A 52,235-nucleotide genomic window follows, 5' to 3' on the forward strand; every position below is an offset into this window, starting at 1 on the left:
TGTTCGAGGGCCGGCCGATTGCCTTATGCCGGATCGAAGCCGCACCGCCGGTGTTGATCCGCTCCAGCAACCGACGCACCTGGCGGGTGCTCAGCTCAAGCACGCGCGCCGCCGACGCCAACGTCATGCGTCCGGCGGTCACTTTCGACAAAATCTCGATCCGCTGCAGGTCACGCTCGCTCATCGCAATCAATCCCATCCGCAATCTCCCAGGTCAGCAAAACCCGGGGAGAGTGACATTCTTACTTTGCAGAAACAGGACACTTTAACTTTGCGGCTACACACAAAGATCGCATAAGATAGATTATGGAACTATCGGATATGCCGGAAAACATGGATTGCGGCTGGTCCTTGCCTTGCCGCGCTTGACCCGGCCTTTCCGGCCTGCTTAGCGTTCCAGCACCGAAGCACCACTTTCAAGGCCAGATGTGATGAGCGAATTGCGCGTTCTTTCAGATGCTTTCATTCCAGAACTGCCAAACCGCTACAAAGGCAAGGTTCGCGAAAACTACGATCTGCCCGATGGCAACCGTATCATCATCGCCACGGATCGGCTGAGCGCCTTCGACGTCATCCTGACCTCGATCCCGAACAAGGGTCACGTGCTGACCCAGACCGCGCGCTACTGGTTCGAGGAAACCGCCGACATTTGCCCGAACCATGTGGTCAGCTATCCGGACCCCAATGTCGTCATCGGCAAGCGGCTCGACATTCTGCCGGTTGAGGTCGTCGTGCGCGGTTATCTTGCCGGCACCACCAGCACCTCGATCCTGACCAAGTACCGCAACGGCGAACGTGAGATGTACGGCATCACCTTGCCGGACGGCATGCGCGACAACGAGAAGCTGCCGCAGCCGATCATCACGCCCACCAGTAAGGCTTTCGACGGCGGTCACGACGAGCCGCTCTCGGCCGAAGCGATCCTCGAGCAAGGCCTGCTGACGAAAGAGCAGCTAGATACGGTCTGGCAATATGCGCTGGCCCTGTTTGCCCGTGGCCAGCAGCGCGCCGCCGAACGTGGCCTGATCCTCGTCGATACCAAATACGAGTTCGGTACCGACGAAAACGGCACGATCATTCTTGCCGACGAGATCCACACGCCCGATAGCAGCCGCTATTGGATCGCCGACAGCTACCAGCAAAGCTTCGAACGCGGCGAACGCCCGAAGAGCTTCGACAAGGATTTCGTGCGCGCCTGGGTCACCGCGCGCTGCGACCCTTACAAGGATCCGATCCCGGAAATTCCAGTCGATCTCATCGAACAGACCTCGGCGGTCTATATCGAAGCTTTCGAGACGATCACCGGTCAGCGCTTTGTCCCGGACCTTTCGGGCGCATCGGTTCTGGAGCGTATCCGCACCAATCTGGCGCCTTATTTCTCCAAGTGAATCCGTATATTAGATAAGAATGCTAATCTGATTTACGCGTCACCAGACGTCGGATCGCCGACGTCGAATTCGAGCCGCATCATGTCGTAGGCCGGCTCGATATGATCGGGCGTTTCGCCCTGAACCGTGTCGTAATCCAGCGGCACATGCATGTGCGTCAGTACCGCCCGCTTCGGCTGCAGTCTGGCGATCCAGCCGAGCGACTGCACCAGCGACAGATGGCTCGGGTGGAACTTATACTGCAGGGTGTCGAGAACCAGCAGATCGAGACCGTCGAGCTTGGCGACGGTCTCGGCGGGAAAGTCGCTGACATCGCTGCAATAGGCAAAGTCGCCGACCCGGAACCCGAGCGAATGGATGTTGCCGTGAAACTGCATCAGCGGCCGGAACGGGATCGGCCCGCCGGCACCGTTGATCACCACAGGCGATAGATCGTCGGGAATGATCCGCGGCTCGACGATCGGTGGGTAACCGCTGCCGGGCGGTGATTCCAGGCAATAGCCGAATCCCTCGCGGATTCGCCCCATCGTATAGGCATCGGCCCAGATCGGCACCCGCCTCCGGTTTTCAATGACATAACCGCGCAGATCGTCGATGCCATGCAGATGATCGGCATGGGAATGGGTGTAGAGCACCGCATCGATGTGGTGCACCCCTGCTGCAACCATCTGCGCGCGAAAATCCGGACCAGTGTCGATGACGACGGTCGTCTTGCCACCATCGGGCGCGGTCTGCTCGACCAGCAAAGCGGCGCGCATGCGCCGGTTCTTCGGATTGTCCGGATTGCAGGCGCCCCAGTCACCGGTGATGCGCGGCACGCCCGGCGACGAGCCGCAGCCGAGAATGGTGAAGGCGCGCCGGAACGCCACGTCAGACCCTCGGCATCTTGGAGAAGATGCGGAAGGCGTTTTCCGTGGTGATCCTAGCGATCTCCTCGTTGCTCACACCGATCGTTTCGGCGAGCACGGCAGCCGTATGGGCGACATAGGCCGGCTCGTTGCGCTTGCCGCGGAACGGCTTCGGCGCGAGATAAGGCGCGTCGGTCTCGACGATCATCCGGTCGTGCGGCACGGTCTTGGCGATCTCGCGCAACTCTTCGGATTTCGGAAAGGTCAGGATGCCCGAGAAGGAGACGTAGCCGCCGAGCTCGACGCCGATACGCGCGAGGTCAGGGCCGGACGAGAAGCAGTGCAGAAGGAAAGGGAAGGCCCCCTTCCCTGTTTCCTCGGTCAGGATCGCCGCCATGTCTTCGTCGGCCGAGCGGCTATGAATGACGAGCGGCAAACCGGTTTCGCGCGCTGCGGCAATGTGCCGGCGCAGGCCTTCGACCTGGGCGTCACGCGGAGCGTTGTCATAGAAATAGTCGAGACCCGCCTCGCCAATCGCGACCACCTTCGGATGCACCGACAGCTGGACAAGATCTTCAGTCGTGATGTCCAGTTCCTCATCCGCATTATGCGGATGCGTGCCGACGGAACAGAAGACATTCGGATAGGCCTCAGCGATCGCAAGGATCGTCTCGAACCGCTTCACGCGGGTCGAGATCGTGATCATCTGCTCGACACCCGCCTCATGCGCCCGCGCGACGATGGCGTCACGCTCCGCTTCGAAATCGGGAAAATCCAGATGGCAATGGGTATCGATCAGCATGCTCAAAGTGCCTTATTGCGCTTCCGGTGCAATGTAGCGCGGGAACACCGGCTTCGGCGCTTCAAGCGGCGTGCCCGACACGAGACGTCCCGCCTCGCCGAGGGCTGCGAAGTCGCGCTTGTCGGCGGGCGCCGCCACCAGGTCGAGCAGCTTTGCCGACGAGTCCGGCATGAAGGGCTGCAAGAGGATGGCGATCTGGCGCACCACTTCCGCCGTTACATAGAGCACGGTTCCCATGCGGGCCGGATCGGTCTTCTTCAGGGCCCAGGGCTCCTGGCCGGCGAAGTAGCGGTCCGTCTCGGAGACGACGGCGATGATCGCGGCCAGCGCCCGGTGGATCATCTGCTTGCCCATCTCGTCGCGCGTGATCTCGTGCAGCGCATCTGCGGCCGCCAGCATCGCCTTGTCCTCGTCGGTCAGGGTACCGCAGACCGGGACCTGGCCGTCGCAATTCTTGACGATCATCGACAGCGAGCGGCTCGCCAGGTTGCCGATGCCGTTGGCGAGATCGGAGTTGATGCGGGTCGCGATCCCCTCCTCGCTGTAGCTGCCGTCCTGACCGAAGGAGACTTCGCGCAGGAAGAAGTAGCGGATCTGATCCAGACCGAAATGCTCGACCAGATTGAACGGATCGACGACGTTGCCAAGCGACTTCGACATCTTCTCGCCCTTGTTGAGCAGGAAGCCATGGGCAAAGACGCGCTTGGGCAGCGGCAGGCCGGCCGATATCAGGAAAGCCGGCCAATAGACTGCGTGGAAGCGGATGATGTCCTTGCCGATCACATGGATGTTGGCTGGCCAGAACTTGGCGCGTGGACCCTTGGGATCGTCGAGATAGCCGGTCGCGGTGATGTAGTTCGTCAGCGCGTCGACCCAGACATACATCACGTGCGCCGGGTCGTTCGGAACCTTGATGCCCCAGTCGAAGGTGGTGCGCGAAACCGAGAGATCCTTGAGGCCCGATTTCACGAACGAAATCACCTCGTTGCGGCGTTCGGCCGGACCGATGAAATCAGGATTTTCCTCATAGTGCTTCAGGAGCTTGTCCTGATAGGCGGAGAGGCGGAAGAAGTAGCTCTGCTCCTCGACCCATTCGACGGGCGTTCCCTGCGGGCCGTAGCGGACGCCATCGTCGCGCAGTTCGGTCTCGTTCTCCTGGTAGTAGGCTTCGTCCCGCACAGAGTACCAGCCGGCGTAGGAATCCTTGTAGAGGTCGCCCGCCTCGCCCATGCGAATCCAGATGTCCTGCGACGCATCGTGATGGCGCTTCTCGGTCGTGCGGATGAAGTCGTCGTTGGACGCATTCAATAGCACGGCCATCTTCTGGAATTCCGCGGAGTTGCGGTCGGCCAGTTCCTGCGGAGTCACGCCTTCCTTGCGTGCCGTCTGCTGCATCTTCTGGCCGTGCTCGTCGGTGCCGGTCAGGAAGAACACGTCACGTCCATCTAGGCGCTGGTAGCGCGCCATGGCATCCGTCGCGATCAACTCATAGGCGTGGCCGATATGCGGCCGGCCGTTCGGGTAGGAAATCGCGGTGGTGATGTAGAAAGGGGACTTGTCTCTCATAGGCGGATTCGATCTATCTCGGATTAAGCTACGCACGCTCTTAGCGCATACGCCGCAAGGAAGAAACATGCGATCCGTGAAAAGCCCGGTCGGAGAGGTCGCCGCTGGCGCTGCCAGCCTTGCATAATCCGCATGCGCGACCTAGAACAAAACAGAAACAAACGAAAGAGGGTGAATCATGCTGGAGCGACTTGGCAGCCAATTTGAAACCGCCTCCGCCGGCTATGCCGGCGCGCACGGAATCGAGCGCGACCCCGACTGGTTCATCCTGAAGATGCAGGAGGAATTGGGGGAGTTGACGCAGGTCTGGAACAAGCTCAGCGGCCGCGGCCGACGCAACGGGAAATCAACGGACGAACTCAGGTCCCTGATGGCCGACGAGACCGCCGACCTGCTCGGGCATGTGCTGCTTTTCGCCCACCACCACAAGCTCGACCTGCAGGCGGCAATCGAGCGCAAGTGGCGCTTCCAGGCGGCGCTATAGCGCCGCTTTCAAATCGTCGAGCAGCGACAGGATGGTCTGCTTGCGGTCGAGATTGTAGGCGTCGCTGACGGTCAGCCGCTCGGTCACGGAAGCCGAAAGCCGCGCGAAGCGCTCGGCGCGCACGATGTCTCCCGCAATCGCGGCCTCCCGCGCGTCGCGCATGATGCGGTCACTTGCGAGAGCCTGGAAGAATTCGAAGATCGTTTCACTGTCCTTGCCCGAGAGCACGTCGGCCAGCTTGTGCATGTCCTTGCGGACCGCCGGGCCCTGCCCTGCGAGGATTCCTTCGAATGTCGCGGCAATTTCCAGTCCGCCATAATTGATGAGCTTCAGCGCTTCGGCGACGCTGCCATTGGCGGCCGCGACGATGCGCTCGGCGTTCTCGCCTTCGAGATCGAAACCGAGATGCGCCAGAGCCTGACTGAGCGGCGCGACGTCGAGCGGCTTCAGCCGCAGCGGCAGGCAGCGCGAGCGGATCGTCGGCAACAGTTTTCCGGGCGCATGCGTCAGCACCAGGAAGAGCGAGCGGCGCGGCGGCTCCTCGAGGATCTTCAGGATGGCATTGGCCGCATTCCGGTTGAGGTCGTCCGCCGGGTCGATAATGACGATGCGCCAGTTGCCCGTACCTGACGTCTGGCTGAAGAACTTGCCGGCGCGTCGGACCTCGTCAACGGTGATCGCGCCCTTCGCCCTGCCCGTCTTCTCATCGATCGGGCGGCTCAGGTGCAAGAGATTGTGCGAGGCGCCCGAGGCGAGCTGCCGCCCGATGGCGGAAGCCGGATCGGGATCGGAAATCGCTTCAGGCGCTTCCGCGGGTTCCGGATGTTTCAGGATGTGATGCGCAAAGCGAAAGGCAAGCGTCGCCTTACCAATCCCCTCCGGCCCTTCGATCAGGATCGCGTGGTGTCCCTTGCCGGAGCGATAGCTCTGCGCCAGGAAGCTTTCCGCCTGTTCGTGGCCGAACAGTCGATTGTTCTCGGCGGGCGCGATGGCGCCATCCAGGACGCCGCCTCTTTCCGCGCTCATGACACGACTTCCTCGGTCGACGTGTCGGTGCCGTCGCCATGCGGCAGGAGGGCCTCGACGAGGGAAAGCACCTCGGTGGCGATGGCCTCGACAGGCTGCGTCGCATCGACGACCCGGCATCGCTCGGAATCGCGCCTGGCGATATCGAGAAAGGCGTCCCGCCGTTTCTCATGCGTCTCCAGCTGCTCCTTCTCGAAACGATCAGGATTGTCGTCCCCGGCGCGGCGTTGCGCCCGCTCGAGGCCGATGCTCGCCGGCAGATCGAAAATCACGGTCCGATCCGGCACGACACCGTTGATCGCCACACGCTCCAGACTTTCGACGAAGCTTTGCTCCAGGTTGCCGGTGATGCCCTGATAGACGCGCGAAGAATCCATGAAACGGTCGCACAGCACGATCGTACCCTTGTCGAGCGCCGGCCGGATGACCTCTTCGACATGATCGCTCCGGGCCGCTGCAAAGAGGATCGCCTCCATCCTGACCCCGAAGGCCTCCGCGGCTCCCGAAAGAAGCACGTGGCGCACCGCTTCGGCGCCGGCTGAACCGCCAGGCTCGCGTGTCGTCAGCACCTCGTAGCCGCGCCCGCGCAGGGATTCGGCAAGAAGACGAAGCTGCGTCGACTTGCCGGCACCTTCCCCACCTTCGAATGTTACGAACAGACCTTTTTTCAGCGACACCATGCGTTCCCATATCGGCATGCGACCCAGGTCACGATGATTTCAGGTCGAATCGACCTGAAATCATCGTGACCTGTTCTAATAAGCTAGAGCGGAACGCGGGCAGAAAACCGCGCACACTTTCCTCATTCCGCTCTGGCCCTGTTTAACCGATTGGTCCGCCGTGTGAAACCGTCAGGTGGCGATGAATTGGCAGGAACCGCCCTCGCCGCAACCAGCTGCGGCTAAATCCAGAAAAACAGCAGTTCCTGCAGCGCATCGAGAGCACGGCTGGTCAGCGTGCCCTGCCCGACGGCGTTGGCGGTCTTGACCGGCACTTCGCGCAGCAGCTTCTCGCCGTTCCACAATTTGACGACGCCGACTTCCGTCCCCGCAGTCACCGGCGCCCGCAAGGGCCACTTATAGACGATCCGCGCCGTCAGCCGTTCCGGATTGTCGACCGGCAAAAGCACGTCGACCGGACCGCCGGCAACCAAGGCGACGTGGGCGGCATCGCCGCCATAGACGGCCGCTTCGCCAATCGCCTCCCCGTCGGCAAAAATCCGCTTCTTCTCGAAGGCGGTCATTGCCCAATCGAGCACCTTGCGGCTCTCCTCGATGCGCTCCTTGTCGGTTTCGAGACCGCCCATGGCGAGATAGACCCGGCGGTCGCCGCGCTGCAGCGAAGCGGCCAGGGAGAAACCGAAGCCTTCGGCAAAGCCGGTCGCCAGGCCGTCCACACCGATATTGGCCGCGATCAGCGGGTTCTTATTGCGTTGCAGGATCTTGTTCCATTCGAACTCCGGCTGCGAATAGAGCCTGTAGAGATCGGGATGTGCCTCGTGGAGGTGCCGAATGAGCGTTACCAGTTCGCTCATCGTGATCTGGTTGCCGGGATCCGGGAGCCCAGTGGCATTGCGGAACGTCGCAACCGGCATGCCAAGCTCGCGCGCGCGCGCCGTCATCCGCTCGGCAAAAGCGCCCTCATTCCCGGTCATGCCTTCAGCAAGGATAATGCAGGCATCGTTGGCAAGCTGGACCGCCACACCCTGCAGGAGGTCGGCGACGCGGATGCGGGATTTCAATGCGGCAAACATCGTCGAGGTGCCGGCGGGCGCACCGCCGGTGCGCCAGGCGTGCTCGGACACCTCGAAGGTGGTTTCGGCGGAAAGCTCGCCCTTGCCGAGAGCCTCGGCCACGACCTCCATCGTCATCAATTTGGCGAGCGATGCAGGCGGTATCGGTTGATTTTCGGCGCGTGAGAAAAGCACGGTGCCGGTTTCGGCATCGACAAGCAGGATCTGCTTTGCCTTGGTATCGAAAGCGGGCGCCGGTGTCTGCGCGAATACGGCGCCTGTAAACAGCGCAACGCCGAAAAACACCGCCGAAAACATCTTCATGCGCATGGGAAACTCCGGTTTCCCCTTGGGCATAGCAGCGTGGTCATTTTGGCACAACGCCGCCTGCGGTTAACGGACAGAGCCGCTTGCTTTCTGGCGCTCGGCGTAATCGACAATCACTTGGGGGGTAAGCTGCTTCCGGTCGACCATAATTGCTTCAAACGGCGACTCGGCATCGCTGACGCGGACTTCGACGTAAGCTGCAGCATAGGCCATGTTGCCGTCGGGCATCGGGATGAACTCGGGCCGCTCACGCGGGATCGGGCCGATTTCCGGCAGCATCACGAACTCGTTCAGCGATTGCGGCTGGGCGAACTGCGGCACGGGAGCTGCGAGCGCCGTCACCGGTTCGCCAACATCGAGCGAGGCCTTTGCGGGGACGGTGATCGTGCCATGGCTCTGTTTGCGGAACGGCTCGTTCGAGGCGACCATTACGCCGGTCTCGATCTGGCCTTCCGGCATCACGCTCGGGCCACGTTCGCCCTTCTGAACGTAGGACGCCATCAGATAGGGCATGTCGTTGCCTTCAAGCGGCGCGCGGCCGACATATTGCACGCGCACCTGCGCGCTGCCCTTGCGCTTGATATCGAGCATGTCGGCCGTCTTCGAGGAAACGTCGATGATCCGGCCGAATTCATAGGGGCCGCGATCGTTGACGCGCACAATGACGGACGTACCGTTTTCCATGTTGGTGACGCGCGCGTAGCTCGGCAGCGGGAACGTCGGATGGGCGGCCGACAGATGGGCCTTGTCATAGACCTCGCCGTTGGCGGTCAGGCGACCATGAAAGGCCGAGCCGTACCAGGAAGCCGTACCGGTCTTGTTGTAGCCGAAGTCTTCCCTCGGCTGATACCACTTGCCCTTGACCTGATAGGCCTTGCCGACCTGATAGCGTCCGCCGCCCTTGGGGATGTTGTTACCGGTGGCAACGCGCGGGCTCGCCTTCACGCCGTAAACGGATTCGGCGAAGTATTCCTTGCTCCGCGGCTTCTTTTTGATGCTCGACGTGGATCCGCAGGCCGCGAGCGTTACGCACAGCGCAGGAATTGCCGCAAGGCGCAGTCCCTTGACCAGATATGCCGCATTTTTACTGGATGTCATCTGTCCCACAACATCGATCGAATAAGCCGTACTCGAAACCTTCCGCTCGTGCCCCCAGCGGAAATCTCGGCGTCCCGAAACGGAACAGTCGATTAAACATGACAGCAACAAGGCGAAAATGCGAACTCATCCACAGATCAGCGCCGGATTTCATGCGTTATGGTTTACAGATGGTTACCGGCAAAGCGTGCCCGCACGCTCCAGTCCGGCCATCGAGAAAATCTTTCAGCGACGCATGTTAAATCTTGCAAAGCGACGGGGCTTCGCGCAATAACGCCGTGCCCGGTAAGCAGTTGACTGCGAGCTCAGGCAAGGACAGGTGGCCGAGTGGTTTAAGGCTCTGGTCTTGAAAACCAGCGTACGGGAAACCGTACCGTGGGTTCGAATCCCACCCTGTCCGCCATTTTCCCAAGAAATATAGTCCGACGATGGACCGCCATCCCTGGCGGTGCTTCATTTTAACGAGCGCTTGTCGGCAGGCGTCAGCGCCGTGTGGTTCGCCTCGGGCAGACGACGACTGGGCCCTCCGCCTTTCACTCAAGCCGCGGGTTAGAGGCTGAACGGATCACGCGCTGAGCGCTCCCGCTCGGCGCGTTGAACGGATCGGCCTTCTTCTCCTTGGATTTGCGGCCCTCGCCGGCGATGATCTCATCCACGGCCCGCTGGCATTTGAGGAGTTCTTCCGCCAACGTCCTTTTGCGCACGAACCCCGTCAGGAATTCCGCATCGGTGACGTTCACGAAGAGGAACTCGCCGGTCTCGTCGCCGGCGGCGGTGGCCGCCGCACTCCAGGGATCGCCCTTGCAACCTGTCGAGACGGAGACATCTTCACAACACGGATTTGTGCACGCCGGCAGCGAGGCCGCGACCTGGCGCAACCGAAGCGATTGCGACGCGGCCGGCGCGCCGGGCTGAGGCGGCTTTGCCGCTGCGTGCCCCTGGCGCAAAACGGCCACAGCCTGCACTCAAAGAGCTGTTGAACATATGGCAGTGATCGCCAAGCTTGCTGGACTTCGGAACGAAAGCGCGGTTCACATCGTTAACCGCCCCGTAGTCCCACCCTTGCATCAAAGTGGACGATCACCGTGCTTGCCGCCCTGCTTCTCGCTTCGATAGTCGCATCGCCTAATATGCCTGACGTCAAGCTCAGCGCTGCCACGGTGGACGAACTTCAGACCGATTTCGAGAGCGCCGTGCCGTGCCATCAGATCGATGGACGCAAGGTGTGGAAGGGTGCGATCGCGTTCTACATCCAGTCGTTCGTCTATGATGGCGACAGGCCGGTCGCGACCGATGCGGCGGATGCCGTACTTCCAGAAGACAACAGCGCCGAGACGGTGAAGGAATTCGAAGACGCCTGCGCCGCCACGCAGCCCGCCTAGCCTCTTTGCACAAAAACGCTCGCGATTCGTTCGAATCGCCGTGCCGTCGCGCAATGCGCTCCGCCGCCGCCCTCCGTTTGGGCACGATCATCGCCCAAATCCGCTCTGCTCCCGTAAAAGTGACCAATCGACACGCACAGACGCGCCAATTGTCTGAATTCACGGAATTTTAGGCACTTGCGGAACACATATGGAACAGATAGTGTCTGTTCTTGATTTGTTTCACGCCTCTGGGAGCGACGTGCCATGCTGACCCGCAAGCAACAGGAATTGCTTCTCTTCATTCACGAACGCATGAAGGAGTCGGGCGTCCCACCATCATTCGATGAAATGAAGGATGCGCTCGACCTGGCGTCGAAGTCCGGCATTCACCGTCTGATCACGGCACTCGAAGAACGCGGGTTCATTCGCCGTCTGCCGAACCGGGCTCGCGCGCTCGAGGTCATCAAGCTTCCGGAAGCCTACGCGTCCAGCCAGCAGCAGCCCCGCCGCGGCTTCTCGCCCAGCGTGATCGAGGGCAGCCTCGGCAAGGCGCCAGCGGCCGCACCGCCGAAGCCCACGCCCGTGGCCGACAACACATCGGTTTCCGTGCCGGTCATGGGCCGCATCGCTGCCGGTGTGCCGATCTCGGCCATCCAGAACAACACGCACGACATTACCGTTCCGCTCGACATGATCGGCAACGGCGAACACTACGCTCTCGAAGTCAAGGGCGACTCGATGATCGAAGCCGGCATCTTCGACGGCGACACCGTGATTATCCGCAATGGCAATACGGCCAATCCCGGCGATATCATCGTGGCGCTCGTGGATGATGAGGAAGCGACGCTGAAGCGCTTCCGGCGCAAGGGCGCATCGATCGCGCTCGAAGCCGCGAACCCTGCCTACGAAACAAGGATTTTTGGGCCCGATCGGGTGAAGATCCAGGGCAAGCTCGTCGGGCTGATCCGCCGCTACCACTGATTCCGAGGGAAACTTGGCATCCGACAGAGCCTCGCCACCGCTTGCGGCGGCGAGGCTCTGTTTATTGAAGGCGACCTGATGCGCGTCCAGGGCGGCTATTAGCGCCTTGATCTCGTCTCGGCTAGGTATGTCGACGCCAATCTCCAAGCGGCCCTTCTGGCGCCTCTCTGCACGTCTCTCGCGGCCTTTCCGGCCGCCGCGCATGTCCCGCACCGGATTGCGTGTCGCCAGCCCTCGCTCGTTCGCATCGGCAAGGATGGAGCCGAGCGAGGTGATGATTTTCTTTGTCATGGCCGGCGAGCGGCCTTCCTTGCGTAGCCGGTCCTCGAAGTCGCGCACGGCCGGCAACGTCAGCTTCGACAAGAGCGTGCTGCCGATCAGCGGCTTGATATGGTTCTCGAGGTGGTTCTTGCGCTGGTTTGTCGTCGAGCGCTCCAAGCCTGAACTCTCGCCAGATGAGATCCAGAGCGAGCCGGATTTCTCCACCGTCACGGTGTCCCGATCGGCGACGTGCGTTCCCTCTCGGACCTCGACAGAGGCCGTAGCGGCGAACGCGTCGGCCTGCTTCTTAAGCTTGAAGGTCTTCTGGCGCCGTATTCCCTTGGCGTCGACATAATCAACGATCCAGGCGGTCTTCTCTTCGCCCTTAGCGGTCGTCCATGTGCGCTTGCGGACGGACATCGCGGCTCACTTTTCCGGCTTCTTCAAAGGACCATCAGCGTCGTCGGCTCGGCTGTCAGGGTCATTCGCCTCTTGGCTGCCTTTGGCAATTTCTTCAGCTAACAGGCCTGCACGGATGCGCTCCAGCTTTTTTGCCAGCTCATCAATCTCATCCATGAAGCGGAGTTCGCGTGCGAAAGGGTCAGGATAGGCTTCTTCCAAGGTCGCCACGATCTCAGCGTTCGCGCTTCGGCCGCGGCGGTCCGCGGCGGCCTTTACCCGCTTGCTCTCCGGTTCCACGGCTAGCGCAAACGATCTCTCAGCCGCCATCACCGGCATAGCAACCGCTGCCCAGGCGGCAAATACCGGCGTGGTGGACGTCACCCAAAGCTTGGCGATGGCTCAGATGCAGCAGCTTTCGGCGTTGCAGCAGTCGAGCACCAATCTCCGCACCATGGAAAAGGAGTTGAAGGATATCAACGTCGCGCTCAGGGCCGCCTCTGATATTCCGTCGTCGGAAATCTTCGGTGGTCTGCTGAGTGATGCAGCAGGGGCTAAAGCGATCGACAACGCCGCCACGAGCATCGAGAAGGTTATGACTGCTATCGGAAAGGGCGGCACGACTGCGGCGATGGCGCACGAGTCCATCGAGCTTGCGCGTCAGAGCCTCATGGCCTTGGGCGGCGATACCGTGGCCGTCGATCGGCTCATCAACTCCATGGTTGCCGGCTACATGGAAGTGAGACGCCTGGAAGGTGGCATCAAATCCCTTTCTCAGTCGATCATGAACATCCCGAACAAGATCGTCTCTATCGGCATCCAGCAATACGAAGTACCGGCCTCTGGCGGCGGCACTACGGGTGTCAGGGTCCACGGCGGCGAGGCTGATATGAGCTATCAGTCCTACAGCCTTGGCGGCAAGACCATCGGCGTATCGTCTGGCAATGGCCCTGCCGTCCGTACGCAAGGCTATCTTGTCGACCAGTCCGACATTCAGACCATGCTCGAACTACAGGGCAAACGCGCAGCGGGTGGTCCGGTCTCGGGCGGCGATCTGTACCTCGTCGGCGAACAGGGCCCGGAACTCCTGAAAATGTCCGGCGCAGGCAACGTCACCAACGCGAACAGCACGGCGTCGATCCTCTCCGGTGGCCGAGACATGCTCTCCCTGATCGAAGACAACACGTACAACATCATGGCCGAGCTGCGCATTCACACCCGTTTCTGGGAGACAAATGACGACGACAACAATCAGATCCTTGCCATGCTGAAGAAGCTCGAATCCTACGGCGTCAGTTCCTCCTCCTCTGGTGGTGGTTCGCGTTCTTCGTACTCCTCTGGCAGCTCCTACAGCGGCTCTTCGGGTTCGGAAGGCCAGAGCCATTTGGACCCGTTCGCGCCCTATTACTTCAACGCTGCGCGGAACAACGCCGGCCGCGGCGGTGACCGATATGATCCCGTCGCCGATGCGCTGATGAACGGCAACACGGAAGCCTTGCGCGGTCTCAGCGGTGGCCCGACAGAGGCTCTGAGCCGGGCACTCGGTGCCATCAGCGGCTCGGGCGGCCCTTCGCTCCTTGACCGTCTGAAGAAGCATGCGGGCTTTGCCACGGCGGTCAGATCATGGCCGGCGAAGATCAACGAATCGAGTTTTTCAAGCGCCGTCGGGAAAGAGTGATCATCGTCGACGATACCAACGTCTCCGATCAGCGCGGGGCAGCGGCGTCGGCTGCGCGGTCTGAACATCCGATCCAGATCGTCAACCACTTCAACGGCGGTAATGTCGGCAACGACCTGTCTCGGCGAGCTATGGCCGATCAGTTCCGTAACGCCGTCAGACAAGCCATGCTGGAACGGTGACGCCCATGAGCGCCCCACTGACAGAAATCGAAATCGAAGACGTCGGGATCATGCGACTGCCGAATATGTGGCAGTACGATCGGATCAGGGCGATGCCTCCTGGCCACAACAAGGCCATTGCGCCGGCAGCATTCGGCCTCGGCATGACGATCCGGCAGTTCAAGAGGTTGCCAGTTGAGAAAGCAACGAGAGGCAATCGCGGCTTCATATCGCCTAACAGAGCCGCCCATTCCCGCTGTCCAGCCAGAGCAAGCCCGTCGGCGCATCCCCAGGCGCAATGAGCGTGTATCGAAGGAAAGGATGATCGAACTTGGCCGGGAACTCCTCGCCATCAAAAAGAGGCTCCCCACAGGCCATTTTCAGCCGTGGATCAACGAGAAGAGCGGGATCTCCTACCATGCAGCACTGCGGTTCATGCGCGCAGCGAAAGAGGCAGACCGGCAATAGCGATCGATGGCGGGCAACCCGAACCTATGAGCGGTTGATCAGATTGTTATACTCAACCTCAGCGGCGGCCTTTGCCTCATCGACGCCCCGAAAGCGCTTCGAGAGTTCCCTTGCTAGGACTGTAACCGAGTAAACATCATTATTGATTTTCGTGTGCTTGTGAGTGCCAAGAGTATGGACTTCAGCCACAATCTCATTGCCCACTCGTCCGCGTCTCACCTTTGCGTGTCTGCCCTTTTCCCACTCGATTGCCATTATCTTTCCCCCATACTTATCCGCATCAGGACTGTTTGAACCCAATCCAACGGTGCGCCAGCCCCTCGTCGACGAGTTGAGAGCCGAGCGATTGACCGCCGCGGTAGACTTCGCGCAGTTTCCGGCCGTATTTGTCCTCGTCACGCAAGCCGGCCTTGAGACCGAAGGCGCCGGCATTCAGAAGCGACTGTAGACGGAACTTGGCTTGCTCACCCAGCGCCTTCTCCTCGGCGCAACGCGGCTCGCTGATCTCGGGCGTGTCTATGTCCGCGATGCGGTACTTGGTGCCTTCGAGCCAGAACGTATCACCGTCCACGACGCACGTTGTTCGCACGCTCGATGTGCATATGGGGAAGGATGCGGAAATGGTATCTTCCGGCGGCACGGTTGCCCAGCCGTAGGCTCCACCTATCACGACGCCAGCTAGAGGCAACACAAACACCCAGGGCGATAAACCGCTTCTCGGCGCCGCCGTGCGTTTGGTCGAATTGAATTTGGTGGACCTCCCCACAGCCTCAGGCGACGCTTGAAGCTTGCCTGTCCCTTTTGAAGGCAGGCTTTTATCAAACACGGAATTGGCGACAAGTATCGCGCAAACTACCACGCCACCTATGAGCAGCGCGAAGGGCGAACGACCTCCGCCACCGCCTCCCCATCGCCCGCTACGACGGCGCGCCTCAGCGTCTTTTGGAAGTAAAAGCAGAAGTGGGCCGAGCACTAAAGCACGGCGCCTTAACTGGGATGGTTCGCGTAAATCTGGTCCCCTCAAACCAACTGCAGATTTCCCTGCTTTTGAGCGATCGGCGGCTTGGGCCCCTAGCGCTTGTTTTGGTAACAAGACAGTTCCGCCTGGTTACGGAATTCGGCAACCGCCTCTTGCTGGTTTTCCTCGACTGAAAAATCGGGCTTCTGATAGGCCATGATGATTAGCAGGCGGGCGAGAGGTCTCGTTGCTTCATCGACACCGTCAATGCTTTGCATCAACGTGGACATCGGAAAATCGGCTTGACGTTTTGTCATGATGACTCGGGCGAGTTCACCAACATTGGTGCAGAACTCATTAGTGTCGGCCTTGGCTGATGTCGCCAGTGCAAAGACACAGGTCGCGGCAATGCATGCAGTTAAAGGCCTCATGGTGTCCCCCCACGCCCTACAACCGAGGGTCTTAGGTTCGCACAGCGCACGTATTAGTCAATGGTAAAATATAGGCAACAAAAAAGGCCGGGCTAAACCCGACCTTCCGAGAACCGGTAGCGGGTGGTTCTGGTTCCTCCGATGAGCCTCTTGAAACCCATTGGAGATACCGCAAATCAAGCTTTGTCGTCACTTGACGCGAGCCAGACGCTACCGGCAAGAGGGATTATACTCCTCCCCTAGCTCATTGCCAAATCCTTTGAACGCATTTGCGCCAGGGCGCGGTCGGGCGCTTTGGGCTCTCCTACAGCAGGAAAATGCTCGGGCAACGGACAGCCTATGTCAGACACCGGGCGCCATGCTGGACGGCGAAAATCCGCCTCCTGCACGGGGATTTTGAGGGCGGCGCTCAAACTCCCACATGATATCCTGCGAGGGAAAAATGGGAGGGTGAACGCGATGCCATACACTTACCGGTGCAAGGACTTCCCCGGTATGGAAGCCTGTCCAGGATCATTCACGGCCGAGACTGAAGCCGAGCTTTGGAAGCACATCGAGCTTCACGGCGCGACCGCTCACGGTGAAAAGCCGGAGCAGTGGTCCAAGGAGGATCGCGAACAGGTCGCAAAGATCGTCTGCCAGTCGTAAGGCAGACGCCGCAAGCAAAGCAGGGGGATCTACTCACTGCAACAAAAAAGGCCGGATAACCCGACCTTTCGTGATCGCCTCCCGCCGCTGCCAGTACATCCGTGGTCAGCAGGCGAGAGGGACCGTATGCCTTCAATATAGGTTTGGTTGAAATTTAATCAAATCCCAAAAGTCGGTTATTGGACCGGCTCCGAGATGAGCGCATTGGCGATGTGGCCGGTCACGGTGCTGTGATAGAAGCCAAAGTGTTGAAGTTGGAACTCACCATCATATCGACCGTTCGAAAGCCCTGCCCTTTGCAAATACACCAGCAAGTCGTCTGGCGACTTGTGGCAAGATAGGGTCTTCGTCCACAGATACATCTCGGTCAGACGATCGCCCGCGATGCTCTTTGTCAAGCTCTCGAAGAGAGAGACGCAATTCTCGGAAATGTCGGCAAGATGCATCACTGCATATTCAGGCGAACCCGTTACCTTCGAGATGCGTGTCCCATCCGTCGTATTCATTTCGCCCCTCAGCCACTCCAGTGTCTGGGGTGAGTTTCGCGGAATGCGGCTATCGAAACTTTTCCAATAGGCTAGTGCAGCCTCCGCCAGTGCTTGCCGATCCGCTGCAGGCATGGGTTTTAGGCCGAAGCGGGTCGCCTGCATTGCAGCAATGTCGAGTTCTTTAGTGCTGGCCTGCGCAATAATCGGCAGGCTGACCACAGCGAGCAGTGCAAGAAGTCTTTTCATCTTCCCAGTCTCACTCCAGGGCCGCCGGCAGCGGATGCCTCGCCATCGGCGATGAAAACGACGCCGGCCTCTTCCATCGCGTTCCTCATCTTGTCGACGCTGCTCACGCGAGCATCCTGACCGGACTCGAAGCGGTTGACCGTGTTTGCTCCCACGCCCGCCTTTTGTGCGAGTTCCTGGGTGCTCCAATTGAGGGCTGCACGCCCCATTCGACATTGATTTGGCTTCATGTGGTGTTTTTATCACCATTTCCTGTTGACAGCAAATCGGCGATGATATTATCGTTAATGGTGTAAATATCACCATTTGGAGTGACTACGATGCTTGCTCGATCGATTCAGGCAGTCGCCGAAGGCTTGCCTAGAGACAGACTTGTCGAAGCCGTTGATCGCCTCTGTGGCACCCGAAACCTTGCCCAGGCGCTGATCATGGCGGCAGAGGGCACCACCGGATGCGACGAAACCGAAATCAACGCGATCTCGCATCTGGCCTACACGCTCTCCCAGGAAGTCCGTAAGGCCAACGATCTGATCTCCCTCGCGCTGAAGGAGTCCCACCAATGACCGCGATCAGCAGAAGAACCCTTTTGGGCGGCCTTGCAGGTACGGCCGGCGGCGTGATCGGTACGGCGATTCCCTTGCCGGCGCCAGCCGCTGACACTGCGAGCGTTCTCACGCCGCCGACCCGCAAAGAGCTTGAGCACTATTACGCCTTCCTCTGGGCAGAGCACTGCGCAGTCGCGGAAGAGCTTGGCGTCGACGTGATGGACAGCTTTGTCGCCCACCGGAGCGGTGGACGGGACGTATACAACCAGACATGCAGGCAGCAGCCCCCAAGCGAGCGCGCTAAGGCGGTCCTAGCCAGCGCTGGCTTTCCTGCGGGGGGCTAAGCGATGTCCGACGTCCAAACAGTCCAAAGCCTCATAGACGCCCACAGGGCCGCTATGGCGCGCTACTACGGCCTGCCAGGCGGCGACGTGCCCGATGACGTCGTCGCCGAGATGATGCGATCCGGTGAGGCGCTGTGTGCCTACCGGTCGGTCACGATCGAGGGAATCCACCTCAAGGCCGAATACATGATGGCTTGCTTCGTCTTCGTCGGCGGCGAGGATGGAGATCCAGATTTTACGCACGCGCAGTTGGTCAGCGGGTTTCTGCCGGCGGCTACCTGATTCGTCAGATGCTTAACGGCGCCGAAGCGGCCTTATTTGGGCTGGAGGGCCTTTTCGTCTTCGATCGCCCGGAGCAAGGCATCTATTGCTTGCTGAGTCTGCACAAACTGGTCGCGCCAACTCTCAGTTTGGCCCCGGTTATAATCGCCAGCCAATTTAGCAGCTAGAGCCCTTCGATGCTCTCGCGCTTTCTCCAGTGCCGAGTCCAAGGTCTTCAGATGCTCGCCTGCCATTTCCCAAGCCCTCTATGTCGCGTTTCATGTCGCGTGGAGTAGCCGAGTGTCGCAGAAAACCATTTGAAATCAATCGTACTGGCTTGCAACATGACGCGACATGGAAGCGGGGATTTCCCCGCCTCGACATCGCTACAACGTGTTGATTTCGTTGGTGAAAATGTTTGGAGGCCTCGCCCGGAATTGAACCGGGGTACAAGGATTTGCAGTCCTCTGCGTCACCACTCCGCCACGAGGCCTCACAGCTCGGATAACCGAGCGTTGGCGCGGATTTAGAATGATTGCAGAAAAACCGCAAGAGGCATTTTCCGAAAAACGCGTCGTCGATTTGTAAGACGGATACTTTCCACAGAGCGATCGCGAACCTCCGCCGATCGCATCTGGGGTGGCCTCAACACCAGGGCGTCGCGTGTCCTGTCCACGGCCGCACCAGCCCCTCGGATACGAGCACGCGCCCGATGGACTGGTCGCCGCGGGTAACCAGCCGCAGCTTTTCACCGGCCTTGGCATCCTGACGACCGCTCGCCGTTTCCAGCTTGAAGTCACCCGCGTTCAGCAGCTCGCGCAGGCGCTGCTTGGCATAGAAGCCGCGCGAACGTTCCTTGTCGCAGCTTGCCTGGCGAATACGCGGCGCATCGACGTCTGCCACGCGGATCGTTTCGCCATGGTACAGGAAGGTGGCGCCGTCGATCACGCAGTTGTCGTTGCGAATCCCGCAGAAATAAAACTGATCCGTGCGAACGGATGCCGTCTTCACTTCCTCATTGGGCCGCACCACGGGTGTCGGCGCCTTGGCGCCGACGTCGACGGACGGCACCGGAGCGGCGAGGGCAACTCTTGTCATCGGATTCGGCTTCTGCTTCTCCGCCTGCTGCGCGGGACGCGCGTCCGATTTCTGCGCGACACGAACGGGCTTCGGCCTCGACTCGTGTCGGGACGTGAACGCGACCACGTCCGATACCACCGGCCAATGCTGCAGTTCGGCGCGATGATCGTAAGCGACCACGCCGCCGACAGTGAGTGCGGCGGCCAGATACCACGGCGCCATACCGCCTTGTTTGCCCCTGCTCCGACCGGAATTCCGGCTTCGACGTTTCGTAGTGGCTTTGGCCATGCGTCCCCATCCTGATTCGCGACTGCATTATGCGTTTGATGGGTTGCCGAAAAGTTTTCGGCGGCCTCCCTCAACAAAGGGTTCAGCCGCTTCGGGGCGGGTGCTTTGACCGCAATAGCTCCGGTTCACGAGCCGTTCGAAGAATCGGCTCGTCCGCGCCAGCGCGCCCACCAAACAGCCAGGCGACGCCGGCGACGGCGGACGGATGGGATATCGTGCGAAAGCACGATGAGGCCCAGCGGTATCATCCAGAAGCCGAGCACCGGCAGAAAGCCAAGAAAACCAAAGAACACCAGAAGCGAGCCCAACAGGATACGCAGCAGTGGCGATTCCGGCAGCGTGATGCGCCACTTCCCGAGCACGATCTGACGCGTCTGCGGATCAATCCCGAAATGCGGCTGCTTCCTGTTTTTATTCATCATTCCCTATCCGGCATCTTTTCCCACAATTGGGGACTTCTCCACAGCCTCGCAACCGAACTTGTCATTTTTTTTGAAAAAACCGCTTGGCAAATCGGAAAAGCATGCGTATTAGCAGCCTCACTTCTGAAGCGCACAGCGAAACAGCGGCGCGGATGATCCCTGGTAGCTCAGCGGTAGAGCATTCGACTGTTAATCGACAGGTCGCCGGTTCGAATCCGGCCCGGGGAGCCAGTTTCAAAAAGAGCCATTTGCAGAAAATGCGAATGGCTCTTTTTCATTTTGCACCTAAGTTCCCCCGGTGATCAATCCCAGTCCTAGACGGCACCTATGACAAACGCGGCGCCCATCATCGTCTGGTTCCGCAAGGACCTGCGCCTTGGCGACAACAGGGCCCTTGCGGCTGCGGCCAATGAGGCTGCCGTCATTCCGCTCTATATCCGGGAGCCGAACGAAAGCGGCAACGGTCCGCTGGGCACGGCGCAGCAATGGTGGCTGCACCATTCGCTGGAAGCGTTAGGGGCTCGACTGGGCCGGATCGGCTCGCGACTCATTCTCCGCTCCGGCGACCCACTGGACGTCCTCAGCGAAGTGTCGCGCCTATCGGGAGCGAAGCGTGTCCATTGGAATCGCCGCTACGACCCGTGTGGCATTGCCACCGATACGGCCCTGAAGAAAGCACTCGCAGCTCAGGGCATCGCGGCCGAGAGCTTTGCCGGGCAATTGCTGCACGAGCCCATGCGCTTGTTGACGACGACCGGTGGGCCCTATCGCGTGTTCACGCCTTTCTGGCGCGCGCTCGAAGCGAAGGTTGAGCCGGCTCCACCGATCGACGAGCCGCAAAAGATCGCGACGCCGGAAAGCTGGCCCCCTTCAGAACAGCTTGACGCGTGGTCGCTTCTGCCAACGAAACCGAACTGGGCAGCGACGTTCAGCGAAATATGGGCGCCGGGGGAAAAAGGCGCGACCACTCGCCTCGACGAATTTATCGACGAAAAGCTTGCAGACTACAAAGTGCGCCGGGACCGTCCAGAGGCTGACGGCACATCCCTGCTCTCTCCTCACCTCGCCTTCGGAGAAATCTCGCCGGCGCAGGTCTGGCACGCGACGCAGGGAATCGAGACCGATGGCGGTGAAGGTGTTGCCACCTTTCGCAAGGAGATCGCCTGGCGCGAATTCTCCTACCATCTGTTGTTTCACTATCCCGAACTCCCGCGTCGCAATCTCGATCGCCGGTTCGATCGTTTCCGCTGGCTGGACCATGACGGCGATTTTTCCCGCTGGACCAAGGGCTTGACCGGTTTCCCGATCGTCGACGCCGGCATGCGACAGCTCTGGCGGCATGGCTACATGCACAATCGCGTGCGCATGATCACCGCCTCGTTCCTCATCAAGGACCTGCTGATCGACTGGCGGAAAGGCGAGCAATGGTTTCGCGACACCCTCGTGGATGCGGATCCGGCCAACAACGCCGCAAGCTGGCAATGGGTCGCGGGGTCGGGCGCGGATGCGGCGCCGTTCTTCCGGATCTTCAATCCTGTTCTCCAGGGCGAAAAGTTCGACCCGGATGGAGCCTATGTGAAGCGATTCGTCCCGGAACTTGGTCGGCTGGAGCCACGCTACATCCATCGCCCCTTTGCGGCTCCGGCTGCCGTGCTTTCGGGCGCCGGCATCGAGCTTGGCGCAACCTATCCAAAGCCGATCGTCGACCACGCCATTGCGCGGGATCGGGCGCTTGCAGCGTTCCGCGAGATCACAAGCCCGCCGAGAGAACCGTAACGGATACAGGCCCCCGGTAGAAATCCATGGTTGGCGTCTCGGGCGATTGCCGCTAGGCTCACCTTACGGATGCAACAGCTGAGGGGGTGGTGTATGCGTGAGCTGGAAGCAAGTCTCGCCGCGTTCAACGGCGCACAGGAGCTTTCCGCCGAGAATCTCTCGATGGTCCTGCGGGATTTCCCATTGAAGGCACGCATGGTGCTCAGCGCGCTCGTGCATCTTCAGGCCGGGACATTGATGCTCACGGTGCCGGATGGCCGCAAACTGGTGATGAGGGGCAAGAGAGCGGGCCCAAGCGCGATCCTCACCTTGAACAACTGGAACCTGCCGCAACGCGCCGTGACAGGCGGCACGATCGGGGCGGCCGAAAGCTATATCGACGGCGACTGGGACAGTCCCGATGTCGGCGCTTTTCTCGAGCTCTTCCTCGTCAATGCCGAGATCGGCAAGCACTTCCCGAACCGGGCGCGTGGCCTGCTTCATCTTGTCGAAAAGTTCCTGCACTGGCGCAACGCGAATACGAAAACCGGCGCACGCCGCAACATCTCAGCTCACTACGACCTCGGCAACGCCTTCTACAGCGAATGGCTGGATCCGAGCATGACCTATTCGTCCGCACTCTACGCCACCGGCGCCAACGACCTCCGCTCCGCGCAGGCGGCCAAATATCGCGCACTGGCGGAAGCCACCAACCTGCGCGCTGGCGACCACGTGCTGGAGATCGGCTGCGGCTGGGGCGGCTTTGCGGAATTTGCAGCGAGCGAGATAGGCTGCAAGGTGACCGGGTTGACGATCAGCCGCGAGCAACTGGCCTTCGCCCGCGAACGCATCCACCGGGCCGGCCTTGCCGACCGCGTCGAACTGAAATTCCAGGACTACCGCGAGGAAAGAGGCACCTATGACCGCATCGTCTCGATCGAAATGTTCGAGGCGGTCGGCGAAAAGTTCTGGGCGACCTATTTCTCGCAGCTCAAGCAATGCCTGAAGCCCGGCGGCAAGGCCGGCCTGCAGATCATCACCATCAAGCCCGAAGCCTATGAGGAGTACCGCTCCAATCCGGACTTCATCCAGAAATACGTTTTCCCGGGCGGAATGCTGCCTACGCGCGAACATCTCATCGACCTTGGCGGCCATGTCGGCCTGCGCATGATCAACGATTTCGGCTTCGGCATCGATTACGCCCGGACACTCGGCGAATGGCGCGAGCGCTTCTGGTCGGTCTGGAACAGGATCGAGCCGTTGGGCTTCGACTTGCGCTTCAAGCGGCTGTGGGAGTTCTATTTCTATTACTGCGAAGCCGGCTTTCGCGCCCGCAACATCGACGTCCGCCAGATCGTCTTCGAATAGGAACGCGCATGGCGCGTCTTTACCGCGTCACGCGTAGCGCTTAAGAGGCGGTCGTTCCAATTCTCTTTTGAAGGTTCCGCATGCGCCTTGCATGGTTTTTCCTCGCGCTCGCCATCGCGACCGAAGTGGTGGGCCTGACGGTGATGAAAGCCGCCTCTTCGAGCGGCTCTTATCTCGGCCACATCGTCATGTATGTCTCGATCGCGCTTTCCTACGTCTTCCTGGCCAAGGCCGTGAAGACGATCTCCGTTGGTGTCGCCTATGCGATATGGGAAGGTTCTGGCGTCGCAATCATCACGCTGGTTTCCGTCTTCGTCTTCGGCCATGTGTTGACCGGACGCGAAATGCTGGGGCTTTCGATGGCGATCGTCGGCATATTGCTCGTCAATGCCGGCGAGCGCCACGACGAGGACGAAGCCGCGGTGGAAGGTGCAGCCAATGAGCGCGCCTAGCATCTACTTCGCCTTGGCCGTGATGGCAGGCATCCTCGATGTCGCCGCCAACCTCGCCTCGACGAAATCGGAAGGGTTTGCCCGCCGCGGCTGGGGCGCCCTCTCCATCCTGCTGGTGCTTGCCGCCTTCGCGCTGCTTGCCGAGGCGATCAAGGGCATGGAACTCGCTATCGCCTATGCCGTGCTTGGCGCGACCGGGATCTTCGGAACGGCCATCTGCGGACGGCTGCTCTTCGGACAGAAACTGAAGCCGATCGGCTGGGTCGGGCTTGGCCTCATCTTCGGCGCCGTGCTGGTGCTTCACACGGCCTGACGCCGACGCTCGCCGGAGCCGGCGTGCTTCTTCGCTTCTCTTGCCTCGGTCACGACACCCGTCAGCCGCCTGACAAGAGCGAAATAGAGGCTATAGGGCAGCAGACGCATGAGCTTCACCGCATAGGTGAAATGCCGCGGAAAGGTGATTTCGAAGCGTCGGGACTTCAAACCCGCGATGATGCGATCCGCCGCCTGTTCGGAGCTGACGAGAGCCGGGCGCGGAAAGCGGATTCGTGCGGTGCCGGGCGTATCGACAAAGCCGGGGCAGATGATCTGCAGGCGGATGCCGATCCGATCGAGATCAAACTTCAGGCTTTCGGCCATATTGATCAGCGCCGCCTTGGAGGCACCGTAGGCGGCGCTGGTGGGCAATCCGCCATAGCCGGCGACGGAAGACACGATGGCGATGTGGCCGAAGCCCTGCGCCTTCATATGCGCGACGGCCGGCAGCAGGCAGTTGACCACCCCATTGAGATTGACTGCGAAACTCTTCTCGAAGGCTTCGCGATGGAGATCATCGCCTCGCACCGGGACGGCCACTCCGGCATTGAGGATCACCAATGACAGATGGCCATGATCGTACTCGATCGCAGCCAACACGCGCTCCATGTCCTTTGGGTCGGTGACGTCGCCGTCGAGAACCGTGATCCTTCCGTCACCCGCCGCCTCATGCTGCAGGTCCACCAGCTTCTCGTGACTTCTGGCGGTGACGACCACCGAATAGCCTTCGCGCACCAACTTGAGCGCCAGCGCCCGCCCGATACCCGCGCTCGCGCCGGTAACCCAAGCCAGTTTATGTTCGGATTTCGCAGACTGAATACTCATCACTCACTCCTCGGCACGCGCCGGGAAACACGCACGCATCTCCTTGTGGGCGAAAAAGACTTGCCCGGCCCTTCATCGCGGCAACGCTCCTTGTCGCTGAGCCCCACATGCCTTGGAGACGATTTTTGTTCGGGACAGAGCGGCGGCGAAACGCTATTTCTTGCCTGAAGTGCAGGCTGAGCCGAAAACACGCCAACATTTCGGCGGTCCGGGATCGTTGTTGATTTTCGTCAGCCGCCGTTCGTATTTCCCTGGTACGTGTCGCCCTGCCCCGGCGCCTGTCCTCAAACACGAGGTTCTGAAAATGGCCATCCTACCGTCCGTCCTCGAAGCGATCGGCAACACACCCTTGATTCGGCTGAAGGCCGTGTCGGAGGCCACGGGCTGCGACATCCTCGGCAAGGCCGAGTTCCTCAATCCGGGGCAATCGGTGAAAGACCGCGCCGCACTCTGGATCATCCGGCAAGCGGAACGGAGCGGACAGTTGCGCCCGGGCGGGGTCATCGTCGAAGGCACGGCCGGCAACACCGGCATCGGGCTGGCGCTGGTCGGCCAGGCACTTGGCTATCGCACCGTCATCGTCATTCCGGAAACCCAGAGCCAGGAAAAGAAGGACGCCTTGCGGCTGCTTGGCGCCGAGCTCGTCGAAGTGCCGGCCGTTCCCTACAAGAACCCCAACAACTACGTGAAGATCTCCGGCCGGCTCGCCGAGCAACTGGCGAAGACCGAGCCGAACGGCGCCATCTGGGCCAACCAGTTCGACAACGTCGCCAACCGTGACGCGCATGTGGAAACCACGGCGCCGGAGATCTGGCGCGACACGGACGGCAAGGTCGATGGCTTCATCTGCGCCGTCGGCTCCGGCGGCACGCTCGCCGGCGTTGCACAGGGGCTGAAGGCGAAGAACCCGGCGATCAAGATCGGCCTTGCGGATCCGCAAGGGGCGGCACTCTACAACTTCTATACCAACGGCGAACTGAAGTCCGAGGGCAGCTCGATCACCGAGGGCATCGGCCAGGGCCGCATCACCGCCAATCTCGAGGGCTTCACGCCGGATTTCTCCTACCAGATTCCCGATTCGGAAGCGGTCCCCTATGTCTTCGACCTGATCGAGCGCGAAGGCATTTGCGTCGGCGGTTCGACGGGCATCAACATCGCCGGTGCCGTTCGTCTCGCCAGGGAGCTCGGCCCGGGACATACGATCGTGACGATCCTCTGCGACTATGGTAACCGCTATCAGTCGAAGCTCTTCAATCCGGACTTCCTGGCCTCCAAGGGGCTGCCGGTGCCGACCTGGTTGAAGACGTCTTCCCACATTGCGGTGCCATACGAATCAGTTGGATAGGAATGCGATGACCAGGACCGTGACCGCCCTTTTCCGAGACGATTTCTACCTCTCGACCTGCGAAGCAAGCGTCACCGGAATTCTGGAAGATGGCGGGATCGAACTGGATCAAACCTGCTTCTACGCAACCTCCGGCGGCCAGCCCGGCGACACCGGCTTTCTGGAGCGGGCCGATGGCAGCCAGATCGACATCGCGGTCGCCCGTCACGGCGAAACCAAGGACATCATCGTCCATGTGCCGGCCGAAGGGCAGCCGGCACCCGCCGTTGGCGAGAAACTCGTTCTGCATATCGACTGGCCCCGCCGCTATCGCTTGATGCGCATGCACACCGCCTGCCATCTGCTCTCGGTCGTCTGCCCCTTCCCGATTACCGGAGCCTCGGTCGGCGAAGACGAGAGCCGTGTCGATTTCGACATGAGCGAGACGATCGACAGGGACGACGTCACCACTGCGCTGATGAAGCTCGTCGAAGAAAACCATCCTGTCTACGTCCAGTGGATCACCGACGAGCAACTCGTCGCCAATCCCGGCATCGTCAAATCGAAGAATGTGCGCCCGCCTGTTGGCCTTGGGCGCGTCAGCCTCGTTTGCATCGGCGAAAACTCGGCGATCGACAGCCAGCCCTGTGGCGGTACCCATGTGTCGGAAACGCAGGAAGTGGGTGCCGTCCACATCGCCAAGATCGAGAAAAAGGGTAAGGAGAACCGTCGGTTCCGTATCCGCTTCGGCATGCCCGAAGATCGCGCATCAGTTTGAGTAGGGAGTTGCGACTGTGACCAACAACAAAAGCGCCTTTGTCGTATCGGCCGATTGGCTGCAGGAGCGCCTCGGCGATCCCTCGATCCGGATCCTCGACGCCGCCTGGTATCTGCCGGCTCAGAACCGCAACCCGAAGACGGAATACGATGCCGGGCATATTCCCGGTGCCGTCTTCTTCGATCAGGACGTTATTGCCGACCACACGAGTGGCCTGCCCCACACCCTGCCCTCGCCTGAAGCCTTTGCCTCGGCGGTTGGTGCGCTGGGCGTCAGCGAAAAGGACACGATCGTCGTCTACGACGGTCCCGGCATCATGACCGCTCCGCGCGTGTGGTGGATGCTGCGCATCATGGGCGCCAAGAACGTCTACGTGCTCGACGGCGGCATGGACGGCTGGAACACGGAGGGGCGCCCCGTCAGCACCGAGGTACCCTCACCCAAGCCGGCGACGTTCAACGTCAATTTCACCCCGGCGGCCGTGACCTCCTTCGCGCGGATGACGGAAATCGTTGCGGATGGCTCGATCCAGATCGCCGATGCCCGCGGTGCCGGACGTTTCTATGGCGAGGAGCCGGAGCCGCGTGCCGGCATGCGCTCGGGCCATATGCCCGGCGCGCACAGCCTTCCCTCCGGTACTTTCTCGGAAAACGGAAAGTTCAAGGATCTCGCGACGCTTCGCCAAACCTTCGCCGACGCCGGCGTCGATCTTTCCAAACCTGTCGTTACGACCTGCGGCTCCGGTGTCACCGCCGCCATCATCACGCTGGCGCTGCAATCGCTCGGCCACACGGACAACACGCTCTATGACGGTTCCTGGTCGGAGTGGGGTGGTCGCGCAGACACGATGATCGTAACCGGTCGAGAGTGATATCATGCGTTCGCCGAAGCTCGCCTCCCTGACAGCACATGTAACCGAACTCGAGATGACGGCGCCGCCGAAGCAGAGCCTGCCGATGCCCGTCAATATCCAGACCGCCATCCTGCGCGTCTCCGACATTCCGCTCAGCTACTATCGCTTCTTGTACCTGCGTGTCGGCCGCCGCTGGCACTGGACCGAGCGGCTGCGGATGAACGACGAGGAACTCGCCGCCGTGCTCGGCGACAAGCGCACGAGTGTCACGGTGCTCTATGTGAACGGCGCGCCGGCCGGTTTCTTCGAGCTGCACCAGGACGAGGACGACGTCGTCGTGCTCGTCCATTTCGGACTGATGGAACATGCGCTCGGGCTTGGCCTCGGCAAGTGGTTCCTGCTCCAGACGCTGTTTGCCGCCTGGGCGCTGAACCCGAGCAAGCTGACGGTAACGACCAACAATCTGGATCACCCCCGCGCACTGCAGCTTTACCAGCAATTCGGCTTCTCGCCGGTCGCCACCCGTGAGACCACGGTCGAACCTTTGACCGACGATGAACTGCTGACCCTGGCGAAAAATCTCTGACACATTTCGCCCGGCAAGTTCCGGGTGTCGAATGGATCGCGACCGGTGCAATCTCCTGATCGAACAATCAAACCGATCAAGGAGATGCGCCATGACGTTGCGCTACATTCCGATGTCCGACGACGAAGCGCGGCGGATCCGCGAGGGCGGGCCGGATGCCTATGGCAACCGGCCGGAGCGAGAGATATCCGATGGTGATGGCGTGCCCTGTCGGTACTGCCTGCGCAATGTCGCAGCCGGCGAGCCCTATCTGATCTTCGCCCTGCGGCCGTTTTCGTCGTTGCAGCCCTATGCGGAGACCGGCCCTGTGTTCATGCACGCCGAGGAATGTCCGGCGCATGACGGCGATACGCTTCCGCCGATCTTGGCTTCGAGTGTCAGTTATCTGCTGCGCGGTTATGGCGAGAACGAACGGATCGTCTACGGGACCGGCGGTGTCGTTCCGGCGGAGCAGTTACAGGCGCGAGCGGAAGAACTGCTGGCCCGACCGGACGTTTCCTCCGTGCATGTGCGTTCGGCCAAGAACAATTGTTACCAGTGCCGGATCGAGCTGACCTGACCACCAAATTCGGCCCGGCATTGATGCCGGGCCGAAAGCATCGTTCCGTCAGGCGACGCTCAGCACCGCCTCGGGCGCAAAGGCATCATAACCGAGCGCTTCGGCCACCGGCGCGTTGGTGACGCGTCCGCGATGAACGTTGAGGCCGGCACGCAGATGCCGATCCTCGGCAATCGCCTTCAGGCCCTTATCCGCGAGCTGCAGGCCGTAGTGCAGCGTGGCGTTGTTGAGCGCATGCGCAGAGGTCACCGGCACGGCGCCCGGCATGTTCGCCACGCAATAATGCACGATGCCATCGACCTCGTAGGTCGGGTCGGAATGCGTCGTCGCGTGGGACGTCTCGAAGCAGCCGCCCTGGTCGATCGCGACGTCAACGATGACGGCCCCCTTCTTCATGCCGGTCAGCATTTCGCGGGTCACGAGCTTCGGCGCCGCAGCACCCGGAATGAGCACTGCCCCGATTACCAGATCGGCGGAGAAGACTTCCTCTTCCAGTGCGTCGATGGTCGAGTAGCGTGTGTGCACGCGGCCGGCGAAGAGATCGTCGAGTTGGCGCAGGCGCGGGATCGAGCGATCGATAATGGAGACGTCGGCGCCAAGCCCGGCCGCCATGCGCGCCGCATGCAGGCCGACGACGCCGCCACCGATGACGGCCACCTTCGCCGGCAGTACACCCGGCACGCCGCCGAGCAGGATACCGCGGCCGCCATTGGCCTTCTGCAGCGACGTGGCGCCCGCCTGGATGGCCAGGCGTCCGGCAACCTCGGACATCGGCGCAAGCAGCGGCAGGCCGCCGCGATCGTCGGTGACGGTTTCATAGGCGATCGCCGTGACGCCGGAATTGAGCAGACCCTTGGTCTGTTCCGGATCGGGCGCAAGATGCAGGTAGGTGTAGAGAATCTGGCCTTCGCGGAGCTGCACCCATTCGGAGGGCTGCGGCTCCTTGACCTTGACGATCATGTCCGACTTTTCGAACACTTCCTTTGCCGTCGCGACAATCTTCGCGCCAGCGGCACGGTAAGCATCGTCATCCGCGCCGATCCCTGCCCCGGCCTTGGTTTCCACGATCACCTCGTGGCCATGGGCAACATATTCACGCACCGAGCCGGGCGTCAGGCCGACTCTATATTCATGGTTTTTGATTTCCTTCGGGCAACCGACACGCATCCTCGCGTTCCTCTCCTGTTATGGGCTTTTCGCCACTTTTGACGAGGCATTCAGCAAAACACGCCGTGAATCGAATGTCCTTGCAAAGACGAAACCCGGGGCGCATTGATTTCGAAGAAGATTGCGTGAAGTGACGCATGATTGAGGGAAAAAACGAATGAGCGAACTCGATGCCATCGATCATGCGATTCTGCGCATTCTCCAGCAGAACGGCCGCATCTCGAATGCCGACCTTGCGGCGAAGGTCGGGCTCTCTCCGTCCGCCTGTTCGCGACGAGTCGACATCCTGGAAAAATCAGGAACGATCGCCGGCTATCATGCCCGCATCGCCCATAAGGCGCTCGACTACCAGATCATGGTGATCGTCCATATTTCGCTGTCGGGCCAGTTCGCCAAGACACTCGCCGAGTTCGAAGCGGCGGTGAAGCTCTGTCCGAACGTACTCGTCTGCTACCTGATGTCAGGCGAGTACGACTACATCCTGAGGGTCGCCGCCAAGGACCTACAGGACTACGAGCGCATCCACCGCGACTGGCTCTCGGCGCTGCCCCATGTGGTCAAGATCAATTCCAGCTTCTCGCTGCGGGAAGTGATCGACCGGCCGAATGTCGGCATTTGAAGGAATGAATGCAGCCTAACGGCCGACGACGCAGTCGCGGCCCCGTCCCTTGGCGGCGTAGAGCCGAAGATCTGCCTCCGACAGCAGGTTCTCGATCGCCGCCCCGTCGTCCGGCGTCGACGATAGACCGATGCTTGCGGTCACCGGCCGTCCGTCCGGGGTCGAGACGCGATCCGACACGGCAACGCGAATCTCGTCCGCGCGCCGCAAAGCATCGCCATGGGCCATTGCCGGGCAAAGGATCACGAACTCCTCGCCACCATATCGAAACAGTCGGTCGACCGGACGCAACTTCGACTTCACCGTCTCGACCAGCCGCTGCAGGACGCGGTCGCCCTCCTGGTGGCCGAAGCGGTCGTTGACGCCCTTGAAATGGTCGACGTCGATGATCATCAAGGTGACGGCCGCATTGTCGGCACTCGCCGCGCGCAGCATTGCCGGCGCTTCGATCTCGAACCGGCTGCGATCGAGCGAACCCGTCAGCGTATCCTGACCGGACCGTGACAGCAGGTCCTCGTAGCGTTCGCGGAACGTCAATGCATTGAAGATATCGCCAAGCGGCCGGTCCGACATCGCCAGGAACGGATGGCGCGAGGCATTGAGATAAAGTCCGATCGCGATCGCATAGAAGGGTGCTGCCAGCATCTTCGCCATCCAACCACCCCAGAAGACCTCGAAGGGTGCACCGTTCCACCAGCGAAGTGCCGCATAGAAAGCAGCCTGATCGAATGTCAGCACGACAACGCCGCAGATGAGAAATCGGAGCGTCACGAAGCGCCGCAACCACCGGCCCAGCCGCTCGTAAAGCAGAATGATCATCAGCGAATCGAAATAGAGGATGGTCGTGCCCCAGACCATCAGCCAGCCCATCTCATCGATGAAGGCGAGGTCGGCGGACCGCTCCGCCACGATCGCTACGGTGTCGTGCTGGCGCAACAGAAGGCTCAGTGCCACCGTCAGGAAGTTGCCGGCGAGCAGCCCGTAGATCGGCTGGCGAACGGTTGCCGCGTCTTCCTTCACATAGAGCAGCAGGATCATCATCAACTTGCCGGAGAAAAGCACAGCAGAGCCTGGCGAGATCACGCCGAACGGCAATTGCACATAGAAGACTGCGGCGAGATAGGTCTCGATGAAGTGCATGACGCCGAGTGCGGCGACGAAGACGCCAAGCCCCAAACGGGCGCGAAGATGCAGCAACCCGATCATCGCCGTAACGTAGACCAGCGCCTCGCCGACGAAGAGAAGAAGGTTGGCGTTTGGCATGTGCTTGAAAAAGTTCCGTTTCCCGAAGCACGGTTAAACAGGAAGTTTGAAGAAAACTTTAGCGGAACCCGCGGCTGTCAGCCGCCAGAATGCGAAAATCTGCCGCTTTCGAAAATGTCGCCTTTCCGGCATAGTCGCCGCCAACCCACCATGGTTCGCGCAGCCGCGAACAAAACTCCGGATTGCACTCGTCTCGGAAAAACCGGGATCCTTGATAAATGGAGGACCGCATGCCATCGATGACATCCCCGCTCCACCTTACGCGCCGTTCGCTTCTCGCGGGGGCCGCGGCTTCTTCGGCGCTTGTCATGCTGCACCCCTTCTCAGTCCGCGCCGCCGCCAACCAGGCGCATCTCAGAATCATGGAAACGACGGACCTGCACGTGCACGTCTTTCCCTACGACTATTACGGCGACAAGCCCAACGATACGGTCGGCCTTGCGCGCACCGCCTCGATCATCGACGCCATCCGAGCCGAAGCGACAAACTCCATCCTGGTCGACAATGGCGACTTCCTCCAGGGCAACCCGATGGGCGACTACATTGCCTATCAGCGCGGCATGAAGGACGGCGATATCCACCCTGTCATCGCCGCCATGAACGTGCTCGGCTATGATTGCGGCACGCTTGGCAACCACGAATTCAACTATGGCCTGGACTTCATGTTCAAGGTCCTGGACGGCGCGAACTTCCCGCTGGTCTGCGCCAACCTGACGAAGGGCGCACTTGCCGCCAACGGACGTCAGGATGAGCTGTTTCTCAAGCCTTACGTCATTCTCGACCGAAAAGTGAAAGACGGCTCCGGCGCGGAACATCAGGTTCGCATCGGCCTCATCGGCTTCGTTCCACCACAGATCATGACCTGGGATGCCAAGAACCTCGAAGGCAAGGCCAGTGCCCGCGACATCGTCAAGGCCGCCGAAGCCTGGGTGCCACAGATGCGCGAGGAAGGCGTCGACATCGTCGTCGCCCTCTCCCATTCCGGCATCGGCCAGCAGGCCTATGCGGAGAACCTCGAAAACGCGTCCGTTCCCCTTGCCGCCATCGCAGGCATCGATGCGATCGTCACCGGCCACAGCCACCTCGATTTCCCCGGGCCGAAGTTCGACGGCATCGCGGGGGTCGACAACACGAAGGGCCTGATCTCCGGCAAGCCCGGCGTCATGGGTGGTTTCTGGGGCTCGCATCTCGGCCTGATCGACCTGCTGATCGAACGGGAGGGTGGCGCCTGGCGTGTCGTCAGTTCAACGAGCGAGGCGCGGCCGATCTACCGTCGCGAAGAAAAGAAGGTGATCGCCGAGGTCACCGACAAGCCGGAGGTGCTGGCCGCCGCGAAGAAGGACCACGAGGCAACACTCGCCTATGTGCGCACGCCTGTCGGCAAGACCAGTGCGCCGCTCTATTCCTACTTCGCCCTGGTCGCCGACGACCCGTCCGTGCAGATCGTCAGCCAGGCGCAGACCTGGTACATCAAGGACATGTTGAAGGAGACCGAGTACCGCGACCTGCCGGTGCTGTCGGCAGCGGCCCCCTTCAAGGCCGGCGGCCGTGGCGGCGCGGACTACTACACCGACGTCCCCGCCGGCGACATCGCGATCAAGAACGTCGCCGACCTCTATCTCTATCCGAATACGGTGCAGGCCGTCGTCATAACCGGCGACCAGGTGCGCAACTGGCTGGAAATGTCTGCCGGCATCTTCAACGAAGTCAAACCTGGCGCCTCGGACGCGCCGCTGATCAACGGCGGTTTCCCGTCCTATAATTTCGACGTCATCGACGGCGTCACCTATCAGATCGACCTTTCCGTGCCGCCGAAGTTCGACAAGGACGGCAACACGATCAATGCGTCGTCGAACCGTATCAAGAACCTGCAGTTCAACGGGCAACCGATTGACGCAGCGCAGAAATTCGTGGTTGCGACCAACAACTACCGGGCCGGCGGCGGCGGCAATTTCCCCGACATCGCCGCCGACAAAGTGGTGTTCGTAGCCCCCGACACCAACCGCGACGTCGTGGTGCGCTACATCATCGATCAGGGCACGATCAACCCATCTGCCGACGCCAACTGGACCTTCGTGCCACTCGCCAATACGACCGTGACCTTCGACAGCGGCCCGAAGGCCCGGCAGTTCCTGGCACAGGTGAAGGGCGTGACGATCGAAGATGCCGGTGACTCCGCCGAAGGCTTTGCCCGCTTCCGGATCAAGCTCTGAGCTTCAGGCGAACCAGGGTCGGGCCGCCCTGCTTGTGGCGGCCTATCATTTTGAGCGGACGATGCAGATTTAGCTGGTCCGGTGATCCGTACGCAGACCGATGAAAATTAGCACGAGACATTAAGAATGCCCGCTAACCATCTGAGACAATTTAGCTACGTTGCAGGCGGCGTCTGATCAAACCTGACGCGACTGGGCGTCGTCGGAAAACAGCGACGGGCCGGTCTGGTCGATGATCTGGCGTCCCTTGCGCAGAGCGGCATCGATCGCGTCCTGCTCCGAGGTGAAGAGATCGGCGCGGATGAAGCTGCGGGTCTTGGTGCCGCCATCCGCCGAGGCCTTCTCGATGCTTCCAGCCAGACGAAACTGCGAGCCTTCACGCATGGGCGTCGCGCGGATGGTGCATTCGGCATAGACCTCGGTCTTTCCAGGCGCAGCCTGCGTCTGGTTTTCAGAAGAGCCCGAACGGCCGAACAATTTCGAGAAAAACGATGCCATGCCCAAGACTTAGACGCCGCGGCCGACACTGTCAAAGCCTAAGTGCCGATAATCAACCGCAGCGCCCTGATCCGTTTAAATGATGAGATTGGAGAGGATTTCGTTCTCGGTGATGTCCTGGTAGCGAAGCCCCGCGGCGTCGAAGCGAGCCTTCAAGACCGGGAAGTTCTCGGCGTGTTTGGTCTCGATGCCGATCAGAATGGAGCCGAAGTTGCGCGCCGATTTCTTCAGGTATTCGAAGCGCGAGATGTCGTCCTCGTCGCCGAGCAGATTGAGGAAGTCGCGAAGCGCGCCGGGCCGTTGCGCCATGCGCAGAATGAAGTACTTCTTGAGCCCGGCATGGCGCATCGCCCGCTCTTTGACGTCGGGCAGACGATCGAAATCGAAATTGCCCCCGGAGACGACGGCAACCACCGTCTTGCCCGCCAGTTTCTTGGGGCCGAGTACGTCCAGGGCTGCAACCGAAAGCGCCCCTGCCGGCTCCAGCACCACACCTTCGACATTCAGCATGTCGACGATCGTCAGGCAGATTGCATTCTCCGCTAGAAGCATCACCTGATCGGCGGAAAAGCGCCGAAGCGCTGCAAAATTGAGGTCGCCAATCCGTCCGACGGCGGCACCGTCAACGAAATTGTCGACCTGATCGAGGGTCACGACGCTGCCGGTTTCGAGGCTTTCGCGCAGGCTGGGGGCACCGACGGGTTCGCAGAAGATGAAATGATCCGCTTCAACCACGTCCTTGAAATAACCCGTCACACCGGCAGCAAGGCCGCCGCCGCCAACGGGCAGGACAACGAGATCAGGCGTGACACCGTCAGGCAGCTGCCAGGAAATTTCGGCGGCAACGCTTGCCTGGCCTTCGATGATATCGGCATGATCGAAAGGTGGCACCATGACGCCGCCGATCGCTTCGACGTGATCGCGCGCCGCCTTGTAGCACTGGTCGAAGATATCGCCGACGAGGCGGATGGTGATGAATTCGCCGCCAAACATGCGGGTCTTGTCGATCTTCTGCTGCGGCGTCGTCACCGGCATGAAAACGACGCCCGGCACGCCGAAATGACGGCAGACAAAGGCAAAGCCCTGGGCGTGGTTGCCGGCCGAGGCGCAGACGAATGTCTTGCCGGAGGCGCCGGCGCCAAGCGCCTTGCGGAAGAAATTGAAAGCGCCGCGGATCTTGTAGGAGCGAACGGGCGACAGGTCTTCGCGCTTGAGGTAGATGTTGGCGCCGTAGCGCGCGCTCAAGTGCTCGTTGAGCTGCAGCGGCGTCGGCGGGAAGATCTCCCGCAAGGCTTCGGTTGCGGCTTCAACATCCTGCTTCATCGCGTGCGGTCTTCCGTTGAGTTGGCTAGAGCATCCCGCTCTCAAGTGGAATCACTTGAGGCGGACAGATGCTCTAGAATCAAAATGCTAGAGCGTCCTTAGTGCGTTCATCTGAACGCACGGCGCTCTAGTGGCTGTGGCTATTGCACATTGCAACGCCCGAAGCCATCGCTTTGACTCGAATCGGACTGCCGTGAACAATGCGACTGCATCCCGTTAGGCCGGGACGTCCGCAACGCTTTCCGGGAAATTGAACGCTTGAACGCAACTCTGATCCGGCATGCTGTGCACATCGCGGCAATCCTCGGCATCTATCTCGCATGCGCGATGCTGGTGCCGGCGATGGTTGATCTCTACTACGGCCATCCCGATTGGCAGATCTTCGCCGCTTCGGCCTTTATGGTCGGCGGGTTGTCGCTTGCGACCTTCATGGCGACCCGCACGGGGCCACCGCCCTTCTCCAAGAAGTTCGGCTTCGTCCTTGTCAACCTGCTGTGGGCCGTGTTTTCGGTGGTCGGCGCGATCCCGCTCTGGCTGTCGTCACTTGACCTCGATTTTGCCCAGGCGCTGTTTGAGTCCGTATCGGCTATCACCACGACCGGAGGCACCGTCATCGTCGGGCTCGACGACGCGCCGCCCGGACTGCTCGTCTGGCGCTCGCTGCTCTGCTGGCTCGGCGGCATCGGCATCGTCGTGCTCGGCCTCTTCATCATCCCCTATCTCAGGGTCGGCGGCATGTCCTTCTTCAAGATGGAATCCTCCGATACCAGCGACAAGCCGTTTGCACGCCTCGCCAGCTTCAGCCGCGCGTTCCTGATCGTCTATGTCGTCATCACGCTCCTCTGCACCATCGGCTACTTCCTGACCGGCATGAACCGCTTCGACGCCATCAACCACGCGATGTCGACCGTCGCCACCGGCGGCTTTTCCACCCATGATGCATCCTTCGCCTATTTCGGCAGCATTCCACTGCTCTGGACGGCGACCTTCTTCATGGCGCTTTGCAGCCTGCCGTTCTCGATCCTGATCGTGCTGGTGGCGCGCGGCCGGCTTGACGCGCTGCGCGATCCGCAGATCATCGTCTTTCTCGGCTATCTCTCTGCCTTTTCGGTCGCAGTGGCGGTCTATCACCGCCTGGCGAATGGCGTCGAATTTCACCTGGCGCTGGCGCATTCCTTCTTCAACATCACCTCGATCCTCTCGACGAGCGGCTATGCCAGCCAGGACTACAGCCTCTGGGGGCCCTTCGTCGTCATGGCCGCCTTCATCGCGACCTTCATGGGCGGTTGTTCCGGATCGACCGCCGGCGGCATCAAGGCCTATCGGTTCATCGTGCTCTTCAACGCGATCCGCTCAGGGCTCAACAAGCTCGTCTATCCCAATGCGATCTACGCCGTGCGCTACGGCAACAGCACCGTCGATGCCGACACGCAGCGGGCCATCTTCCTGTTCTTCATCACCTATATCCTGCTCTGGGTCTTCGGCAGCCTCGCCATGGGTGCGCTCGGCTACGACCTGGTCACGGCGACATCGGCGGTCATCACCTGCCTTTCGAATGTCGGTCCCGGGCTTGGCCCCATCATCGGGCCGGCCGGCAACTTCTCGACGCTCGGCGATCCCGAGCTCTATCTGCTGTCGCTGATGATGCTTCTCGGCCGTCTGGAAGTGCTGACCGTGCTCGTGATCCTGACGCCGGTGTTCTGGAAGCATTGACCATTGGCCGGCCAGCCCTATCGTCTTGACTTGATGCGGCAGATGCCGAAAGTCGGTGTCATCCGGCGATGGGGGAACGTCATGGTGAAACATATTCTTCTTCTGGCGACGCTGAGCGCCGCCACGACACTATCCGGACACTCCATCGCCCACGCCGGACCGCTCACCGACGCGGCGGCGCAGGCGGAGAAACTTGCCGCTTCGGGCGATGCGGCAAAGGCGCGAGACCTGCTTCTCAAGGCGATGAGCGACTTTTCGCAAACGCTGCCCTTCGCGATCGGCAAGGCGATCTTCGTCTCCAAGCAGCCGACTGGTTATGCGATGTACCAGCCGCGAGACGGCTCGGTCTTCAAGGAGGGAGAGTCGCTGATCTCCTACATCGAGCCGATCGGCCTCTCCTGGAAGGATGCGGCAGAGAAGGGCAAGCTCGAGAGCCATTTCACCGTCGACTTCGATATCCTCAATCCGAAGGGTGACGTTCTCGCCGGCCAGAAGGCCTTCGGCGACTTCACCTTCACCGGTTACCTCAGGAACCAGGAAATCTATTCGACGCTGACCATCGATGTTTCCGGCGCGCCGGCCGGCGACTACGTGCTGCGCTTCCATTTCAATGACGTCAACAGCGGCAAGACCGCTAGCGTCGACCAGCCCTTCAAGATTGCCGGACCGTAAGATCATGCCCCATGCAATAACGACTGTTGGTTTCGATGCCGACGATACGCTTTGGCAGAACGAACAGTTCTTTCGCCTGACCGAGGCACGCTTCGCCGAACTTCTGAGCCCCCACACCGACACCGAGCATCTGTCCGAACGGCTGCTTGCCGCGGAGAAACGCAATCTCGCTCTCTACGGTTTCGGCATCAAAGGCTTCGTTCTGTCGATGGTCGAGACCGCGGTGGACGTGACGGATGGGAAAGTCCCCTCATCCGTGATCGCCGAAATCCTGGCGGCCGGCCGCGACATGCTTGTCCATCCGGTCGAACCCCTGCCCCATGTCCAAGAAACACTCAGTGCCCTTCACGGCACCTTCCGCCTTGTCATGATCACGAAAGGCGATCTCTTCGACCAGGAGCGCAAGCTCGCGGCCTCCGGCCTTGGCGATTATTTCGACGCCGTCGAGATCGTCAGCGACAAGAATGCGAGCACCTACGAACGCCTCTTCAAGCGCCATGGCGACGGGCCGCTGAAAAGCCTGATGGTCGGCAACTCTCTGAAATCCGACATCGTTCCGGCCCTCGATGCGGGAAGCTGGGGTGTTTACGTCCCACATGCACTGACTTGGGCATTCGAGCATCACGACAAGCCGGAGAACCATCGGAGATTTCGCGAGATCGACGATCTCGGCGGATTGCCGCCGATCCTTGAACGCTTGCCGCTCTAGGCACGCGGGCTAATTGCCCTCCTGGGGCCACACCACCAAAAGGCTGTTGGCGAGGCGTCGGAGGCTATCGCGACCGCATCCGCGCTAGCGCGTCGAACGAAATCAGCGGTTGTACTCCCTATCCACCGCACTCCGAATCAGCGCGATATACCATCGCGATTTCGTCAGGGGGGAGTGACAATGGCACAAATATTCGGTGCAACAATTTCAATGCTGCTGCTCGGCACGCTGATCGGGTGGCTGCTGCGCAAGGTCTCCGCTCTCAGCGTGCTTTCGTCCCGTCTGGCGGGCTTGGTCGTCTTGGCGTTCGTGGCTCCTGCCATCTACTCATTCAATTCGGGCCGCCCCTATTTCGAAATGTTCATCCTCTGCGGCATCGCCGCGCTCATCGCAGCTGTCGTCTTCTACTTTCTGAAGCCTAAGCAACAGAGCGCCTGAGCGGCAATCCACCTTTCACCTGTCTGATGCACTTGACTGTTCCCCTTGAGTGTTTGATCTAGGGGGCAAAGCGGGCGTGGCGAAACTGGTAGACGCAAGAGACTTAAAATCCCCTCTGCATCCCATCCACTGCGGCAACTATCTCCCAAACCCCTGAGAAATAAGCCCGGAACGCCCGGGTTTCTTTTATTTCTCCAAACCGCTCCACTCAGGCAGGGATTTTGGTGACAAACCCTCCCCTGTGACAATCCTCCTGTGACAACAAAGGAAATACCCATGAAGAAGCTTTCGCTCGTTCTCGTTTCGTCCGTCGCTGCTGTGCTGGCATTCGCCCCAATCGCCGAGGCCAAGGGTGGTTTCCGTGGCGGTGGCTTCCGCTCCTCGTCCTCGTTCAGCAGCCGCAGCTACTCCCGCTCGACCACGACCACGACGACCACCAAGAGCGGTGGCTGGTTCTCCTCGACGCCGAAGACGAAGACCACCACAACGACCACCACGGTGACGGCCCCGTCCACGCCCTCGTCGAAGCTCGCCACGGTCCCGCCGATCAAGAAACCGGCCAGCATCTACACCCCCCGCTATCGCCCGACCTACAACAGCCCCGCGCCGAGCAACGTCGTGGTCAATCAGTCCGGTGGCGGGATGTCGTCGTTCCTCCCGGCCTTCATGATGGGCTGGTTCGCCTCTGACATTGTCGAGGACATCACCGAGAAGAAGGACGAGGTGCTGCCGCAGGTTCCGGCCACGGTCCCGGTCCCGACGCCGAACCCGGCAGCGGTCCCGACGAACTAACCCTTCACCGTCACCGGTCTCCAGATCACCTTCTCCGGTTTCCTGTCGAAGTCGGGGAAGGCCATCATGATCCGGCACTCGTAGGTGTCGCAGGTCTCACATTTGAAGCGCAGCTTTCGAGGATCGCGGTCGAACCCATAGACCCGGCACAGGTCCGACGCTGCGAAGGTCGCCTGTTTCCCACAGCGGCGGCACTCCACCACCACGAACATGTTCTGAAGAGCGGCCTTGCCGAGGGTGTCTATCGAGATCGCCATGATCCACGAGGATACGGAACAGGACGTGAACAAACAATACCAGTAGGAAGATAATCCCATGCTCCACCGTATCCCCACCAAGGCCATCCCGCCCCGCGAAGACCAGATCAAGAACGAGCCCATGTTGTTCTCGGCTGATCCCCGGTTCGCCTATGCCAACGGCGGCTTCTTGACACGGACGGTCCTCGACAAGCTCACTCAGCGCGGCAAGTTCGCCCCTGACGACCATGTCGTGATCGACACCCGCGTTCACATGCTGAAGCCCGGTTGGATACCAGCCATCGGCGGCTGGCACTGCGATGCGGTCCCGCGTGGCGCTGACGGTCAGCCCGAGCTGGATCACCCGGCCATCCCCGGCATCCGTCACTACCTATGCGTGGTCGATAGTGGCACCGGGTCCATGACCGAGTTCCTGACGGCGAACATCGCGGACTACCTCCCCAGAAAGGCGAGACCCGAGAAGAACCTGTGGGGTGAACACTCGGAGCTGATCAACGACTGGCTCGGCGAAGACAACGACGGCGACGACACCACCACGCTCCAGTCGGGCGAAATCTACGAGTTCAGCGCCCGAGACTACCACCGCGCGATCCCGGCGACCGGCCACGGCTGGCGCTTCTTCTTCCGTGCCTCGGTCGAAACCCTGACGAAGGGGCCGCTGAATGAGATCAGGCAGCAGGTCCAGGTCTACCTGCCGAACGAAGACTGGGGGTGGTGATCATGGTGAAATCTGTTACCGCATACCAAGGCGATAAGGTCGCTTCCACCAGGGAGCGGAAGACGCGGAAGCGGCCAAAGAAGACTACTCCGTCTGGGACGGAGGGCAGATCATTGCGTAGGGTGGACGCTCTCTGGTGATGCGGGTGTTTCAATCGCTGCCTTCTCAGTGGCATCCGTCTTGAGATCGGCAGTAAATGCCATTTTACGGAGCCTTGGTAGAGCCTCAGATAGTTGGGTAAACGTCCGCTTGTATTCTTCGATCTCTTCGGGATCGAGAAGCGAACGCTTGGCGCCCGTTAGCACCTCTGTCCGAAGACCCTCAATATATAACTTGGGGTGCTTCAATATCTGCATTTGCTTTTTGAACCGAGTAATGGCTTTGCCATCGACGTAGCTGAGAATAATCGCCGAAAGGCTCACCGTCCAAAACACGATTGTGTGTGCCGTGGTCATCGAGTCAGGATTCTGTGTCCCCAAAATCGAAAGGATCACTCCAATGGTCCACAATGACACTATGCTCATGGTGAAGATCACCACGCCCACCCCGTGGTAGATAAAGTAGGCAAAGAAGGCGTCGCGGCGCTGAAAGAGAGTGTTGTGAATGAGTCGAAGCTCTCCGATCAAGTATTTGGTGTAGCGCCTCTTGTTGAAGTGCTTGATTTTGTAGTCCAGCAGAGGCACCGCTACGGCGCCTATAATCCCCATAATTGATAGAGCCACCCCAACAAGAGGGGTCGAGAAGAACTTGATGATGGTTTCCATGAAGGTTCCCCTTTGAGCTTTCACACAATACTTGGTCGGCAGGTATTCAGACAGGGAACATCAACCAGCAGGAGAATGTATTGAGGGTTCATCCCCAGGAATTTCAGCGTCAGGTCGAGCTGGAGATCGACATGAGCAACCTCGGCGCGGCGCGGTTCGCCTCTCGCGTCAACAAGGAGATCGAACAGGATCGCGGTGGCGAGACCAAAGCTGTCCAATGGCTGATCAAGCGCGACATCAACACGGTATCGGAAGCGATCCGCCAGTTCGTGGCTGATGTCTACTCCGGTCGCCCGGGGCCGAAGGCCGTTGCCGCCAAGCTGGTTCGCGACATGAACCCTGACGTGGTTGCATTCATCGCGATCAAGTCGTGCCTCGGTCGGCTGATGTCGAAGACCATCACGCCCCTGACTAACCTCTCGCTCCACATCGCGTCAGCACTGGAGAATGAAGCTCGGTTCGAACGCTTCGCGATCCTGAACCCCGGGATGTTCGCTCGGTTGGAGAAAGACCTGACCCAAGACGGGGCCACCGAGCAGCACAAGCGGAAGGTCCTGATCTACGCCATGGGCAAGTACAACATCCCGTGGGATCGCTGGACCCGGAGCGACTGTGTTCTCCTCGGTTCGAAGATGGTCGAGATCGTCGCGAACGCCACCGGCCTGATCGAGTTCAGCCTAAACCAGACGGCCTTCACCGGTCACTACAAGGACCAGCATCAGGTCTTCCTGACCGAGAAGGCATCGGATTGGGTCAACAGTAGCCTCCTCCGGGGTGAACTCATGTTCCCCTACTACATGCCCACCATCATTCCACCCAAGAAATGGACCGGGCTGACAGGTGGGGGTTACCACTCGGATGCCGTCCGTCCGCTCGATCTCGTGCGCCGTGCCCGTAAGGAGCACAAGGAACTCCTGTTGGCCTCGGACATGACCAAGGTCCTCCGGGGCATCAACGCCATCCAGAACACGCCCTGGCAGATCAATCGTTCGATCCTCGACGTGATGAAGGAGCTGATTAAGGCTGGCTCGGGCATCGCAGGGACGGTCCCGCTCAAGGATGTCGAAATGCCGTCCAAGCCGTTTGACATCGACACCAACCCAGAGGCCCTGCGCCAGTGGAAGTGGGATGCCCGGGACGCCCATGCGGCGAATTACCGGCGACGGCAGGATCGACTGATCCAGCACGGTCTTCTCGAATTGGCGGAACGCTTCAAGGATGAGGCAGCGATCTACTTCCCGCACAACCTCGACTTCCGTGGTCGGGCCTACCCGGTCCCGCTCGTGCTGAACCCTCAGGGCTCTGATAACGTCAAGGCGCTGCTCCGGTTCGCCGAGGGCAAGCCTCTGGGTGAAGACGGGGAACGCTGGCTCGCGATCCACGGGGCGAACTGCTTCGGTGTCGACAAGGTCTCGTTCGAAGAGCGCGAGGATTGGGTCACCGCTAACACCAGCCGGATTGTCCGTTGCGCGTTCACACCCCTCGACGATCTCTGGTGGACCGAGGCCGATAAGCCATGGTGCTTCCTCGCGTTCTGCTTCGAGTGGGCTGAGATGCTTCAGTCGAAGCTCGACGGTCGTGAGTTCCTGTCGCACATCCCGATCGCGCAGGATGGCTCCTGCAATGGACTGCAGCACTTCTCCGCAATGCTCCTCGATAGCATCGGGGGTCGCGCCGTGAACCTGATCCCGGCAGACAAGCCGCAGGACATCTACCAAGCGGTCGCCGACCGAGTGATGGACAAACTGCGCCTAATTGTCTCCACTATCGGAGAGGTTGCCTTTGTGGAAATGGAGGAGCCGACCGAGGAGGACGCGAAGAAAAAGAAAGGGCCGACCCGGGAGGAACTCTCTCGGTGGTCCTATGGCTGGCTGGCCTTTGGCATGGACCGCAAGATCACCAAGCGTCCTGTCATGGTCCTGCCCTACGGCGGAACGCCCCGGTCGTGCCTCAAGTACATCGAGGAGTCTGTCATGGAGAAGATCAAAGGTGGAAAGGAACACAACTTTGGTGACGAACTCAAACGCGCAATCTCGTGGCTATCCAGCCTCGTCTGGGAGAGCATCGGAGATGTTGTGGTTGCCGCCAAGGACGCCATGGGCTGGCTCCAGAAGACTGCCCGACTATCCGCCAAGGCCAACAAGCCCCTCCACTGGCAGACGCCTTCCGGCTTCGTGGCCTACCAGCTCTATCCCGACGTCAAGCTTAAACTGATCAAGACGCGCATCAACGGCGCAATCGTCAGGCTCAGCAATTATGAGGAGACAGATACGGTCAATGGCTCAAAGCAGTCGACCAGCATCAGCCCCAACTACGTACACTCCATGGACGCAGCAGCCATGGTCCTCACCGCTGCCGAACTCGCCGAGGCCGGGGTCACCAACCTCGCGATGATCCATGACAGCTACGGTACCCACGCCTGTGACACGACCTTCCTCAACACGGTCCTGCGCAGGGTCTTCGTGGATATGTACCGGGCTCGACCACTACAGGCTCTCCGCGAGGAGGTCCTGATGCAATGCCCCGACATCGCTGATGATCTGCCCGAGCTTCCACAGGATGGAACACTCGATCTGCAACAGGTCATGAAGTCCGAGTTCTTCTTCGCCTAAACCTCTCCACACACGGAGAGATTGCCGACGTGGAACAATAGGGACAACAGTAGCGATTTCACCAACGAAACAGCAAACCAAGGATTTCTGAAGATGAACCAAGGTATCACCATCCGCTTCGGCGCAGCTCACAACAGCCTGTCGCTCGACACGGGCCCGTCCTTCGACATGTCCACCATGGACAAGACCAAGCGCTACGAACTGCGCCGCGCCCTGATCGAAGGTCTCAAGCGCCACGGCTACTTCGGCAAGAAGGAACAGCGCCGCGCCCACTTCCGCGCTCGCCAACAGGCCGCAGCATGACCCCCACGAACATCCTCCTGAACCACCTCGGCTTCAACGGGCGGTGGCACACGGCCTCGGAAATCTTTGAACAGACTGGGATATCCCCGGTCGAAGTCAGGCAGATCGCCGGGGACAACGGCAGCAAGATCATTGGTGGTCCGAAGGGCTACCGCCTCGTCACCGCCGCCACACGTCACGAGATCGAGGCCGCATGTCGGAGCCTCCGTTCCCGGGCCGCAAAGATCAACGAACGCGCTGCACTACTGGAGACCACACTGGCATGACCCAGCTCGCTTTCCTCCTCGCCATCGTCGGCATGACCTACATCGTCTTCAGAGACCGAGGCCCCCATGCACCGGTTTGATCGAGACGCCTTCAACTCGGCCAATCCCAAGGTCGTCGCCGGGGCCACACTGCAGACCCTCATGGGTTTGGAGAACCACAAGCCTCACGTCCAGATCATGGCGGCAGCAGCCGTCTTCCTCTCCCTCGCTGAACATATTGGTATTCCTGCTCAGGAAGCCTTCGCAGCGACCAAGAACCTCATCAACGACACTGAGGGAAAGCGCACCGAGTTCCGCGCCCTCGACGCATATATGAAAGGCGAAATCTTCCATGGCTAAGTTCATCGCAGGTCAGACCGTTGTTTGCATCGACGCCAAGAGCAAGCGCTACCTCACCGAGGGTAAGAGCTACGTGGTCATTGAAGCGTCGTCGAGCGGCCGCAGTGTTTTGGTCAAGGACGACAGCGGGGTCCGCCGAGGCACACTGGCCAGCCGATTCCAGTCCAAGGTCGCTTACGAGCAGGAGAAGATGGAACGCTTCTTCGAGAACGTACCCGCTGGCACAATCATCCCGGTTCCCCGAGGCATGGTAGGCGGACACATGCTCGTCCAGGCTATGCCGAAGAAGGCGAAGACCCCGCGCACCGTCAAGATCGACCCGCTCGACGCCAAGGTCGCGCTGACGAAGATGCTCAAGGAAGTCTACGGCATCGAAGCTACGGTCGAACAGGTGATTGGTTCGATGGACAAGTCGCTTGAGCTGGTGCTCGCGGCATGACCCGGGAACTAAAGGCAGCAATCCTCATCTGGAAGCGCGGCGATCCAATCGACACCTTCCTCCATTCCAAACTCGAAGCTCAGGGTCTGAATGTCCCGAAGCTTGAACGGCGTTATCGCGCCTAAATCTCTCCACAGAAGGAACAATTCCGTAATGGCAAAGAAAGAAACCCCGAAGTACCGCTCCCCCCGTGGCATCGCAGTCTACCCGCGTCTCGACAGCCCGGACACGAAGTACAACACGCACGGCAACTACTCGGCCAAGCTGAAGCTGCCGGTGGCTGATGCCAAGGCTTTCATCCAGAAGCTGCAGGAAATCGCCAAGCCGCACTTCGGTAAGCCCCTCCCCATCAAGAAGAACCCGTGCTGGTTCTACGAGAAGGTGACCGACGAGGACACCGGGGAAGAGACCGAGACCGGCTTCGTCATCTTCAACTTCGTGGCGAAGAACCGCATGGTGAAGGACAAGAAGTCCGGCGAGATGCGCCTCTGGGATCGCAAGCCCAAGCTCTTCTCGGCCTCGGGCAAGGTCGTCAGCAAGGCTCGTGTCGGCGCAGGTTCCGAATACGTGGTGACCTTCGAGGTCTACCTCGGCAAGGACAACGACGGCAATCCGACGATGCAGCTTCAGCCGGTCGCGGTCCAGATTTACAAGCTGGTCGAATACAGCGGCGCTGGTGAGCACGTCGATCCGTCCGCCTACGGCATCGAAGCCGAGGAAGGCGGTTGGGAACCCGAGGAAGACGACGGTTCGGACGACAGCCAGGACGACGGCGACAGCGACGGTTCGGACGCAGGTTCGGACGAGAGCGGCGACGAAGAAGAGAACCACGACTTCTAATCAATGGCCGTCAAGAAGACGAAAGCACAGGTCGGAGCCCTTCATGGGTTCCGGTCTGGCCTCGAAGACGTAAATGCTCGGTTCCTGACCGAATGGAATGTCTCGGTCGCCTACGAACAGTACGACCTGACCTACACGAAACCGGCGACACTCCACCGGTACACCCCTGATTTCATCCTGCCGAACGGCATCGTCGTTGAAACCAAGGGCAGGTTCCTCACGGCAGATCGCCAGAAGCACATCCTGATCAAGAAGCAGCACCCGCAGCTCGATCTCAGGTTCGTCTTCTCCAACCCGAACACCAAAATCTCCAAGCAGTCCACCACCACCTATGCCGTGTGGTGCCAGACGCATGGCTTCCAATACGCCGCCAAGGTCATCCCGAGGGAATGGCTCGCTGAGCCCAACGACCCGGTCAGGCAGGAAGCCCTCTCCAACATTCTCCGCAAGAAACCCGCCAAGAAAGGCACCTGATCATGAAGTTCTTCTCCTTCCGCCCGACGACCGACCGCGCAATCGCTGGCTTCTCCAAGGCTCTCGACCAGCTCGATGCTGTGGTGAGCTCTGAGACCGACAAGCTCCGCAAGATCGCTGGCAAGATCGACAACCTCCGCGATCAGCAGGACGCCGCGATCACCCGCAAGGTCCGCGCCGAGACTATCTCGCGCCGCCTCGCTGGCCTCCTCGCCGACTAATCCAGCCGAACCAGTCAAAGGACACATGCACATGACACTCAAGGCTTCGAACATCTTCCTTCTCACCATCGGCTCGCTCATTGGCGTCCTCGCGATCCTCACCACGGAATATGCGGCAGTCATCACCGGCTACTTCGTTCTGGTCCTCGCGGCGCTTATCGCCTTCGCCGTCGCTATCCATGAAGGTCGTCCTCTCTACACCGTCCGCGAGGGTGTGAAGTTCTTCGTCGGTCTGGGGCTTCTCGTCTGGCTTCTTGCGGTCGTCGCCGCGGCAGCACTGGCGGCATTCTGATGGCAGTATCCATGGAAGAACTGAGGGAGATGGCTGATCGTCTCCCTCGGACGATACGCGAGTGCCGCGACCGATACTACACCGTCGCTCATCTCCCCGAGATCACCCCGACTTCCTACCGTGACCGGAACATCGTCTCGGCGTGGCACATGCAGGTCGACAAGATCACGTTCCACCACCGCGAAGTTCTCGTGGACGGCGTCCGGTGCCTCGCTTGGTACTACCACGACGTTCTCGTCAGGGTGTGCGTCTGATGGCCGGGATGTTCATCGGCATCGCGATAGTCTGGGCGATCATCATCATGGTCATCGTCTTCGCCCTTCTCGCGGAGAGCTATCCACTCCTCGCTTTCGCGACTTTCGTCACCGCCGCAGGTGCGCTCATTGGTTGGTCAGTAGGCAACTAACTCCCGTTGACCACCGAAGATAGCGAGTTCCTTCAGCACGAGCCGTGCCCGAAGTGCCACTCCTCAAACAACCTCGCCCGTTACACCGACGGCCACGCTTACTGCTTTGGCTGCGAGTATTATGAACCCGGAGACAAATCGATAGAAAGAGACGAGGCTCCTCGCGAGAGGAAAGACCTTGGTCTGATCGCCATTGGCGAGCCAACCGACTGGCCGTCCCGTGGCATCACACTCGAAAGCGCCAAGAAATGGGGCTTCACACGATCTGAGCTTGGCGGACAAGTCGTTCGCATCTTCAACTACCGAAACGCTCATCAACAAGTCGCCGCGCAGAAGGTGCGCTTCCAGAAGAAGGACTTCCGTTTCCTCGGGGATACCGGCGAAGTCGGCCTCTACGGGATGCACCTCTGGAAGAACGGCGGCAAACGCATCGTCATCACCGAGGGCGAGATCGACGCCATCTCCGTCAGCCAGGCACAGGGACACAAGTGGCCCGTCGTCTCGGTCCCGACTGGAGCCAAGGGCGCGAAGAAGACCCTCAGGAAGAACCTCGAATGGCTGAACCAGTTCGAAGAAGTCGTCCTCATGTTCGACATGGACGAACCCGGGCAGGAAGCCGTCAAGGAATGCTACGACCTGTTCGTCCCGGGCCGCTGCAAGGTGGCCTCGCTCCCTGAGGGCTTCAAGGACGCCAACGACATGCTCAAGGCCGGTAAGGTCAAGGAGATCGTTGACGCCATCTGGCAAGCCAAGGTGGTCCGCCCAGACGGTATCGTGAACGGGGCCGACATGTTCGACCTCGTGAACACCGAGGACGACCTGATCTCCCAGAGCCTCCCGTTCGTTGGTCTCCAGACCATGATGCGGGGTGTCCGCCTCGGCGAGCTGATCACGCTAACCGCAGGTTCCGGAATCGGCAAATCCGCGGTTGTCCGTGAGATCGCCTACCACCTCCTGTCCTTGGGCGAAACCGTGGGCATGATGATGCTGGAGGAGAACACAAAGCGCACGGCCCTCGGGCTGATGGGCCTCGCCGCCAACAAGCCGCTCCATATCGATCGCTCGGGTGTCACCGAGGAGGAGTTCAAGGGAGCGTTCGACACCACCCTCGGTACCGGACGACTGTTCCTCTACGATCACTTCGGCTCGACCGAGATCGAGAACCTGCTGAACAAGGTCCGCTACCTCGCCAAAGGTTGCGGCGCACGGTTTATCGTCATCGACCACCTCTCGATTGTCATCTCCGGTCAGGAAGACGGCGACGAGCGGCGGATGATCGACAACGCCATGACAGCGCTCAAGGCTCTGGCCATGGAGTGCAACGTCTGCATCTTCCTGATCTCGCACCTGAAGCGCCCGAGCGGCGACAAGGGGCACGAGCAGGGCGCAGAGACCGCCCTCGCCCAGCTTCGCGGTTCTCACGCTATCGCCCAGCTCTCCGACTTCGTGATCGGCCTGGAGCGCAACCAGCAGAACGTCAACACGATCACCTACAACGGCAAGACCTACACCATCAACAATGTGACGACCCTGCGCATCCTCAAGAACCGGTTCACCGGGGAGACGGGACCAGCGGGTTGGCTCCTGTTCGACAAGGAGACCGGGCGTCTCTTCGAGCTGATGGAAGACCCGACCGAGAAGAAGGATGGCGGGGGTGGATCCAGCTTTGACGACGATGACGACGGCGACGCGCCCTTCTGATGCAAGACCACACCAATGAGGCCCTGCCCTCACATCTCAAGGTCTCCCGCAAGGGAGGCCAACTGATCCTCACCACACGCACAGCCACGATCTACTTGGACGCTTCCCGCTGGAAGGAGGTGGTCGCGGCAATCACGGAGGTTTCTAACTGACGGACACATCCTCGGGCGGTTTCGAATGGACCGTCCCGAGTTCACCCACGCTCGTCTTCGACATCGAGTCGGACGGCCTGATACCCGAGATGACCAAGGTTCATTCCTTGGTGATCAAGGATGCGAATACCGGCGAGACCTGGAGCTGTTCCGACAACTTCTGGATCAACCCGGAGACTGACGAGCGAAGGACCTACGTCTCCATCGAGACCGGCCTTCAGATGCTCATGGTGGCTGGCGTCGTCGTCGGCCACAACATCATCGACTTCGACATCCCCGCGATCCAGAAGCTCTACCCGTGGTTCAAGCCGAAGGGCGCGATCCGCGACACCATCGTCATGTCCCGTCTCATGTACGCCGACATGCGGGACGCCGACTTCCGGCAACTGGATAAGCGCAAGAAGGCCGGAAAGCAGTGGATCGAGCTGAAGCTGTTCGGTCGTCACTCGCTGGAAAGCTGGGGCGCTCGCCTCGGTCTCTGGAAGGGCGACTACGGTGACATCCGCAAGAAGGAAGGCATCAAGCTCGGGCTGAAGGGCGAAGCGCTCACGGCCTATGTCTGGGGCACTTGGTCCGTAGACATGCAGGATTACTGCGAGCAGGACGTCGAGGTCACCGCCAAGCTCTGGGAACGGCTGAACAGCAAGGGCTTCTCCGACGAGAGCATCCAGCTTGAACACGCCGTCCGCACCATCATCTCGCGACAGGAACGCTACGGCTTCGCCTTCGACGAGAAGAAGGCCGCAGGGTTGTACGCCAAGCTCGCTGGTGAGAAGGCCGGACTTGAGGGACAGCTCTCCAAGGAGTTCGCCCCGTGGTTCCGCTTCGAGGAAGAAGTCGAGGTCACTTCGTCTCGATCCGTGAAGCGAACCGATCTCGATGTAACGGTCACCGTCCGCAGGTTCTCTCCCAAGACCGGCAAGGAACTGACCCCATATGTCGGCCCGGTGCGCGAGCACTACGAGGTAGGCGCGACATACTCCAAGGTCAAGCTCAAGGCGTTCAACCCGGGCTCTCGGCAGGACATCGCGAACCGACTGATCAAGCTCTACGGGTGGAAGCCCAAGGAGTTCACGTCGGACGGATCGCCGAAGGTAGACGAAGAGGTTCTCAAGGGCCTCAAGTTCCCCGCTGCCAAGACCCTGTTCCGCTACCTGATGATCCAGAAGCGGATCGGCCAGCTCGCCGAGGGCAAGGAAGCGTGGCTCAAGCACGTCCGAAACGGGCGCATCCACGGTCAGGTCAACACCAACGGCGCTGTCACGGGTCGCATGACCCACAACAAGCCGAACGTGGCCCAGGTCCCGAGTTCACGCTCGCCGTTCGGTCACGAGTGCCGAGAGCTGTTCTACGCGACAGCCGGGAAGCTGCTGGTTGGCTGCGATGCCGACGCTCTGGAGCTTCGCGATCTCGCTGGCTACATGGCCGCTTACGATCAAGGCGCGTACATCAAGACGGTCCTCGAAGGGAAGAAAGAGGACGGGACCGACATGCATACCCAGAACGCCAAGGCGCTCGGGTGTGATCGCGATACGGCGAAGACTTGGTTCTACGCCTTCATCTACGGTTCCGGCGACTTCAACCTCGGTGTCATCCTCGGTGTCACGGGGTCGAAACAGAAGGTCACTGCGGCTGGTCGTGCGGCTCGCTCGCGCTTCCTCAAGGCCCTCCCGGCGCTCAGCAAACTGATCGACGCGGTCAAGAAGAAGGCCATCAAGCAGGGCTTCCTCAAGGGTCTCGACGGTCGTCTCCTGTACGTCCGCTCGGAACATGCAGCTCTCAACACGCTCCTGCAGTCTGCGGGTGCGATCCAGATGAAACGAGCCCTCGTCATCCTCGACAACCAACTTCAGGAACTCGGGTTAATCCCCGGTATTCATTACGAGTTTGTCGCGAACGTCCATGACGAGTGGCAGATTGAGGTCGATGAAGACA

Annotated in this window: 66 protein-coding genes, 3 tRNA genes and 1 pseudogene (1 of these 70 running past the window's edge); 45 read left to right on the forward strand and 25 right to left on the reverse strand. The window is 60.5% G+C overall.

Annotation, left to right across the window (positions count from 1 at the left end):
* Positions 1-199 (reverse strand): helix-turn-helix domain-containing protein (locus IB265_RS34380; protein WP_192496015.1); only part of this gene is annotated, 199 nt, incomplete at its 3' end.
* Between the two features lie 241 nt (positions 200-440).
* Here IB265_RS34380 and IB265_RS34385 point away from each other — a divergent pair.
* On the forward strand, positions 441-1,388 hold the full coding sequence (locus IB265_RS34385) for a phosphoribosylaminoimidazolesuccinocarboxamide synthase (RefSeq protein WP_057256106.1): 948 nt from the start codon (positions 441-443) through the stop codon (positions 1,386-1,388).
* A gap of 32 nt (positions 1,389-1,420) precedes the next feature.
* On the opposite strand, the gene IB265_RS34390 is transcribed toward IB265_RS34385, so the two are convergent.
* Genes IB265_RS34390 through metG form a run of 3 tightly spaced genes read right to left on the reverse strand, consistent with a single transcriptional unit; the run spans position 1,421 to position 4,604 of the window.
* Complete coding sequence (locus IB265_RS34390; protein ID WP_057256049.1) at positions 1,421-2,257, reverse strand: MBL fold metallo-hydrolase; 837 nt, start codon at positions 2,255-2,257, stop codon at positions 1,421-1,423.
* Between the two features lies 1 nt (position 2,258).
* Positions 2,259-3,038 carry a TatD family hydrolase gene (locus tag IB265_RS34395; RefSeq protein WP_057256047.1) on the reverse strand — a complete coding sequence of 260 codons (780 nt, stop codon included), beginning with the start codon at positions 3,036-3,038 and terminating at the stop codon, positions 2,259-2,261.
* A gap of 12 nt (positions 3,039-3,050) precedes the next feature.
* Complete coding sequence (gene metG, locus IB265_RS34400; protein WP_192496016.1) at positions 3,051-4,604, reverse strand: methionine--tRNA ligase; 1,554 nt, start codon at positions 4,602-4,604, stop codon at positions 3,051-3,053.
* 178 nt (positions 4,605-4,782) lie between these two features.
* Between metG and IB265_RS34405 the strand changes: the two genes are divergently transcribed.
* Complete coding sequence (locus IB265_RS34405; protein ID WP_057256043.1) at positions 4,783-5,088, forward strand: hypothetical protein; 306 nt, start codon at positions 4,783-4,785, stop codon at positions 5,086-5,088.
* Here IB265_RS34405 and IB265_RS34410 read toward each other — a convergent pair.
* From IB265_RS34410 to IB265_RS34425, 4 genes are all read right to left on the reverse strand, one after another.
* Positions 5,083-6,114, reverse strand: a complete 1,032-nt coding sequence (locus IB265_RS34410) for a DNA polymerase III subunit delta' (RefSeq protein WP_057256041.1) — start codon at positions 6,112-6,114, stop codon at positions 5,083-5,085. The genes IB265_RS34405 and IB265_RS34410 overlap by 6 nt on opposite strands.
* Entirely contained in the window at positions 6,111-6,791 is a 681-nt protein-coding gene (tmk, locus tag IB265_RS34415) for a dTMP kinase (RefSeq protein WP_373419872.1), read from the reverse strand. Before tmk ends, IB265_RS34410 begins: the two co-directional genes overlap by 4 nt.
* Positions 6,792-7,015: 224 nt before the next feature.
* Positions 7,016-8,176: a D-alanyl-D-alanine carboxypeptidase family protein gene (locus tag IB265_RS34420; RefSeq protein ID WP_058322492.1), complete on the reverse strand. Its 1,161-nt coding sequence runs from the start codon at positions 8,174-8,176 to the stop codon at positions 7,016-7,018.
* Between the two features lie 63 nt (positions 8,177-8,239).
* Positions 8,240-9,271: a septal ring lytic transglycosylase RlpA family protein gene (locus tag IB265_RS34425; RefSeq protein ID WP_057256104.1), complete on the reverse strand. Its 1,032-nt coding sequence runs from the start codon at positions 9,269-9,271 to the stop codon at positions 8,240-8,242.
* 313 nt (positions 9,272-9,584) lie between these two features.
* Between IB265_RS34425 and IB265_RS34430 the strand changes: the two genes are divergently transcribed.
* Positions 9,585-9,674, forward strand: a tRNA-Ser gene (locus IB265_RS34430).
* Positions 9,675-9,804: 130 nt separating this feature from the next.
* Here IB265_RS34430 and IB265_RS34435 read toward each other — a convergent pair.
* Positions 9,805-10,227 (reverse strand): hypothetical protein, encoded by a 423-nt coding sequence (locus IB265_RS34435; RefSeq protein ID WP_057256035.1) that lies wholly within the window; start codon positions 10,225-10,227, stop codon positions 9,805-9,807.
* A gap of 174 nt (positions 10,228-10,401) precedes the next feature.
* On the opposite strand from IB265_RS34435, the gene IB265_RS34440 reads away from it, so the two are divergent.
* Both IB265_RS34440 and lexA read left to right on the forward strand, forming a co-directional pair.
* Positions 10,402-10,653, forward strand: coding sequence for a hypothetical protein (locus tag IB265_RS34440; RefSeq protein ID WP_057256033.1), 252 nt, complete (start codon positions 10,402-10,404; stop codon positions 10,651-10,653).
* 246 nt (positions 10,654-10,899) lie between these two features.
* Entirely contained in the window at positions 10,900-11,616 is a 717-nt protein-coding gene (gene lexA / locus IB265_RS34445; protein ID WP_057256031.1) for a transcriptional repressor LexA, read from the forward strand.
* Positions 11,617-11,871: 255 nt separating this feature from the next.
* Here the strand turns inward: lexA and IB265_RS37905 are convergent.
* Both IB265_RS37905 and IB265_RS34455 read right to left on the reverse strand, forming a co-directional pair.
* Positions 11,872-12,297, reverse strand: a pseudogene (locus tag IB265_RS37905) (site-specific integrase); the annotation flags it as partial.
* 6 nt (positions 12,298-12,303) lie between these two features.
* Positions 12,304-12,660 (reverse strand): hypothetical protein, encoded by a 357-nt coding sequence (locus IB265_RS34455; protein ID WP_156414775.1) that lies wholly within the window; start codon positions 12,658-12,660, stop codon positions 12,304-12,306.
* 22 nt (positions 12,661-12,682) lie between these two features.
* Between IB265_RS34455 and IB265_RS34460 the strand changes: the two genes are divergently transcribed.
* From IB265_RS34460 to IB265_RS34475, 4 genes are read left to right on the forward strand one after another with little or no spacing between them, the layout of a single operon-like run.
* The gene (locus IB265_RS34460) at positions 12,683-13,954 is read left to right on the forward strand and encodes a hypothetical protein (protein ID WP_162770989.1); all 1,272 of its coding nucleotides are present in this window, start codon (positions 12,683-12,685) and stop codon (positions 13,952-13,954) included.
* On the forward strand, positions 13,951-14,136 hold the full coding sequence (locus IB265_RS34465; RefSeq protein ID WP_057256022.1) for a hypothetical protein: 186 nt from the start codon (positions 13,951-13,953) through the stop codon (positions 14,134-14,136). The genes IB265_RS34460 and IB265_RS34465 overlap by 4 nt, the downstream gene beginning before the upstream one ends.
* Positions 14,137-14,141: 5 nt before the next feature.
* Positions 14,142-14,417, forward strand: a complete 276-nt coding sequence (locus tag IB265_RS34470) for a hypothetical protein (protein WP_057256020.1) — start codon at positions 14,142-14,144, stop codon at positions 14,415-14,417.
* A 19-nt stretch (positions 14,418-14,436) separates the two neighbouring features.
* On the forward strand, positions 14,437-14,583 hold the full coding sequence (locus IB265_RS34475) for a DUF3102 domain-containing protein (RefSeq protein ID WP_113737528.1): 147 nt from the start codon (positions 14,437-14,439) through the stop codon (positions 14,581-14,583).
* A gap of 280 nt (positions 14,584-14,863) precedes the next feature.
* On the opposite strand, the gene IB265_RS34480 is transcribed toward IB265_RS34475, so the two are convergent.
* Complete coding sequence (locus IB265_RS34480) at positions 14,864-15,154, reverse strand: thermonuclease family protein (RefSeq protein ID WP_309140584.1); 291 nt, start codon at positions 15,152-15,154, stop codon at positions 14,864-14,866.
* A gap of 500 nt (positions 15,155-15,654) precedes the next feature.
* The gene (locus IB265_RS34485) at positions 15,655-15,972 is read right to left on the reverse strand and encodes a hypothetical protein (RefSeq protein ID WP_057256016.1); all 318 of its coding nucleotides are present in this window, start codon (positions 15,970-15,972) and stop codon (positions 15,655-15,657) included.
* A gap of 459 nt (positions 15,973-16,431) precedes the next feature.
* On the opposite strand from IB265_RS34485, the gene IB265_RS34490 reads away from it, so the two are divergent.
* Positions 16,432-16,620 (forward strand): DUF1059 domain-containing protein, encoded by a 189-nt coding sequence (locus tag IB265_RS34490; RefSeq protein ID WP_057256013.1) that lies wholly within the window; start codon positions 16,432-16,434, stop codon positions 16,618-16,620.
* 176 nt (positions 16,621-16,796) lie between these two features.
* On the opposite strand, the gene IB265_RS34495 is transcribed toward IB265_RS34490, so the two are convergent.
* Entirely contained in the window at positions 16,797-17,354 is a 558-nt protein-coding gene (locus tag IB265_RS34495; protein WP_057256012.1) for a hypothetical protein, read from the reverse strand.
* Positions 17,351-17,584 carry a helix-turn-helix domain-containing protein gene (locus tag IB265_RS37910; RefSeq protein WP_057256010.1) on the reverse strand — a complete coding sequence of 78 codons (234 nt, stop codon included), beginning with the start codon at positions 17,582-17,584 and terminating at the stop codon, positions 17,351-17,353. Before IB265_RS37910 ends, IB265_RS34495 begins: the two co-directional genes overlap by 4 nt.
* A gap of 90 nt (positions 17,585-17,674) precedes the next feature.
* Here IB265_RS37910 and IB265_RS34505 point away from each other — a divergent pair, with 90 nt between their 5' ends.
* The 3 genes from IB265_RS34505 to IB265_RS34515 are packed head-to-tail and all read left to right on the forward strand — an operon-like array spanning position 17,675 to position 18,525.
* On the forward strand, positions 17,675-17,917 hold the full coding sequence (locus tag IB265_RS34505; protein ID WP_057256008.1) for a hypothetical protein: 243 nt from the start codon (positions 17,675-17,677) through the stop codon (positions 17,915-17,917).
* Positions 17,914-18,243: a hypothetical protein gene (locus IB265_RS34510; RefSeq protein ID WP_192496017.1), complete on the forward strand. Its 330-nt coding sequence runs from the start codon at positions 17,914-17,916 to the stop codon at positions 18,241-18,243. Before IB265_RS34505 ends, IB265_RS34510 begins: the two co-directional genes overlap by 4 nt.
* A gap of 3 nt (positions 18,244-18,246) precedes the next feature.
* Entirely contained in the window at positions 18,247-18,525 is a 279-nt protein-coding gene (locus IB265_RS34515) for a hypothetical protein (protein WP_192496018.1), read from the forward strand.
* Between the two features lie 398 nt (positions 18,526-18,923).
* Here IB265_RS34515 and IB265_RS34520 read toward each other — a convergent pair.
* From IB265_RS34520 to IB265_RS37140, 3 genes are all read right to left on the reverse strand, one after another.
* Positions 18,924-18,997 (reverse strand) — tRNA-Cys (locus tag IB265_RS34520).
* Between the two features lie 152 nt (positions 18,998-19,149).
* Positions 19,150-19,872 (reverse strand): thermonuclease family protein, encoded by a 723-nt coding sequence (locus IB265_RS34525; protein WP_057256000.1) that lies wholly within the window; start codon positions 19,870-19,872, stop codon positions 19,150-19,152.
* Positions 19,873-19,997: 125 nt separating this feature from the next.
* Positions 19,998-20,294, reverse strand: coding sequence for a hypothetical protein (locus IB265_RS37140; RefSeq protein ID WP_375293108.1), 297 nt, complete (start codon positions 20,292-20,294; stop codon positions 19,998-20,000).
* 156 nt (positions 20,295-20,450) lie between these two features.
* On the opposite strand from IB265_RS37140, the gene IB265_RS34535 reads away from it, so the two are divergent.
* The 5 genes from IB265_RS34535 to IB265_RS34555 all read left to right on the forward strand — a co-directional run bounded on the left by IB265_RS34535 (position 20,451) and on the right by IB265_RS34555 (position 24,182).
* Positions 20,451-20,525, forward strand: a tRNA-Asn gene (locus IB265_RS34535).
* 96 nt (positions 20,526-20,621) lie between these two features.
* Positions 20,622-22,070, forward strand: coding sequence for a deoxyribodipyrimidine photo-lyase (locus IB265_RS34540; protein ID WP_192496020.1), 1,449 nt, complete (start codon positions 20,622-20,624; stop codon positions 22,068-22,070).
* 93 nt (positions 22,071-22,163) lie between these two features.
* Positions 22,164-23,417 carry a cyclopropane-fatty-acyl-phospholipid synthase family protein gene (locus IB265_RS34545; RefSeq protein ID WP_156414771.1) on the forward strand — a complete coding sequence of 418 codons (1,254 nt, stop codon included), beginning with the start codon at positions 22,164-22,166 and terminating at the stop codon, positions 23,415-23,417.
* An 80-nt stretch (positions 23,418-23,497) separates the two neighbouring features.
* Positions 23,498-23,869: an SMR family transporter gene (locus tag IB265_RS34550; RefSeq protein WP_057255994.1), complete on the forward strand. Its 372-nt coding sequence runs from the start codon at positions 23,498-23,500 to the stop codon at positions 23,867-23,869.
* The gene (locus IB265_RS34555; protein WP_057255992.1) at positions 23,856-24,182 is read left to right on the forward strand and encodes an SMR family transporter; all 327 of its coding nucleotides are present in this window, start codon (positions 23,856-23,858) and stop codon (positions 24,180-24,182) included. The genes IB265_RS34550 and IB265_RS34555 overlap by 14 nt, the downstream gene beginning before the upstream one ends.
* On the opposite strand, the gene IB265_RS34560 is transcribed toward IB265_RS34555, so the two are convergent.
* Positions 24,170-25,009: an SDR family oxidoreductase gene (locus IB265_RS34560; RefSeq protein WP_057255990.1), complete on the reverse strand. Its 840-nt coding sequence runs from the start codon at positions 25,007-25,009 to the stop codon at positions 24,170-24,172. The two genes, IB265_RS34555 and IB265_RS34560, sit on opposite strands and share 13 nt — an antisense overlap.
* A 304-nt stretch (positions 25,010-25,313) precedes the next feature.
* Between IB265_RS34560 and IB265_RS34565 the strand changes: the two genes are divergently transcribed.
* From IB265_RS34565 to IB265_RS34580, 5 genes are all read left to right on the forward strand, one after another.
* Complete coding sequence (locus tag IB265_RS34565) at positions 25,314-26,354, forward strand: cysteine synthase A (RefSeq protein ID WP_057255987.1); 1,041 nt, start codon at positions 25,314-25,316, stop codon at positions 26,352-26,354.
* A 7-nt stretch (positions 26,355-26,361) separates the two neighbouring features.
* Positions 26,362-27,111: an alanyl-tRNA editing protein gene (locus IB265_RS34570; protein ID WP_057255983.1), complete on the forward strand. Its 750-nt coding sequence runs from the start codon at positions 26,362-26,364 to the stop codon at positions 27,109-27,111.
* A gap of 16 nt (positions 27,112-27,127) precedes the next feature.
* Complete coding sequence (gene sseA / locus IB265_RS37145) at positions 27,128-27,982, forward strand: 3-mercaptopyruvate sulfurtransferase (RefSeq protein WP_057255981.1); 855 nt, start codon at positions 27,128-27,130, stop codon at positions 27,980-27,982.
* A 4-nt stretch (positions 27,983-27,986) separates the two neighbouring features.
* Entirely contained in the window at positions 27,987-28,550 is a 564-nt protein-coding gene (locus IB265_RS37150; RefSeq protein ID WP_057255979.1) for a GNAT family N-acetyltransferase, read from the forward strand.
* Positions 28,551-28,641: 91 nt separating this feature from the next.
* On the forward strand, positions 28,642-29,109 hold the full coding sequence (locus IB265_RS34580) for a DUF1203 domain-containing protein (protein ID WP_057255977.1): 468 nt from the start codon (positions 28,642-28,644) through the stop codon (positions 29,107-29,109).
* Between the two features lie 48 nt (positions 29,110-29,157).
* On the opposite strand, the gene ald is transcribed toward IB265_RS34580, so the two are convergent.
* Positions 29,158-30,276, reverse strand: a complete 1,119-nt coding sequence (ald, locus tag IB265_RS34585; RefSeq protein WP_057255974.1) for an alanine dehydrogenase — start codon at positions 30,274-30,276, stop codon at positions 29,158-29,160.
* Between the two features lie 157 nt (positions 30,277-30,433).
* Here ald and IB265_RS34590 point away from each other — a divergent pair, with 157 nt between their 5' ends.
* On the forward strand, positions 30,434-30,895 hold the full coding sequence (locus tag IB265_RS34590; RefSeq protein WP_057255972.1) for an Lrp/AsnC family transcriptional regulator: 462 nt from the start codon (positions 30,434-30,436) through the stop codon (positions 30,893-30,895).
* A 15-nt stretch (positions 30,896-30,910) separates the two neighbouring features.
* Here the strand turns inward: IB265_RS34590 and IB265_RS34595 are convergent, their stop codons facing one another.
* Positions 30,911-32,158: a diguanylate cyclase gene (locus IB265_RS34595; protein WP_057255970.1), complete on the reverse strand. Its 1,248-nt coding sequence runs from the start codon at positions 32,156-32,158 to the stop codon at positions 30,911-30,913.
* Between the two features lie 239 nt (positions 32,159-32,397).
* Here IB265_RS34595 and IB265_RS34600 point away from each other — a divergent pair, with 239 nt between their 5' ends.
* Positions 32,398-34,371: a bifunctional 2',3'-cyclic-nucleotide 2'-phosphodiesterase/3'-nucleotidase gene (locus IB265_RS34600; RefSeq protein ID WP_192496077.1), complete on the forward strand. Its 1,974-nt coding sequence runs from the start codon at positions 32,398-32,400 to the stop codon at positions 34,369-34,371.
* 177 nt (positions 34,372-34,548) lie between these two features.
* Here IB265_RS34600 and IB265_RS34605 read toward each other — a convergent pair whose 3' ends face one another.
* Positions 34,549-34,869, reverse strand: coding sequence for an HlyU family transcriptional regulator (locus IB265_RS34605; protein WP_057255968.1), 321 nt, complete (start codon positions 34,867-34,869; stop codon positions 34,549-34,551).
* Between the two features lie 75 nt (positions 34,870-34,944).
* Positions 34,945-36,192: a threonine ammonia-lyase gene (ilvA, locus tag IB265_RS34610; protein WP_057255966.1), complete on the reverse strand. Its 1,248-nt coding sequence runs from the start codon at positions 36,190-36,192 to the stop codon at positions 34,945-34,947.
* Positions 36,193-36,450: 258 nt separating this feature from the next.
* Here ilvA and IB265_RS34615 point away from each other — a divergent pair, with 258 nt between their 5' ends.
* From IB265_RS34615 to IB265_RS34635, 5 genes are all read left to right on the forward strand, one after another.
* Positions 36,451-37,905 (forward strand): TrkH family potassium uptake protein, encoded by a 1,455-nt coding sequence (locus tag IB265_RS34615; RefSeq protein ID WP_192496021.1) that lies wholly within the window; start codon positions 36,451-36,453, stop codon positions 37,903-37,905.
* Positions 37,906-37,986: 81 nt separating this feature from the next.
* Positions 37,987-38,577 (forward strand): hypothetical protein, encoded by a 591-nt coding sequence (locus IB265_RS34620; RefSeq protein WP_057256090.1) that lies wholly within the window; start codon positions 37,987-37,989, stop codon positions 38,575-38,577.
* 4 nt (positions 38,578-38,581) lie between these two features.
* On the forward strand, positions 38,582-39,286 hold the full coding sequence (locus IB265_RS34625; RefSeq protein ID WP_057256088.1) for an HAD family hydrolase: 705 nt from the start codon (positions 38,582-38,584) through the stop codon (positions 39,284-39,286).
* A gap of 180 nt (positions 39,287-39,466) precedes the next feature.
* A complete protein-coding gene (locus IB265_RS34630) occupies positions 39,467-39,724 on the forward strand; it encodes a hypothetical protein (RefSeq protein ID WP_156414768.1) in 258 nt (85 codons plus the stop codon).
* A gap of 276 nt (positions 39,725-40,000) precedes the next feature.
* Positions 40,001-40,516, forward strand: a complete 516-nt coding sequence (locus IB265_RS34635; protein ID WP_192496022.1) for a hypothetical protein — start codon at positions 40,001-40,003, stop codon at positions 40,514-40,516.
* On the opposite strand, the gene IB265_RS34640 is transcribed toward IB265_RS34635, so the two are convergent.
* Entirely contained in the window at positions 40,513-40,773 is a 261-nt protein-coding gene (locus IB265_RS34640) for a hypothetical protein (RefSeq protein ID WP_113554139.1), read from the reverse strand. The two genes, IB265_RS34635 and IB265_RS34640, sit on opposite strands and share 4 nt — an antisense overlap.
* A gap of 58 nt (positions 40,774-40,831) precedes the next feature.
* On the opposite strand from IB265_RS34640, the gene IB265_RS34645 reads away from it, so the two are divergent.
* Complete coding sequence (locus tag IB265_RS34645) at positions 40,832-41,491, forward strand: hypothetical protein (protein ID WP_192496023.1); 660 nt, start codon at positions 40,832-40,834, stop codon at positions 41,489-41,491.
* 110 nt (positions 41,492-41,601) lie between these two features.
* On the opposite strand, the gene IB265_RS34650 is transcribed toward IB265_RS34645, so the two are convergent.
* Positions 41,602-42,255 carry a hypothetical protein gene (locus tag IB265_RS34650; RefSeq protein WP_192496024.1) on the reverse strand — a complete coding sequence of 218 codons (654 nt, stop codon included), beginning with the start codon at positions 42,253-42,255 and terminating at the stop codon, positions 41,602-41,604.
* Between the two features lie 131 nt (positions 42,256-42,386).
* Here IB265_RS34650 and IB265_RS34655 point away from each other — a divergent pair, with 131 nt between their 5' ends.
* The 14 genes from IB265_RS34655 to IB265_RS37155 all read left to right on the forward strand — a co-directional run.
* Positions 42,387-44,867, forward strand: a complete 2,481-nt coding sequence (locus IB265_RS34655; protein WP_192496025.1) for a DNA-directed RNA polymerase — start codon at positions 42,387-42,389, stop codon at positions 44,865-44,867.
* A gap of 93 nt (positions 44,868-44,960) precedes the next feature.
* Entirely contained in the window at positions 44,961-45,170 is a 210-nt protein-coding gene (locus tag IB265_RS34660; RefSeq protein ID WP_192496026.1) for a hypothetical protein, read from the forward strand.
* Positions 45,167-45,436 carry a hypothetical protein gene (locus tag IB265_RS34665; RefSeq protein ID WP_192496027.1) on the forward strand — a complete coding sequence of 90 codons (270 nt, stop codon included), beginning with the start codon at positions 45,167-45,169 and terminating at the stop codon, positions 45,434-45,436. Before IB265_RS34660 ends, IB265_RS34665 begins: the two co-directional genes overlap by 4 nt.
* A gap of 66 nt (positions 45,437-45,502) precedes the next feature.
* Positions 45,503-45,775: a hypothetical protein gene (locus tag IB265_RS34670; protein WP_192496028.1), complete on the forward strand. Its 273-nt coding sequence runs from the start codon at positions 45,503-45,505 to the stop codon at positions 45,773-45,775.
* Complete coding sequence (locus IB265_RS34675; protein ID WP_192496029.1) at positions 45,768-46,214, forward strand: hypothetical protein; 447 nt, start codon at positions 45,768-45,770, stop codon at positions 46,212-46,214. Before IB265_RS34670 ends, IB265_RS34675 begins: the two co-directional genes overlap by 8 nt.
* Complete coding sequence (locus tag IB265_RS37440) at positions 46,211-46,339, forward strand: hypothetical protein (RefSeq protein ID WP_256436689.1); 129 nt, start codon at positions 46,211-46,213, stop codon at positions 46,337-46,339. The genes IB265_RS34675 and IB265_RS37440 overlap by 4 nt, the downstream gene beginning before the upstream one ends.
* A gap of 28 nt (positions 46,340-46,367) precedes the next feature.
* Positions 46,368-47,054, forward strand: a complete 687-nt coding sequence (locus tag IB265_RS34680; protein ID WP_192496030.1) for a hypothetical protein — start codon at positions 46,368-46,370, stop codon at positions 47,052-47,054.
* A gap of 3 nt (positions 47,055-47,057) precedes the next feature.
* Positions 47,058-47,528: an endodeoxyribonuclease gene (locus IB265_RS34685; protein WP_192496031.1), complete on the forward strand. Its 471-nt coding sequence runs from the start codon at positions 47,058-47,060 to the stop codon at positions 47,526-47,528.
* A 2-nt stretch (positions 47,529-47,530) separates the two neighbouring features.
* The gene (locus IB265_RS34690) at positions 47,531-47,749 is read left to right on the forward strand and encodes a hypothetical protein (RefSeq protein WP_192496032.1); all 219 of its coding nucleotides are present in this window, start codon (positions 47,531-47,533) and stop codon (positions 47,747-47,749) included.
* Positions 47,750-47,780: 31 nt separating this feature from the next.
* Complete coding sequence (locus tag IB265_RS34695) at positions 47,781-48,041, forward strand: hypothetical protein (protein WP_192496033.1); 261 nt, start codon at positions 47,781-47,783, stop codon at positions 48,039-48,041.
* A complete protein-coding gene (locus tag IB265_RS34700; protein ID WP_192496034.1) occupies positions 48,041-48,295 on the forward strand; it encodes a hypothetical protein in 255 nt (84 codons plus the stop codon). The genes IB265_RS34695 and IB265_RS34700 overlap by 1 nt, the downstream gene beginning before the upstream one ends.
* On the forward strand, positions 48,295-48,447 hold the full coding sequence (locus tag IB265_RS34705) for a hypothetical protein (protein WP_192496035.1): 153 nt from the start codon (positions 48,295-48,297) through the stop codon (positions 48,445-48,447). Before IB265_RS34700 ends, IB265_RS34705 begins: the two co-directional genes overlap by 1 nt.
* 6 nt (positions 48,448-48,453) lie before the next feature.
* Complete coding sequence (locus tag IB265_RS34710) at positions 48,454-50,148, forward strand: DnaB-like helicase C-terminal domain-containing protein (protein WP_192496036.1); 1,695 nt, start codon at positions 48,454-48,456, stop codon at positions 50,146-50,148.
* A 241-nt stretch (positions 50,149-50,389) separates the two neighbouring features.
* A protein-coding gene (locus IB265_RS37155) for a DNA polymerase (RefSeq protein ID WP_246806140.1) crosses the window boundary here: on the forward strand, positions 50,390-52,235 show its 5' portion. Its footprint extends 122 nt past the window's final position; 1,846 of the gene's 1,968 nt are visible here — the first part of the coding sequence; the start codon lies at positions 50,390-50,392; its stop codon lies off the right edge, out of view.

Origin of the sequence: Ensifer sp. ENS10, assembly GCF_014852025.1 — a bacterium.
GTDB lineage: Bacteria > Pseudomonadota > Alphaproteobacteria > Rhizobiales > Rhizobiaceae > Ensifer.

What these genes read in the sequence shown, in the direction of transcription:
- IB265_RS34395 (WP_057256047.1), bottom strand. Translation starts at nt 3,038, where the DNA reads ATGCTGATCGATACCCATTGCCATCTGGATTTTCCCGATTTCGAAGCG.
- metG (WP_192496016.1), bottom strand. Translation starts at nt 4,604, where the DNA reads ATGAGAGACAAGTCCCCTTTCTACATCACCACCGCGATTTCCTACCCG.
- IB265_RS34405 (WP_057256043.1), top strand. Translation starts at nt 4,783, where the DNA reads ATGCTGGAGCGACTTGGCAGCCAATTTGAAACCGCCTCCGCCGGCTAT.
- IB265_RS34410 (WP_057256041.1), bottom strand. Translation starts at nt 6,114, where the DNA reads ATGAGCGCGGAAAGAGGCGGCGTCCTGGATGGCGCCATCGCGCCCGCC.
- IB265_RS34420 (WP_058322492.1), bottom strand. Translation starts at nt 8,176, where the DNA reads ATGCGCATGAAGATGTTTTCGGCGGTGTTTTTCGGCGTTGCGCTGTTT.
- IB265_RS34425 (WP_057256104.1), bottom strand. Translation starts at nt 9,271, where the DNA reads ATGACATCCAGTAAAAATGCGGCATATCTGGTCAAGGGACTGCGCCTT.
- IB265_RS34440 (WP_057256033.1), top strand. Translation starts at nt 10,402, where the DNA reads ATGCCTGACGTCAAGCTCAGCGCTGCCACGGTGGACGAACTTCAGACC.
- lexA (WP_057256031.1), top strand. Translation starts at nt 10,900, where the DNA reads ATGCTGACCCGCAAGCAACAGGAATTGCTTCTCTTCATTCACGAACGC.
- IB265_RS34460 (WP_162770989.1), top strand. Translation starts at nt 12,683, where the DNA reads ATGCAGCAGCTTTCGGCGTTGCAGCAGTCGAGCACCAATCTCCGCACC.
- IB265_RS34470 (WP_057256020.1), top strand. Translation starts at nt 14,142, where the DNA reads ATGAGCGCCCCACTGACAGAAATCGAAATCGAAGACGTCGGGATCATG.
- IB265_RS34475 (WP_113737528.1), top strand. Translation starts at nt 14,437, where the DNA reads ATGATCGAACTTGGCCGGGAACTCCTCGCCATCAAAAAGAGGCTCCCC.
- IB265_RS34485 (WP_057256016.1), bottom strand. Translation starts at nt 15,972, where the DNA reads ATGAGGCCTTTAACTGCATGCATTGCCGCGACCTGTGTCTTTGCACTG.
- IB265_RS34490 (WP_057256013.1), top strand. Translation starts at nt 16,432, where the DNA reads ATGCCATACACTTACCGGTGCAAGGACTTCCCCGGTATGGAAGCCTGT.
- IB265_RS34495 (WP_057256012.1), bottom strand. Translation starts at nt 17,354, where the DNA reads ATGAAAAGACTTCTTGCACTGCTCGCTGTGGTCAGCCTGCCGATTATT.
- IB265_RS37910 (WP_057256010.1), bottom strand. Translation starts at nt 17,584, where the DNA reads ATGAAGCCAAATCAATGTCGAATGGGGCGTGCAGCCCTCAATTGGAGC.
- IB265_RS34505 (WP_057256008.1), top strand. Translation starts at nt 17,675, where the DNA reads ATGCTTGCTCGATCGATTCAGGCAGTCGCCGAAGGCTTGCCTAGAGAC.
- IB265_RS34510 (WP_192496017.1), top strand. Translation starts at nt 17,914, where the DNA reads ATGACCGCGATCAGCAGAAGAACCCTTTTGGGCGGCCTTGCAGGTACG.
- IB265_RS34515 (WP_192496018.1), top strand. Translation starts at nt 18,247, where the DNA reads ATGTCCGACGTCCAAACAGTCCAAAGCCTCATAGACGCCCACAGGGCC.
- IB265_RS34525 (WP_057256000.1), bottom strand. Translation starts at nt 19,872, where the DNA reads ATGGCCAAAGCCACTACGAAACGTCGAAGCCGGAATTCCGGTCGGAGC.
- IB265_RS37140 (WP_375293108.1), bottom strand. Translation starts at nt 20,294, where the DNA reads ATGATGAATAAAAACAGGAAGCAGCCGCATTTCGGGATTGATCCGCAG.
- IB265_RS34540 (WP_192496020.1), top strand. Translation starts at nt 20,622, where the DNA reads ATGACAAACGCGGCGCCCATCATCGTCTGGTTCCGCAAGGACCTGCGC.
- IB265_RS34545 (WP_156414771.1), top strand. Translation starts at nt 22,164, where the DNA reads ATGCGTGAGCTGGAAGCAAGTCTCGCCGCGTTCAACGGCGCACAGGAG.
- IB265_RS34550 (WP_057255994.1), top strand. Translation starts at nt 23,498, where the DNA reads ATGCGCCTTGCATGGTTTTTCCTCGCGCTCGCCATCGCGACCGAAGTG.
- IB265_RS34555 (WP_057255992.1), top strand. Translation starts at nt 23,856, where the DNA reads ATGAGCGCGCCTAGCATCTACTTCGCCTTGGCCGTGATGGCAGGCATC.
- IB265_RS34560 (WP_057255990.1), bottom strand. Translation starts at nt 25,009, where the DNA reads ATGAGTATTCAGTCTGCGAAATCCGAACATAAACTGGCTTGGGTTACC.
- IB265_RS34565 (WP_057255987.1), top strand. Translation starts at nt 25,314, where the DNA reads ATGGCCATCCTACCGTCCGTCCTCGAAGCGATCGGCAACACACCCTTG.
- IB265_RS34570 (WP_057255983.1), top strand. Translation starts at nt 26,362, where the DNA reads ATGACCAGGACCGTGACCGCCCTTTTCCGAGACGATTTCTACCTCTCG.
- IB265_RS37150 (WP_057255979.1), top strand. Translation starts at nt 27,987, where the DNA reads ATGCGTTCGCCGAAGCTCGCCTCCCTGACAGCACATGTAACCGAACTC.
- IB265_RS34580 (WP_057255977.1), top strand. Translation starts at nt 28,642, where the DNA reads ATGACGTTGCGCTACATTCCGATGTCCGACGACGAAGCGCGGCGGATC.
- ald (WP_057255974.1), bottom strand. Translation starts at nt 30,276, where the DNA reads ATGCGTGTCGGTTGCCCGAAGGAAATCAAAAACCATGAATATAGAGTC.
- IB265_RS34590 (WP_057255972.1), top strand. Translation starts at nt 30,434, where the DNA reads ATGAGCGAACTCGATGCCATCGATCATGCGATTCTGCGCATTCTCCAG.
- IB265_RS34595 (WP_057255970.1), bottom strand. Translation starts at nt 32,158, where the DNA reads ATGCCAAACGCCAACCTTCTTCTCTTCGTCGGCGAGGCGCTGGTCTAC.
- IB265_RS34600 (WP_192496077.1), top strand. Translation starts at nt 32,398, where the DNA reads ATGACATCCCCGCTCCACCTTACGCGCCGTTCGCTTCTCGCGGGGGCC.
- IB265_RS34605 (WP_057255968.1), bottom strand. Translation starts at nt 34,869, where the DNA reads ATGGCATCGTTTTTCTCGAAATTGTTCGGCCGTTCGGGCTCTTCTGAA.
- ilvA (WP_057255966.1), bottom strand. Translation starts at nt 36,192, where the DNA reads ATGAAGCAGGATGTTGAAGCCGCAACCGAAGCCTTGCGGGAGATCTTC.
- IB265_RS34620 (WP_057256090.1), top strand. Translation starts at nt 37,987, where the DNA reads ATGGTGAAACATATTCTTCTTCTGGCGACGCTGAGCGCCGCCACGACA.
- IB265_RS34625 (WP_057256088.1), top strand. Translation starts at nt 38,582, where the DNA reads ATGCCCCATGCAATAACGACTGTTGGTTTCGATGCCGACGATACGCTT.
- IB265_RS34630 (WP_156414768.1), top strand. Translation starts at nt 39,467, where the DNA reads ATGGCACAAATATTCGGTGCAACAATTTCAATGCTGCTGCTCGGCACG.
- IB265_RS34635 (WP_192496022.1), top strand. Translation starts at nt 40,001, where the DNA reads ATGAAGAAGCTTTCGCTCGTTCTCGTTTCGTCCGTCGCTGCTGTGCTG.
- IB265_RS34640 (WP_113554139.1), bottom strand. Translation starts at nt 40,773, where the DNA reads ATGGCGATCTCGATAGACACCCTCGGCAAGGCCGCTCTTCAGAACATG.
- IB265_RS34645 (WP_192496023.1), top strand. Translation starts at nt 40,832, where the DNA reads ATGCTCCACCGTATCCCCACCAAGGCCATCCCGCCCCGCGAAGACCAG.
- IB265_RS34650 (WP_192496024.1), bottom strand. Translation starts at nt 42,255, where the DNA reads ATGGAAACCATCATCAAGTTCTTCTCGACCCCTCTTGTTGGGGTGGCT.
- IB265_RS34655 (WP_192496025.1), top strand. Translation starts at nt 42,387, where the DNA reads ATGAGCAACCTCGGCGCGGCGCGGTTCGCCTCTCGCGTCAACAAGGAG.
- IB265_RS34660 (WP_192496026.1), top strand. Translation starts at nt 44,961, where the DNA reads ATGAACCAAGGTATCACCATCCGCTTCGGCGCAGCTCACAACAGCCTG.
- IB265_RS34665 (WP_192496027.1), top strand. Translation starts at nt 45,167, where the DNA reads ATGACCCCCACGAACATCCTCCTGAACCACCTCGGCTTCAACGGGCGG.
- IB265_RS34670 (WP_192496028.1), top strand. Translation starts at nt 45,503, where the DNA reads ATGCACCGGTTTGATCGAGACGCCTTCAACTCGGCCAATCCCAAGGTC.
- IB265_RS34675 (WP_192496029.1), top strand. Translation starts at nt 45,768, where the DNA reads ATGGCTAAGTTCATCGCAGGTCAGACCGTTGTTTGCATCGACGCCAAG.
- IB265_RS37440 (WP_256436689.1), top strand. Translation starts at nt 46,211, where the DNA reads ATGACCCGGGAACTAAAGGCAGCAATCCTCATCTGGAAGCGCGGCGAT.
- IB265_RS34680 (WP_192496030.1), top strand. Translation starts at nt 46,368, where the DNA reads ATGGCAAAGAAAGAAACCCCGAAGTACCGCTCCCCCCGTGGCATCGCA.
- IB265_RS34685 (WP_192496031.1), top strand. Translation starts at nt 47,058, where the DNA reads ATGGCCGTCAAGAAGACGAAAGCACAGGTCGGAGCCCTTCATGGGTTC.
- IB265_RS34690 (WP_192496032.1), top strand. Translation starts at nt 47,531, where the DNA reads ATGAAGTTCTTCTCCTTCCGCCCGACGACCGACCGCGCAATCGCTGGC.
- IB265_RS34695 (WP_192496033.1), top strand. Translation starts at nt 47,781, where the DNA reads ATGACACTCAAGGCTTCGAACATCTTCCTTCTCACCATCGGCTCGCTC.
- IB265_RS34700 (WP_192496034.1), top strand. Translation starts at nt 48,041, where the DNA reads ATGGCAGTATCCATGGAAGAACTGAGGGAGATGGCTGATCGTCTCCCT.
- IB265_RS34705 (WP_192496035.1), top strand. Translation starts at nt 48,295, where the DNA reads ATGGCCGGGATGTTCATCGGCATCGCGATAGTCTGGGCGATCATCATC.